Source organism: Franconibacter daqui, from assembly GCF_014644275.1.
Taxonomy (GTDB): domain Bacteria; phylum Pseudomonadota; class Gammaproteobacteria; order Enterobacterales; family Enterobacteriaceae; genus Franconibacter; species Franconibacter pulveris.
The window spans coordinates 1-57,671 of the sequence record NZ_BMKJ01000004.1; the positions used below are offsets into that span (position 1 = coordinate 1).

Consider the following 57,671-nt stretch of genomic DNA (forward strand, 5'->3'; position numbering starts at 1 on the left):
ATCTAACAAAGCAAAAACCCGGTCTGACGACCGGGTTTTTTGCTATTCAGCGGTACAGCAACGCCTTCTCCTGCCCGCTAAATCAGCTACTGAAAATATCCCACCCTCAGAACGAAAGGCCGTATATGTTTATGGATAGCTCACTTTACCTGTAAAGTCCCGCAAGCTTCCTTCAAAGCCCCTGTTCATCTCTCTGCGTTTTCAGCCATAAACGAATAAACTCGGCAATCTGTTCAACGTTATTAATATCAAATTGTGGAAGGGCGCTGCTAAGTTCAGTGTCTGTAGCAATAGCGATAACAAACTCATCAAGCCGCAGTTCATCAACCCTGTGTCCGGCAGCTTGTCGAAACAGCAGTAGTTTTGGCAGAGCTTCCTGTTTAAACCCCTCCACCAGAATAAGATCTAATGAAGCGGCGTCCATACGACTGGCCAGATAATTTAGATCAAGCTCCGGTAACTCCGGGGTTTCAGTCATCAATGCCCAGCGTTTTTGGCTGGCGACCAATGTCTGATACGCGCCGGCATGACGTAATTCATAACTGTCTTTACCTGGCTTATCGACATCCATTTCATGATGGGTATGTTTGATAATCCCAACGCGAATGCCCTGCTGACGCAGCAAGGGAATAAGCTGCTTGAGCAACGTTGTTTTCCCCGTACCGCTCCATGCGGCAATACCCAATAGTGGAACCATTATTTTTCCTGCCAGTAAGCCAGATCATCCGTTGTATTAACGTTAATAAAACTGGCTGCTTCGTGATGAAAAGAGACACTATGTCCGCCTCTCTCGCGTAGAAACTGCATTACGCGACGTTCTCCTTTCACAAGATAATCGTAAAGCGGTTTTTCCAGTGAGCAATGAAGCAGTGCGAGGGTGGGATGATCCCGCTCTCCATCATGCACCCAGACGGCGCAAGCGTCCTGTCGCTCTTGCCATAGCCTTTCGGCCAGATCTGGCGGAATACGCGGCGTGTCGCAGGGGCAAAAGAGATACCATTCGCTTTTCATTTTTTGCATCGCAGCAAGCATGCCTGCCAGCGGTCCCGGGTACTCTGGCAGCGTATCGCTGATAACCTCTAAACCGCTTTGTCGGTACTCTTCTGTATTACGATTAGCATTAATGGCGACTCGTGAAACCTGCGGAGATAAACGCTGAGCAACATGCTGCCAAAGCGGCATGCCTCTCAATAGCTGTAAACCTTTATCTTTACCCTGCATGCGTTTTGCCTGCCCACCTGCCAGAATTACACCGGTTATTAGGTTATTTCTCACAATGTATACCACCTCTTTTCTTGTGGGTTTGAGCCTGCTAACGTGTCATTCTCAAGCAAAAGGAGCTTATTATGAAGTGCAAACGCCTGAATGAAGTTATCGAACTGCTGCAGCCAGCCTGGGAAAAAGAACCCGATCTCAACTTGCTGCAATTTTTGCAGAAACTGGCGGCTGAGTCAGGTTATACCGGCGATCTCGTTGACCTCTCTGATGACATTCTTATCTACCATCTTAAAATGCGCGACAGTGCTAAAGATGCCGTCATTCCGGGCATTCAGAAAGATTACGAGGAAGATTTCAAAACCGCCCTGCTGCGCGCCCGTGGCGTAATTAAAGAGTAAAACCTTGTAAGCGGATCCACCACGAAGGTCACAAGATGCTATCCTGAGCCATTCGCTTTGCTTTGCGGCTTTTGGAATGACAGATAAAGCTTTTACTTTCCAGACATTACATCCGGATATGATCATGGACGCCCTGTTCGAACAGGGTATCCGTGTTGATTCGGGCCTGACCGCGCTTAACAGCTATGAAAACCGCGTCTATCAATTTCAGGATGAAGATCGTAAACGCTACGTAGTGAAGTTCTATCGTCCGCAGCGCTGGAGTGCGGAGCAGATTGGCGAAGAACACCAGTTTGCGTTGGAGTTGCTACAGGACGAAGTGCCGCTCGCCGCCCCGCTGCGCTTTCATGGAGAGACGCTGCTTACCCATCAGGGATACTATTTTGCCGTGTTCCCAAGCCTTGGCGGACGTCAATACGAAGCTGATAACCTCGATCAAATGGAGTGGGTAGGACGCTATCTTGGTCGTATTCATCAGTGTGGACGGCGCATGCCTTTTCAGCATCGTCCTGATATTAGCACTCAGGAATACTTGATTGAGCCCCGGCAGGTTTTTGAACAACACGCGCTTATTCCCGCTTCGCTCAAAGCCGCTTTTCTTAGCGCAACGGATAAGTTAATTGAGGCTGTGACAGCCCAATGGCATACCCGTTTTGAATCGCTTCGTTTGCATGGCGACTGCCATCCGGGCAATATTCTCTGGCGCGATGGTCCTTTGTTTGTTGACCTTGATGATGCGCGTAACGGTCCCGCTATACAGGATCTCTGGATGCTGCTCAACGGTGATAAAGCCGAACAGCGCATGCAGCTTGAAACCATCATTGAAGCGTACGAAGAATTTATGCCCTTCAACCTTAACGAGTTGTCCCTGATTGAGCCTTTGCGCGCCATGCGTATGGTCTATTACCTTGCGTGGCTGCTCCGCCGCTGGGACGACCCCGCTTTTCCCAGAAGTTTTCCCTGGCTTGCCGAGGAGGACTACTGGCGCAGACAGACTGCCATTTTTACCGAGCAGGTCAGGGTTCTTGGTGAACCCCCACTACAATTAACGCCAATGTATTAATCAGTAATATTCAGGAGAAAGTTGATTATGAAAAAAATTTGGCTGGCGCTGGCAGGCATGATCCTGGCTTTTAGCGCCTCGGCGGCGCAGGTTACCGATGGCAAAGAGTATATTACTTTGCAAAAACCGGTAGCTGGCGAACCCCAGGTGCTGGAGTTCTTTTCCTTCTATTGCCCGCACTGCTACCAGTTTGAACAAGTGCTGCATGTCTCCGACACGGTGAAGAAAAAACTGCCGGAAGGCACCAAAATGACCAAGTACCATGTCGAATTCCTGGGCCCCTTGGGTAAAGATCTGACTCAGGCGTGGGCGGTAGCAATGGCGTTGGGCGTTGAAGATAAAATTACTTCACCAATGTTTGAAGCTGTACAAAAAACCCAGAGCGTTCAGACTGTCGCAGACATCCGTAAGGTGTTTGTCGATGCGGGCGTGAAGCCGGAAGAATACGACGCGGCATGGAACAGCTTTGTGGTGAAATCTCTGGTCGCGCAGCAGGAAAAAGCGGCTGCCGATTTACAACTGCAGGGCGTGCCGTCCATGTTTGTTAACGGCAAATATCAGCTGAACCCGCAGGGTATGGACACCAGCAATATGGACGCGTTTGTCCAGCAATATGCGGATACCGTGAAATTCCTCGTCAGCCAGAAATAACCTTGATAATAAAACGCCGGTCATCGACCGGCGTTTTTGTATTTCTCTGCAATGTGTTCCAGCATCGCATCCTTCTCACTCCACAGGCTATTCAGCCAGAGCTGGAAACCACGCTTGAAGTTTTTATCGTTTACATAGTCTCCATGTAATTCTTCAGCAATCGGCAGTAAATTTACACGTACGACGATCCGCGTAAGTTTACCGCTGAGCATGTCATAGAAAGGTCTCTCGTTATTTTCCGGATAGCTCAGCGTCACATTGAGTAATTTATCAAACTGCTTACCCAGGACATTCAACGCCATAGCGATCCCTGCCGCTTTCGGTGGAAGTAAGCGTTTATAAGGAGAACGCTGCTGCTGACGTTTTTCTTCCGTAAAGCGCGACCCTTCCACAAAATTAACGATAGTCGTAGGGTGGTAACGGAATTTTTCACAGGAACGACGAGTGGTTTCTACATCTTTGCCGCGCCTTTCCGGATGACGCAGGAGATAGCTGCGTGAATAACGGCGCATAAAAGGCATATCCAGCGCCCAGCAAGCCAGACCAATGAAAGGGACCCAGGCAAGCTCTTGTTTCAAAAAGTATTTATTCATCGGGATATGTTTGCGGAATAATACGCACAGCACCACGATGTCGGCCCAGCTGTGATGATTGCAAATAAGCAAATACCAGTTCTTCTTGTTAAGCCCTTCTAATCCTTCTACATCCCATTTCAGACGCGGATTTAAATGGAGCAGTATGGCTAACCCCTCGCACCAACAATACATCATAAAATTGCAAAAGGCGGAGACGGAACGCCAGACCGATGGGAAAGGTAAAATAAGCTTAACGATGCCCGCCGCAATGATAGGGATAGAGCAAAAAATGGTTACCAGGAAGGTAAGCGCGATACTAAGAACCAGCGTTATCGCGGCGAGTAATCTCGGCATAATGGCTTTTTCAACGAGTAATAATAAAAGAATATGGGCAATAAACTGAAGGGAACGATCTTACCAGAAAACCGCGGCCAGCAAGACGCCTAAACGTAACCGGGTTTAAAAGCGACAAATTTGTAAAAGAAAATAGCAGCTTAATAATCCAGCTAAGCTTTTTATATCCACATTAATATCTTACCTTAATGATATAGTTAACCAAATTATTAATAACATAAATAATTGATCCACATGGATTTTTAGCTTGCGAAGCGGGAAAATTATATTTCGTTATTAATGGCTTAGAAAACTGTGCACAAAGTTATCCACAGGCGGGCTCTGGAAGCGATCTCGCGGATCGACAATTCTTTCGCCTCCGGTAGCCTGAAAAGTTCATGTTTTTTGCCAGGCTATGGCATCCTTTATCCATAACTTGATAATCAGGCACGGACACATGGTTCAGATCCCAGAAAATCCCCTTATCCTCGTTGACGGCTCTTCTTACCTCTACCGGGCTTATCACGCTTTTCCACCGCTGACCAACAGCGCAGGCGAACCGACAGGTGCGATGTATGGCGTACTGAATATGCTGCGCAGCCTGTTATTGCAGTATCAACCAACGCATGCGGCGGTAGTTTTTGATGCTAAAGGAAAAACGTTCCGCGACGAATTGTTTGAACACTATAAATCCCATCGCCCGCCCATGCCGGACGACCTTCGCGCGCAGATAGAACCGCTGCATGCGATGGTGAAAGCGATGGGGTTGCCGCTGCTTGCCGTAAGCGGTGTAGAGGCGGATGACGTTATCGGCACGCTGGCGAAAGAAGCTGCTGCTGCAGGCCGCGCGGTACTCATCAGCACCGGCGATAAAGACATGGCGCAGTTGGTTACGCCGCAGGTCACCCTTATCAACACGATGACCAACACGATCCTTGGTCCGGAAGAAGTACAGACCAAATATGGCGTGCCGCCGGAGCTTATTATCGATTTTCTGGCGCTGATGGGGGACTCCTCGGACAATATTCCAGGCGTGCCGGGCGTAGGTGAAAAAACCGCGCAGGCGTTGCTGCAGGGGTTGGGCGGGCTTGATTCGCTTTATGCCAACCCGGAGAAAATCGCCGAGCTTTCATTCCGTGGCGCGAAAACCATGGCGGCGAAGCTTGAACAGAACAAAGAGGTCGCTTATCTCTCCTATCAGTTGGCCACCATCAAAACGGATGTGCCGCTGGATCTGAGCAGCGAGCAGCTTGAAGTACAGCAACCGCTGGTGGATGACCTGCTGGGGCTGTTCAAACGCTATGAGTTCAAACGCTGGACCTCAGATGTCGAGGCCGGGAAGTGGCTGCAGGCCAAAGGAGCTAAGCCCGCCGTTAAGCCGAAAGAGACTATCCAGATAGACGCGGAGCCCGAAGAAGAAGCGGTAGCGCTCTCTTTTGAAAATTACGTCACCATTCTTGATGAAGAGACGCTGCAGGAGTGGATTGGCCGTCTGAAAAAGGCGCCGGTTTTCGCTTTTGATACCGAAACCGACAGCCTTGATAACCTGACCGCCAGCCTGGTCGGCCTCTCTTTCGCCACTGAGCCGGGGCTCGCCGCCTATGTACCGGTGGCGCATGATTATCTGGATGCGCCGGATCAGCTCCCGCGCGAGCGCGTGCTTGAACTGCTTAAGCCGCTGCTGGAAGATGAAACGCTGCTGAAAGTGGGACAGAACCTGAAATATGACCGGGGCGTGCTGCAGAACTATGGCATTGAACTGCGCGGCATCGCGTTCGACACCATGCTGGAGTCTTATATTCTCGATAGCGTCTCTGGCCGTCACGATATGGACAGCCTCGCCGAGCGTTGGCTTAAGCACCAGACCATCACTTTCGAAACCATTGCCGGCAAAGGTAAAAATCAGCTCACTTTTAATCAGATAGCGCTTGAAGAGGCGGGGCGTTACGCAGCGGAAGATGCTGACGTTACTCTGCAACTGCATCTGAAGATGTGGCCGAAGCTGCAAAAATACGCCGGCCCGCTCAATATCTTCCAGAATATCGAAATGCCGCTGGTGCCGGTGATCTCGCGCATTGAGCGTAACGGCGTGAAAATCGACCCGGCCGTGTTGCACGCGCATTCGGAAGAGATAACGCACCACCTGGCGGAGCTTGAGCAAAAAGCGCATGAAATTGCAGGCGAGCCGTTTAATCTCTCTTCAACCAAGCAGCTGCAAACCATTCTGTTTGAGAAGCAGGGCATCAAACCTTTGAAGAAAACGCCTGGCGGCGCGCCGTCCACTTCCGAAGAAGTGCTGGCGGAGCTGGCGCTGGACTATCCGCTGCCGAAAGTTATTTTGCAGTACCGCGGTCTCGCGAAGCTCAAGTCGACGTATACCGACAAGCTGCCGCAAATGATCAACCCGAAAACGGGCCGTGTTCATACTTCTTATCACCAGGCCGTGACGGCGACCGGACGGCTCTCCTCGACCGACCCGAACTTGCAGAACATCCCGGTGCGTAATGAAGAGGGCCGCCGCATCCGTCAGGCGTTTATCGCGCCAGATGACTATCTCATCGTCTCTGCGGACTACTCGCAGATTGAACTGCGCATTATGGCGCATCTCTCTCGTGATAAAGGTCTGCTGAAGGCGTTTGCCGAAGGCCAGGATATTCACCGCGCCACCGCCGCGGAGGTATTCGGCCTGCCGCTGGAGAGCGTTTCTGCTGAACAGCGCCGTAGCGCTAAAGCGATTAACTTCGGTCTGATTTATGGCATGAGCGCTTTTGGTCTTTCTCGTCAGCTGAATATTTCTCGTAAAGAATCCCAGAAGTATATGGATCTTTATTTCGAGCGCTATCCGGGCGTACTCGAGTATATGGAGCGCACCCGTAAGCAGGCGAAAGAGCAAGGCTATGTTGAGACGCTTGAAGGGCGTCGTCTGTATCTGCCGGATATCAATGCCAGCAACGCCGCGCGGCGTGCGGGTGCTGAGCGCGCGGCTATCAACGCCCCTATGCAGGGCACGGCGGCGGATATCATTAAGCGCGCCATGATAGCTGTGGACGCCTGGCTGCAGGAAGAGCAACCGCGGGTGAAAATGATCATGCAGGTGCACGATGAACTGGTGTTTGAGGTGCATAAAGATGACCTCGAGGCGGTGTCGCAGAAGATCCATCATCTCATGGAAAGCAGTACGAAACTGGATGTGCCGTTGCTGGTGGAAGTAGGCAGCGGGGAAAACTGGGATAAGGCGCATTAACGGCGGTGGCGTTATAGCCGTTTTATGTAACTAAGCAACATAACTCATAGCATTTTGTGATGATCATTAGAATTCGCTATGTAAAGAGTGAAAAAAAACTACAAAAAGTGCTTTGTAGGTCCGGGAAAAAAGAGTAGAGTTAAAGACGTAGGGTACAGAGGTAAGATGTTCTATCTTTCAGACCTTTTACTTCACGTAATCGGATTTGGCTGAATATTTAGCCGCCCCAGTCAGTAATGACTGGGGCGTTTTTTATTGTCTGAAGAAAAAGCGGCGCGGGGCAAACCCGCACGCCATCACGCCTCTTCGGCGTTCTCGTCAGCCGTCGCGGGCGGCATCTCATTAAACCAGCTATCCAGCTTGTGACGCAGTTTATCAACGCCCATTTTCTTCAGCGAAGAGAACATCTCTACCTGCACGTCGCCGTTAAACGCGATAACCGCTTCGCGCACCATATTGAGCTGCGATTTTCGCGCGCCGCTCGCCAGTTTATCCGCTTTAGTCAGCAGCACCAGCACCGGGATCTGGCTGTCCACTGCCCATTCAATCATCTGCTGATCGAGATCCTTAAGCGGATGGCGAATATCCATCAGCACGACCAGCCCCTTCAGGCACTGGCGTTTCTCCAGGTATTCGCCCAGCGCGCGCTGCCATTTGCGTTTCATCTCTTCCGGGACTTCGGCATAACCGTAGCCTGGCAAGTCCACCAGGCGCTTGCCTTCTGCAACTTCAAACAGGTTAATAAGCTGGGTGCGCCCCGGCGTCTTACTGGTGCGCGCCAGGCTCTTCTGGTTAGTGAGCGTATTTAACGCGCTGGATTTCCCCGCGTTAGAGCGACCGGCAAAAGCGACTTCAATGCCGCTGTCGGCAGGAAGGTGGCGGATATCTGGCGCGCTGGTGACAAAGTGCGTCAGTTGATAATTCCAGTTAGTCAAAACGGTTTTCTCCGTCAGAGGATAAGCAATTGCCGGGATTATACCTGAACATGGCCGAAAGGCTGTGTTAATCCTGGCGGCAGGCTTACAACGGTCCCCCGGCGGTTTGTAAGCGATCGGCTATTCCTGCTTTAAGATTTCTCAGGAAAAATCAGTAACATGCAAAATTTAAGTTAAGTAAAACAGCAGGTTATGCGTACAGAACTTTCTGAAAGTCCTCCCGTAATGGCTTCGCTTGCTTGTGAGACGGCGAGATCCTGGTAAAGTAGACAGCACAGGCAAGGCAGCCTCGGGAGAGGATTTCCGCAAGAGGATGCTGATGCGTCAGGATGACGAGAAAAGGATTATGGCCAGGCTGGCCCGCCCAGGGAAGCGGCGTTAAAAGGGAAAAGGAAAGCAACACGGAGCGTTGCAGGCTTAGGGAAAGACAGGGGTTGTCGAAAAGCTACAGGGACGGGAAAACCGGTGACCGGTATAGAGTCAAGAAAAAGGGCGACAGGTAAATAACCTGTCGCCTTTTTTCTTTGCTTGCTTTCTGCTAGATTCCGCCGCAATTCTATACTGTTCAAAACGGCTCAAGACGATATCCCATGAAGCAACCAACCTCTGCAGGGCGCAGCAAAAGCGGCGCAAAAGCGCATCGTAAGACACGCGAAGAAATTAACCAGGAAGCTCGCGACCGCAAGCGCGAGAAAAAGCACCGCGGCCATGCGCCGGGTAGCCGCGCCACAGGGGCGACCGCAGGCTCAAAAGGTAAAGGCGGTGCGCAGGCGAAAGATCCGCGTATCGGCAGCAAAAAGCCGATTCCTCTGGGCGTAACTGAAGCGCCTGCCAAAAAGCAGCCTAAACCGAAGAGCGAGAAACCGATGCTTTCACCGCAAGCCGAACTGGATATGCTGGAAAACGACGAACGCCTGGATTCCCTGCTGGAGCGCCTGGAAGAGGGCGAAACCATCAGCGCTGAAGATCAAGCCTGGGTGGATGCGAAACTCGATCGCATCGATGAGTTGATGCAGCAGCTTGGCCTCTCGTATGACGATGACGACGAAGAAGAGGAAGAGGGCCAGGAAGATATGATGCGTCTGCTGAAGGGCGGCAACTAAGATCCGATGGGCCTGCCGGTTCTGCTCATACTCCTTCCAATAGTATGTTATCTGGTGTGGTTATTCGTTAAACTACAGCGGCTGTCGCGGCGGCAGAAATGGCTGCGCAGCCGGCTTATCCCTCATCAGGCGGGTAGGCCTGTTCGCCGAACGCGTCGGCGACACCGTCGGAAGGAGTGAGCATGTCTGAGCAGTTAATCGACTGGGATCTGGCCCTTATCCAGAAATATAACTATTCCGGGCCGCGCTATACTTCGTATCCCACCGCCCTTGAGTTCTCCGAATCGTTTGGCGAGCAGGCGTTTGCCGAAGCGGTGGCGCGCTACCCAGAGCGCCCGCTTTCGCTCTACGTTCATATCCCGTTTTGCCACAAGCTCTGCTATTTCTGTGGCTGCAACAAGATAGTGACCCGTCAGCAGCATAAGGCGGACCAGTATCTCGATGCGCTTGAGCAGGAAATTGTCCATCGCGCGCCGCTTTTTGCCGATCGTCGCGTCAGCCAGCTGCACTGGGGCGGCGGCACGCCAACTTATCTGAATAAAGCGCAAATCAGCCGCCTGATGGCCCTGCTGCGCGGCCATTTCCGCTTTAACGAAGATGCGGAAATCTCCATTGAAGTGGACCCGCGTGAAATCGAACTGGATGTGCTCGACCATCTGCGTGCCGAAGGCTTCAGCCGCCTTAGCATGGGAGTGCAGGACTTCAATAAAGAGGTGCAACGGCTGGTAAACCGCGAGCAGGACGAAGCATTTATATTCGCTCTGCTTAAACATGCGCGTGAGATTGGCTTCACTTCCACCAATATTGACCTGATTTACGGCCTGCCGAAGCAGACGCCGGAAAGCTTCGCCTTTACCCTGAAGCGTGTGGCGCAGCTCAACCCGGATCGCCTCAGTGTCTTCAACTACGCGCACCTGCCGAACCTCTTCGCGGCGCAGCGTAAAATCAAGGAAGCGGATCTCCCTTCCGCACAGCAGAAGCTCGACATTCTGCAACAAACTATCCAGTCGCTGACGCAGGCGGGCTACCAGTTTATCGGCATGGACCATTTCGCCCGTCCGGATGATGAGCTGGCGATTGCCCAGCGCGAGGGCGTTTTACACCGCAACTTCCAGGGCTACACCACCCAGGGCGATACGGATCTGCTGGGACTTGGCGTCTCCGCCATCAGCATGCTTGGCGATTGCTATGCGCAAAACCAGAAAGAGTTGAAGGTTTACTATCAGCAGGTGGATGAGCAAGGGAATGCGCTATGGCGCGGCCTCGCGCTTACGCGCGACGACTGCATCCGCCGCGATGTCATCAAGGCGCTGATTTGCAACTTCCAGCTGTCGTTTGCTGAGATTGAAAGGGCCTGGGCGCTGCGCTTTGCTGAGTATTTTGCTGAAGATCTGGCGCTGTTAAAACCGCTGGCGCAGGATGGGCTGGTGGATATCAACGAGCAGAGCATCCGGGTGACGCCGAAGGGCAGGCTGCTTATTCGCAACATCTGTATGTGTTTTGATATTTACCTGCGTCGCAAAGCGCGGCTTCAGCAGTTCTCTCGGGTGATATAAAAAAGGCGGGTTTAAAACCCGCCTTTTTTAACTAAAGAAATTGACCAGCGCCGCACAGAGCAAAGCCGCTATCGCCGTTTGCGGCGTATGGCTTGCTGCCGCGCCGGCTTCGGCGCTGTGCGACACCAGTTGAATTAATGATTCCAGCATGTTGATCCCCCCGCGTGAACGCGCACGATCATACTGAACTCATTATCACAGTAAAGTACAAAATTAACGCAGTTTGCGCGAAGTGGCGGTTTTTTACACAGCGCCGCCGCGTTACTCCATGCCCAGCTCTTTAAGCTTGCGCGTCAGGGTATTTCTTCCCCAACCAAGCAGCCGCGCCGCTTCTTGCTTATGCCCCTGAGTATGACGTAAAGCGGTGGTCAGCAACGTACGCTCCATCTCCGGCTGCGCTTCTGAAAGCAAGTTTTGATGACCGGAACGCAACGCCCGATCGGCCCACTGCGCCAGCAGCGTCGCCCAGCTGTCCGGCAGGCTCTGGGAGGGGCTGTCCGGCACGCTGGTTTCAAACAGTTCGCTGGGCAGATCCTGAATCAGCACCTCCTGACCCGCCGCCATCACCGTTAACCAACGGCAAGTATTTTCCAGCTGGCGTACGTTGCCAGGCCAGGCGAGGCGGGTCAGCGCCGCTTCAGTTTCCGGATGTAGCTGTTTAGCCTCTACGCCCAGTTCGCGTGCCGCTACCTGCAGGAAATGGCGCGCCAGACGCGGGATATCTTCCCGGCGTTCGCGCAGCGGCGGTAAATGCACGCGGATGACGTTCAGACGGTGGAAAAGGTCCTCACGGAATTTCCCCTCCTGCACGCGCAGTTCCAGGTTCTGGTGCGTTGCGGCGATAATACGCACATCAACCTTCACCGGCGCATAGCCGCCGACGCGGTAAAACTGGCCGTCGGCCAGTACGCGCAGCAGACGCGTCTGCACATCAAGCGGCATATCGCCGATTTCGTCTAAAAACAGCGTGCCGCCGTCGGCCTGCTCGAAGCGACCCTGACGAATCTGGTTAGCGCCGGTAAACGCCCCTTTTTCATGACCGAACAGCTCAGACTCAATAAGATCCTTCGGTATCGCCGCCATGTTCAGCGCGATAAACGGCGCCTTCACGCGCGGGCTATGGCGATGCAGCGCGTGAGCGACTAGCTCTTTACCGGTGCCCGATTCGCCATTAATCAGCACGCTGATTGAGGAGCGGGAAAGACGGCCGATAATGCGAAACACATCCTGCATTGCCGGCGCTTCGCCGATGATATCCGTGGTAGGCCCGAAAACCTGCACGTTACGCGGCTGCTGTTGCTCCTGATAGTGGCTGATGGCGCGCTCTACCAGCGCCACCGCTTCGTCGATATCAAACGGCTTCGGCAGATAATCAAACGCGCCCTGCTGATAGGCACTAACGGCGGCGTCCAGATCGGAATGCGCCGTCATTATGATGACCGGAAGCATGGGATGACGCTGTTTGATCTGCTTGAGCAGCGCCAGGCCGTCCATGCCTGGCATGCGAATATCTGAAAGCAGGACGTCGGGCGTTTTGGTCGCCAGCGCGTCCAGCACTTCGCTTGCGCTTTCAAACGTGGTGCAGCTTAAGCCTGCGCCGGTAAGCGCGCGTTCCAGAACCCAGCGGATGGAGCTATCGTCATCAACGATCCAGACTATCCCTCGTTGCATAGAGACCTCTACTTCCGAATAGGCAGGTAAACCGAAAACTCGGTATGACCCGGCCAACTGTTAAATTCGATTTTTCCCGAATGCTGATCGATAAGATTTCGGGCGATGGAAAGCCCCAGACCGGTGCCGCCTTCGCGGCCACTGACCATTGGGTAGAACAGCGTATCCTGCAAGTGAGCCGGGATGCCCGGCCCGTTATCTTCCACATCAATTCTGGCGGCAAGGCGATAGCGAACGCCGTGTAAAGTCAGCTGGAAGGCGGTGCGGGTGCGCAGCACGATTTCGCCGCCTTCCTCGCCCAGCGCCTGCAACGCGTTGCGCACAATGTTCAGCAACACCTGCTCAATCTGGTCCGGGTCATGGGCGAACTCGGGCAAGCTTGGGTCGTAATCACGCACCAGCGTTACGTTTTCCGGCAGCTCCATCGACACAAGCTTCACCACGCGCTCCGCGACTTTGTGGATGCTTTCCGTCACGTGCATGCCGGGCTGCTGCGGGCCGAGCAGTCTGTCCACCAGATTGCGCAGGCGATCGGCCTGCTCAATGATCACTTTGGTGTATTCGGTTAATGTCGGGTCCGGCAAGGCTTTACTTAACAGCTGCGCCGCCCCGCGCAGACCGCCGAGCGGGTTTTTAATTTCGTGCGCCAGTCCGCGGACTAAATCGCGAGCCGCTACCTGCTGCGCATGCTGCAGTTGTTCCTGGCTCAGGCGGCGCTGGTTATCCATCGGCGCCATTTCCAGCAGAATAAGCCCTTCCGGCAGCCGTTGCGCCGTGAGGGAGAGAATATGCGAGCGGCCGTCAATCACCAGCGTGACTTCGTTATCAGTAAAGCCCTGCCCTGCGTTCAGGCTCTCCTGCATCAGGCTGATGTTAAGAGAAAAATAGCTCAACAGCTCCGGCAGTGGAGTGCCATAAAGCTTGCGAGAACTTTGCGCCAGCAGCTGTTGCGCCGCCGGGTTCGCGTAATGCACCGCGAGTTCGTCATCAACCAGCAAAATACTGTTGATGAGTGAATTGAGGATCTGCCCAGCATCGGGCAGCGTGCCTGTTGCCATTCAGCAGTCTCCCAGGTTGCACCAATTTAGTGCAGTATAACGTTTTGCGACATAAAATCGCCTGAAAACAGCGCCAGCATGGAGAAAAAAGCCCATCCGAAGATGGGCTGAAAGTTTCCACGGCAACAAAAAATGACTTCGGATTAAACGCTGTAATACAGTTCGAACTCTACCGGGTGCGGTGTCATGCGCACGCGGTCGTTCTCTTCGATACGCAGCGCGATGTACGCATCGATAGCATCGTCGGTGAACACGCCGCCTGCGGTCAGGAACTCGCGGTCCTGATCCAGCGCCTGCAGGGCTTCTTCCAGAGAACCGGCAACCTGCGGGATCTCTTTCGCTTCTTCCGGCGGCAGATCGTAGAGGTTTTTGTCCATTGCTTCGCCCGGGTGGATTTTGTTCTTAATACCATCCAGACCGGCCATCAGCAGCGCTGCAAAGCACAGGTACGGGTTAGCCGCCGGGTCCGGGAAGCGAACTTCGATACGACGCGCTTTCGGAGACGCCACCACCGGGATACGGATAGAAGCGGAGCGGTTACGCGCGGAGTAAGCCAGCATAACCGGCGCTTCGTAACCCGGAACCAGACGCTTATAAGAGTTGGTGGTCGGGTTGGACAGGGCGTTGATCGCTTTAGCGTGTTTGATTACGCCGCCGATGTAATAAAGCGCCTGTTCAGACAGACCCGCATATTTGTCGCCAGAGAACAGGTTGGTGCCATTCTTGGACAGAGACATGTGGCAGTGCATACCGGAGCCGTTGTCGCCGAACATCGGTTTCGGCATGAAGGTCGCGGTTTTGCCGAAGCGGTGAGCCACGTTGTGCACGACATATTTGTAGATCTGAATTTCGTCCGCTTTTTTGGTCATGGTGTTGAAGCGGGTTGCCACTTCGTTCTGGCCAGCAGTTGCGACTTCGTGGTGGTGAGCTTCAACGACGAGGCCCATCTCTTCCATGGTCAGACACATCACGGAACGGATGTCCTGAGAAGAGTCGACTGGCGGAACCGGGAAGTAACCGCCTTTTACGCCCGGACGGTGACCTTTGTTGCCACCTTCGTATTTGGTGGAGGAGTTCCACGCGCCTTCGATATCGTCGATAGCCACGTGAGAACCAGAAATTGAGCTGCCGAAGCGAATATCGTCAAACAGGAAGAATTCCGGTTCCGGCCCGAACAGCACGGTGTCCGCGATGCCAGTAGAGCGCAGGTATTCTTCAGCGCGTTTCGCGATGGAGCGCGGGTCGCGGTCATAGCCTTGCAGGGTGCCCGGTTCCAGGATGTCGCAACGAATGATAAGGGTAGGCTCTTCATAGAACGGGTCAATGACAGCGGTGGAAGCGTCCGGCATCAGCACCATGTCGGATTCGTTAATGCCTTTCCAGCCACCGATGGAAGAGCCATCAAACATTTTGCCTTCTTCAAAGAATTCGGCGTTTACCTGGTGAGCAGGGATAGTGACGTGCTGTTCTTTACCTTTGGTATCGGTGAAGCGCAGATCGACAAACTTCACCTCATGCTCGTTCAGCATCGTCAAAACGTGTTCAGCGGACATACTTAACTCTCCCGGATTTGTCATTGTCGTCGTGGTAACGAGGTCTTCAAACACTGCTTAAAAAGGCATTGGCGCCATGAATAGAATAAAGCGAAAAGTGTGCCAACTTTTAAAATGCCTGCAAAAGGCGCTATGATGCGCACCATAGTGCAAAAGGGATGCACCATTGTGGATAAATTGCACCAATATAGTGCTTGTGTGTAAAAATAAAGCACTGTGTTGGTGCAATTTGCGTTATGTCTCCCTTTTATCGCTCCGTGAAAGCGATCACAAAGCCCGGCAGCTAAACTTGTTTGGGAAGGAAGTCTGTGATCCTGTTTAGTCCTTCGATTAATACGTGTACAATAACGCGCTATTTCTAATGCCTGAGGCAAAGTTGTGATCGAAAATCTGCGTAACATCGCCATCATTGCGCACGTTGACCACGGTAAAACTACCCTGGTTGACAAACTGCTCCAGCAATCCGGTACGTTCGACGAGCGTACTGAAGCACAAGAGCGTGTGATGGACTCCAACGATTTGGAGAAAGAGCGTGGGATTACCATCCTCGCGAAAAACACTGCCATCAAATGGAATGATTACCGTATCAACATCGTTGATACCCCAGGGCACGCCGACTTCGGGGGTGAAGTAGAGCGTGTCATGTCCATGGTTGACTCCGTGCTGCTGGTGGTTGACGCATTTGACGGCCCAATGCCGCAAACGCGCTTCGTGACCAAGAAAGCATTTGCCCATGGCCTGAAGCCTATCGTCGTTATCAACAAAGTCGACCGTCCAGGCGCGCGTCCTGACTGGGTTGTCGATCAGGTCTTCGACCTGTTTGTAAACCTGGACGCTACCGACGAGCAGCTGGACTTCCCTATCGTTTACGCTTCCGCGCTGAACGGCATCGCAGGTATGGACCATGAAAACATGGCTGACGACATGACCCCGCTGTACCAGGCGATTGTCGACCATGTTCCGGCGCCGGACGTGGACCTTGACGGCCCGCTGCAGATGCAGATCTCCCAGCTTGATTACAACAACTATCTGGGCGTTATCGGCATCGGTCGCATCAAGCGCGGTAAAGTGAAGCCGAACCAGCAAGTCACCGTTATCGACAGCGAAGGTAAAACTCGCAACGGTAAAGTGGGCAAAGTGCTGGGTCACCTGGGTCTGGAGCGTATCGATACCGATCTCGCGGAAGCGGGCGATATCATCGCGATTACCGGCCTTGGCGAACTGAACATCTCCGACACCATCTGCGATCCGCAGAATGTTGAAGCGCTGCCGGCCCTGTCTGTCGACGAGCCGACCGTGACCATGTTCTTCAACGTCAACACCTCGCCGTTCTGTGGTAAAGAAGGTAAATACGTTACCTCTCGCCAGATCCTGGACCGCCTGAACAAAGAGCTGGTGCACAACGTTGCGCTGCGCGTTGAAGAGACCGAAGACGCTGATGCGTTCCGCGTTTCTGGCCGCGGTGAACTGCACCTTTCCGTGCTTATCGAAAACATGCGTCGTGAAGGTTTCGAACTGGCGGTTTCCCGTCCGAAAGTTATCTTCCGCGAAATCGACGGCCGTAAACAAGAGCCGTTCGAAAACGTAACGCTGGATGTTGAAGAGCAGCATCAGGGTTCTGTCATGCAGGCTCTGGGCGAGCGTAAAGGCGATCTGAAAAACATGAACCCGGATGGCAAAGGGCGCGTACGTCTTGACTACGTGATCCCAAGCCGCGGCCTGATTGGCTTCCGTTCTGAGTTCATGACCATGACCTCCGGTACCGGTCTGCTCTATTCCACCTTCAGCCATTACGACGACGTTCGTCCGGGCGAAGTGGGCCAGCGCAACAACGGCGTGCTGATCTCCAACGGTCAGGGTAAAGCGGTAGCGTTCGCGCTGTTCGGTCTGCAGGATCGCGGCAAGCTGTTCCTGGGTCACGGTGCGGAAGTTTATGAAGGTCAGATCATCGGTATTCACAGCCGTTCTAACGACCTGACGGTAAACTGCCTGACCGGTAAGAAACTGACCAACATGCGTGCGTCTGGTACAGACGAAGCCACGGTTCTGGTTCCGCCTATCAAGATGACTCTGGAGCAGGCTCTGGAATTCATCGATGATGACGAACTGGTGGAAGTAACGCCGCAGTCTATCCGTATTCGTAAGCGTCACCTGACGGAAAACGATCGTAAACGCGCTTCGCGCGGTTCGAAAGAAGACTAATAGCTGCGTAATGGTAGTTGCTATGAAAAAGCCGCTGAGTTTAGCGGCTTTTTTTATTGCTCACGTCATTGCTTTTCAAACGTCGGATAATAACGTCAGAAGGAATATCTCAATCCTAAACGAATACGATACTGTTCCTTGTTATACGCATTCCATCTGTCGAGCCACTGAAGCTCCAGGTAAGGCAGCCAGTGTTGATCCACTTTATATCTGAAACCATTGGTAATTTCCCAGTGATGATCTTTACCATTTTTGCTGTGGTAATCATTCACCCGCTGGAAAAAATGCGGCTCAAAGATATAAGTGAATTGATCGGTTAATTTAAAACTCCAGTAGTTTGCAAACTCATGAGTGTCATTTTTATCCATGTTCCCATTAAAGTCGGGCGTATCATAATTTGTGCGGTTGTAACGATAACGGAGCGTCAGATTAAACCAGTCAGTGAATTTATATTTAGTATCTAAATAGACAGCGCCACCTGAACCGCTTCGATTGTCATTAATAAGCGCGCCAGGCTGGAATGTTAATCTGTCGGTGGGTTTGAACAGCGGATACCATGCTTCTATCTCATTATAGCTGTGCTTCAGTTCATCCCATCGGCCGACATTATAGGCATTTGTCGCCATAATGCCTGCGCCCATGTCAAAGTTATAGCCAGCCCGAAGAATAACCTCATGCAAATCAGAGGCGGTATTGTAGGCCTCGCGTGTTTCGACATATGCGCCTGCCAGAACAGAGCAGGACACGGAAGAAAAAAGCATAACGGTAACGACTCTTTTCATAGTTTTTCCATGTATAAAGTACAGAAAGGCCTCCCCTCCTGTTTAACAGGAGAGAATTCATGGCCGGGTTTATAGTTATAAAGTGACTGCTGACGCTTTATTTTCAGTATTAGTTGCAGATTGCTGGCACGATTTGTTTTTACGCGTACTTATCTCCTCAATAATAAAAGCGAAGCGTTTTTCATTCAGTTTATAAAAGAAACCCATAGTTAATGCAGCTATTATCGCCAGGCCACAGGGCCAAAGAAATATAAGCTGGCGCAGACCAAGCAACGTTGTCGCGCTTTGAAGCGTATTTGGAACATAACCAATCTGCGTCAGCATAATGCCGGGTAAAAAACCGGCCAGCGCTGCGGAAATTTTTCGAGAAAAAGTATAACCGGTGTAAACCGACCCTTCGGTGCGGATCCCGGTTTTCCATTCGCCATAATCAACCGTGTCCGGAACCAGCGCCCAGTTCAGGCTATTAACAAATGCCGTCCCGAAAAAAGCCATACAGGAAAAAAACACAAACATCAGCGAGCTGCTGCCCCACAGAAAGTTCAGCACGTCGCCGGTTGCCCATAACGTTAGCCCGCCAAGATAAACCTGCTTTTTACCAAACCGCTTTACCGCGCCAGGTACCAGGAAAACGCCGATCAGAATGCAGCCCATGCTGAAAAAGCCCATCCATGAAAGCAGATGAATATCATTCAGCACGTACTGGGTGTAATAAACCTGAATGGCGAGTTTGATATTAAAAGCAGCCAGCGTACAGAGATTGGCGATACACAGCACCAACAGCGGCGGGTTACGGAAAATGGCGCAGAACGATTTAATCATGCTGGGTTTATGATGCTCAGGCGTTACCTCCACATAGCGCTCTTGCACCCCGTTATAGCACCACCACATGCAGAGTAATCCGCAGAGGGCGAATAGCAGCGCAGCGAAAAAATAGCCCTGGGAAGGGTTGGCGTTAAAAAGCGACTGCACTGGCATAAAACCTACCGTACACAACAATAGCCCAAGCGTTGCGCCTCCCTGACGCCATGCAGCAAGCTGCGCGCGTTCGTCAGGGTTTTTAGTGATGGCGGGCACCATGGCGCCATAGGAACAGTTCATCAGACTGTAAAAAAGGCCAAACATCATAAACAGGACGGTAGCGATGGCGGTTTTTACCGTCAGGCTAAAGTCGTTAGCCATAAATTGCGCCGTGGCGACCAGCGCAACGGGTACGGAAGCATAAAGAATAAAGGGCCGGAATTTGCCATTCTCACCAATATTGCGGCGGGAATCTAACAGCACCCCGGTCAGCATATCGGTAAAAGCGGTAAAAAACTTCGCCACCAGGAAGATAACCCCGCCATAAAATGCGGGCATGCCCAGTTCATCGGTATAAAACTTCAAAAGATAAAGCGTACCGATGCAAAGCATCAGGTTTGAGCCAAAATCACCCATTCCATAGGCGCATTTTTCACGCAGGCTCAGTTTTAGCGTCAGCGGATCAGCGTTACGGTTCATCATCGCCCCCACAGCGCCCTTGCGGGCGCTCTGTCAAAAACGTTCAGGCCATACGTTTACGCATTTCTATCTCTTCAACGATGCGGACATACATCTTCTCGTTGAGGTTATAGAAGCATCCCATCGCGACTATGGTGATAACCGCCAGCACGCAGGGGTAGATAAAAATCAGCTGTCGCAGACCTTCGACCGTGCCTGCGGATTGCGCCACATTAGGCACATAGCCTATCTGCGTGAGCATTATGCCAGGGAAAAAACCGGCCAACGCCTGAGAGACTTTGCGAAAGAAGGTAAAGCCGGTGTAAACCGTGCCTTCCGACCGTATGCCGGTGCGCCATTCCCCATACTCCACCGTATCGGAAACCAGCGCCCAGTTCAGGCTGTTGACGAAAGCCGAACCAAAGAATGCCAGGCAGGAAAACGCGACAAAGCTCACCGAACCGCCGCCCATCGTGTAGTTGAGCAAATCCCCGGCGATCCATATCAACAGGCCGCTGATATAAACTTTCTTTTTGCCGAAGCGGCGCACCGCGCCAGGCATTAAAAAGACGCCGATGAAAATGCATCCCATGCTGAAGAAACCCATCCAGGAAAGCAGTATCGGATCGTTGAGAACGTACTGGGTGTAATAGACCTGAATGGCCAGCTTGACGTTAAATGCCCCCAGCGTGCAGAGGTTGGCTATACAGAGAATGAAAAGCGGTCGGTTGCCCGCAATGGCGCGAAAAGATTGTAAAAGACCAGGCTTGTGCGCCGGGCTTGCAGGCTGCGCTTCTACGTAGCGCTCTTTCACCCCGGCATAGCACCACCACATAAAAAACAGGCCGCACAATGAGAACAACGTAGCGGCGAAGATATAGCCCAGTTGCTGATTGCCTTCGATAAGGTTCATTACCGGTACGAAGCCAACCGTACAGAGCAGCAGCCCAAGCGTCGCGCCGCCCTGTCGCCATGCCGCCAGCGAGGCGCGCTCATTGGGATTTTTGGTTATAGCGGGCACCATCGCGCCGTAAGAGCAGTTCATCATGCTGAAAAACAGCCCATAGAGCATGAACAGCACAGTCGCCATCACTGTTTTGCCGGTGATTTCAAAAGGCGTGCCGACAAAATTAGCGATAGCCAGCAGCGTCACGGGAAAGGCCGCATACAGAACGAAAGGACGGAATTTGCCTTTAGGGCCGATTTTACGCCGCGAATCCAGCATGATGCCGGTACCCATGTCGGTAAACGCGGTAAAGAACTTGGCTATCAAAAAGATAATGCCGCCGTAGGTGCCAGGGAGTCCCAGTACGTCAGTATAAAATTTCAGTAAATAGAGCGTGCCGATATCCAGCAGGATATTGGAACCTAAGTCGCCCATGCCATAGGCAACTTTTTCCTTGAACGGCAGGCGCAGGGAGGCCGGGTCGGATACGTGTTGACTCATTATATTTCTCCTTCTGCCCGCAGGAGAGTGTCCTGCGGGCGAGCCTTATCAGATAAGACGTAACGCATTGAACAGCGAAGCCCATTCGCTTTGCGCGCGGTAAAAGACCGGTGGTTGACCGAGAGGCGCGTTGACGGTGATCTCTCCGCCGCCGCACTCTTCGCCCGTCCAGAGGTTGACCCAGCTATCCTGAGGCAGGTAAAGCGTCCAGTCGCGTCGCCCTTCCTCATAAACGGGAGCGACCAGCAGATCGCGGCCAAAAAGGTACTGGTACTTGATCGTATAAGCGCGAGGGTCGTTCTCGTAATGAAGGAACAGAGGCCGCATTACCGGCAAGCCGCTTTTGGCGTTTTGCGCAACCGCCTGTTTGATGTAGGGCTTAAGCGTTGTGAAGACTGTTGTCATTCGTGCGAAATGGGCAATAGTTTGCGCATCGCTGTCGAACTGCCAGTTGTCGCCAGGGCGGTTCCCTTCGTGGGTGCGCATCATTGGCGTAAAAGCGCTGAAATCACACCAGCGAAGCAGAAGCTCTTTGCTGCGTTTCATATCAAACAGCGTGGTGTAGCCGCCAATATCGCTGTGGTGCAGGCCATGGCCGGACATGGCTAAAGAGAGCGCGGCCGGCACCACCGACGCCAGCCCGTCATCCAGACTCCAGTCAACGTTCTGATCGCCTGCCCACATCATCAAGGAATGTTTCTGGCTGCCGGTGTAGCCTGCGCGCATGAAGAAAAGCACTTCGCCAAGCTTGCCTGTCTCTTCCAGCGCTTCGTAGTTGCATTTTGCCCACAGCGCAGGCCAGGCGTTATGCATGATCTCCGCGCTCACGCCGTTATGCAGAAAGGTATCGGTGGGCAGATATTCGCCAAAGTCCGCCATCCAGCCGCCGCACCCCAGCGCAATCAGGTTTTGCTTGATAACGCCTTTGTACCAGTCGTACGCCTCTGGATTAGTCAGATCGATAACGCCTGCGTAAAATTCGCCAAACTCAACGTGGTAGTCTTTGCCCTGCGCATCTTTTGTCAGATAACCGCGTTTCGCCGCCTCCGCACATAAGTCGCGATCGCTTGCGACATAGGGATTGATATAAGAGAGAAACTGGACGCCTTCGCGGTTCCACTGCTGGATGCGTTCAGCGAGATGCGGGTAAAGCTCGCCGTTCCATTTCCAGTTCCACATCACGCGCTTACCAAAAGAGGTCATACGGATGCCCGACCAGTCCTGCGCCCATATGCCGTTAACTTTCACGCCGCCGTTGCGCATCGTTTCCAGCTTCTGCTGACAAACCTCGGTGCCGCCCTGAATGCCCAGCGTCACGCCGTCATAGACCCAGTCGGGTAGCTCCGGCTGGCGTCCCAGCAGGTTGGTCAGTTTTTCCAGAAGCGCAACATAGGTTTGCGCGCATTCGAAACGCAGCGTGGCGTTATCCTCCCAGAATGCCAGTTCGTGAAACTCCGGCGCGCTGAAGTCGAAGTTCATGTAACAGCTGTTATCAACGTGGCAGTAGTATTTTTGCGTGCTGACAAAGGTCGGCTGTGGAAAGAAGGTCCAGTAATAGTCGCCTCCCGCATTTTCCTTACAGTCTGCAAGCCATGTTACATAGCTCTGTTTGTTGCGACCGACGCCCTGTTCGCTGGTCCAGAGCGGGAACGGCTTGCCGCGCAGATCAAAGCAGGAGAACTGTTCGCCGCAGCCGTAAATATGATCTTCCGGCTGCGCCGCCAGACGCAGCCAGATGCGGTTATGGCTGCTGGCCTCGTTTTGCAGGCGCAACTGAAGGCGGCCTGCGGCATCGGTATCGATAATCAACGTCGCGCTGACAGCATCGCCGCGAGTAAAATGGATAGTCCAGCCTGTGCGTTGTTCCGTGACAGACGCGTTAGTCAGGGCGATCTTTTCGTTTAGCTTATCTTTAATGCTGAAGTTGCCGCGAAACATCGCGATGTCCGCCTCGCCCGCGCCAGCCCACAAGCAGGGCGCCTGAGCAGTATGGCGCAAAATGAGACGCTGTTGCCAGATAAGCGTAAAGCCGTCGCTTTGTTCAATAAGCTCAAGGTCATCTGAACCCGTTTGTTGAGAAGTCATAACGATCTCCGTTGTAAGGTAGTTCGGTAAGTTGTTCGTTTCTGTTTTTGTTATTCGCCGCCGATGGAAAAACGCAGCTGATGCGTCTGACCTGGCGCCAGCGAGAGTAAGTCCAGGCCGGAATTAAACGCGTCGGGCGGACAACTCATCGGCTCAACGGCAAGCCCAATCCGGTTTAGCTTGTCGCCGGTATAAATTTGCAGCCAGGGTTGATCGGAACGCAGAAAGGTGGACATGGCCTGACGCTGGCTGGTTAACCTCACCTCCCACGCCTTCCCATTTGCGAGCGTTTTAAAGGTATGATCGACAAGCGTCGCGCCGATTTTCCGGGGCGTTGAGAACAGCAAGCCCAGCTCATGCGCATCGACTAAATGCAGAGGATGACGTTGCGCATCCACACTGAACGCCTGTTCGGCGGGTATAACGACCGTGCAGCTGTCTACTTTTTCCAGATTGCAGGTTAAATAAGGGTGCGCGCCCGCACCGTAAGGCGCAGGCTCGTCCCCTAAATTTTGCGTAGCGATGCAGGCGCTCAGGCCCGCATGCGCGTCTAATCGCCAGGTCACTTCGCAGGCAAGCATAAAAGGGTAGCCATAGTTCGGCGGTAAGAAAGCCGTTAAGGTGACTTCAGAGGCCGACTGGTGCGCAACCTGCCAGTTTTGCCACGCCAGCAGCCCATGTATCGCCGAGCCAGACTCGCTATCGTTAATCGCGGGCGTAAAGGTTTTTCCCGCGTAGTGATAACGACCGCCAGCGATACGGTTAGGCCAGGGAAGTAAAACTTTTCCCATATGGGCCGGGGGCATCTCTTCCGGCTTATGCGGAACGACCAGATGTCGCCCGAGGTAAGTCAGCTCAGCGAGGCCTGCGCCCACCGTAACGATTTTTGCCTGATAGCGCCCGGCGTTCAGCACAAGGGTTTTTCCGCTTTTATGCATGCCTGTTCTCCCTGCGTGTCGCTTATTTAGCATTCTTATCCAGCAGCCCGGCGGCAACGGCGGGCGCTAAGCCTGGCGCGAGGGGCAGGCGGGGGATAACAAGGCAGTGCAGCAGATGGTAAATATCCTGTTTTCCGTCCCAGACTTTAGTGGTGACCTGATTATTGGCGTCCAGCTCTTGCCACCAGGAGCCGTTTTCATAATCCATCAGGTACTTAATGCAGTAGTCCCACCATTTCTGATACCAGGATTCGTATTGCGGATCGCCGGTTACGGTATAAAGGGCATAGGCGGTACCCATCGCTTCAACAATCGGCCAGCGAACACGTTCGCGAACAATAGGCGTGCCATCCCAGTCTACGGAATAGACGAAACCGTCTGCGCCGTCTGGCGCCCAGGCATCGCGAATAGTGGCGTGAAAAAGCCCTTTCGCATCTTCCAGCAACCATGCTGGCGGCGTTTCAAAACGGGCTTCGAGAGCAGCGCGAAGGTGCAGCATCAGCCGTCCCCACTCAATCCAGTGTCCCGGCGTGCCGCCGTAAGCGCGAAAACGATGGGCGGGGTTTTCTTTGTTGTAATCGCGGATAGGATTCCAGTTGGCGTCAAAATGTTCGTTAACGCGATATTCACCTTTGCGGGCTACGTCATGAATAATTACCGAAGCGATGCGTAATGCCCGGTCGAGCCATTTCTTGTCATGAGTAACGTCATAAACAATTAAAAACGCTTCCACGGCATGCATGTTGGCGTTTCCACCGCGGTAATCCTCCGTTTTGCTGAACGCCTCGTCCCATGACTCGAGGCACATCTGCTCCGTTTCGCTCCAAAAATAGTTTTCGATAACTTCGATGGCTTCATCCAGTAAAGGGCGGGCGGCAGGATGACCAGTGGTCACCGCGCTGGCGGCGCCAAGCAAGACGAAGAAGTGTTGGTAGCCCTGTTTTGAGGCGTCTACAACGCCTTCATCATTCACACAGGCATACCAGCCGCCGTATTGCTTATCTTTCAGCGCGCCGTTAAGGGCGTTGATGCCATGCTCCACCAGCGCCAGCGCGCCAGGGCGGCCCATCGCGGCGGCAACGGCGTAAACGTGCAGCATACGGGCAGTTATCCATAAATGCGTGCCCATATCCGTTCTGACCTGGCCGTTGTTGCCCAGCCAGCCGAAGCCGGTCGACACCGCCGCCTTTTTGCCGAAATCAAAAATGCGATCCGTTTCCTGCTCCAGCCAACGGTTATGGCTCAGCGTATTAAACCATTTCATGTTCTGTTCCTTTTCTCAGCGGCCTGCCATCATTTCGTCAACAATCTCGCCTAAGCGCTGTAATTTCGGGACGGAGATATCTCGCAGCATTGCTTGCGCGTCGGGTAAGCCGATAACGGATGACCAGACGGCGCGGCCTGCAAGAAAACCTGAGGCGCCTGCGGTCATCGCCACCCTGACGGCGCGTGGAAAGAGCTTTTCATCCACGCCCGAAGAGAGAATGACCCAGGGCATATTGATGTGTTCGTTGAGCCTTTGCGAAGCGGCGAGCAACGCCTGTTGAGGGCCTTTACCATAGAGCGGCATCTCGACTTTATAGAGATCCGCGCCGCTATCTCCCAGCTCTTTTGCCGCGTCGATAATCGCCTGCTCGCGATCAAACTTGTCGCCGCGACGCGGCGGACGAACAACGGGTTCGATGATGCTTAACAGACCGCTGGCATGGCATAGCTGATTAAATGCGTTGACCATCTCCAGCCGCTGCTGCGGGTCCTCGTCGCTGCGCCATAGCACCAGCAGTTTTAGCGCTTTCGCGCCATCGCGCTTCACCGCTTCCGGGTCGATCTTTTTATCAATAATCACGCTATCGACGGGAATCCCGTTGCCGGGAATAAACTCATCGGCGGCGACAATGGTGGCGCAGCTCTTCGCGATAGCCTTTTCCTCAATGACCTGGCGGTAGCAAAATTGCTGATCCACCAGAATTGCAGAGGCATAGGGCGACAGGATCCTGGCGGCGTTAACTTTAAAGTCCGTGAGCACCCGATCGCCTACAGGGGCAGGTTCGCCCGCCGCAGCAAACATTAAACGCATGGCCTCGCGCTGATCGACAGCCAGCATGGCGAAGCCGCCAGAAGGTCGGGTGATATCGTTAAGCGTGTAGTGGGACATATCTTGTTCCTTTTACTGGTTAAATTTTGCGGGCCAGGCCAGCTGACGTTCGCACCTGTTCAAGAATGGCTGTCCAGTCCTCGCGTCCGCGCCCGGCAGCACGCGCCTGGCTGTAGACTTCGCGAGAAGCGGCGCCGAGCGGCATCGGCACCTGCAGTTGATTGGCGACGTCCAGCGCGATCCCGAGATCTTTATGGGCGAGGTCGATCATGAAGGCGGGGGAAAGATCGCCTTTCAGCACTTTATTCGGCCAGGAGGTGGTGAAGTGCCCTTTACCGGCGGGCGTACCGCTCATGACTTTCAGCGCGACATCGAAAGAGAGACCAAGCGCCTCACACAGTACGGCGGCTTCTGCCGACAACGCGTTAAGCGCAATACTCATGTAGTTGTTGATAAGCTTGACGCGAATGCCCATCCCCGGTCCGCCCGCGTTAACCAGCTCGTTGCCCATCGCCATTAAAACCGGCCTGGCGCGTTCTACCTGCTCTGGCGTGCCGCCTGCCAACAGCAGCAGCGTGCCGGCGATAGCATGATCGGAAGTGCGGCCTACGGGCACATCCATCATGCTGAAACCGCGCTGCTTCATGTCAGTAATCAACCGATCGGTCTGCAAGGGATGAATAGTGGACATATCAATGACCAGCGCTTCGCGGGATAGCCCCTCGCAGACGCCGTTTTCATCAAACAGTACGGAGCGAACCAGGTCGCCGTTAGGCAGCATGGTGATAACAAATTCTGCATCGGTAGCGGCCTGCGCCGCCGTAGGCGAAGCGGTTGCGCCTTGTTTTGCAAGCTGCTCGACCGCCTGTGGGTTTACATCAAACACCTTAAGCTGGTGGCCCTGCTTAAGCAGGTTGCTCGCCATCGGCGCGCCCATTTGTCCAAGCCCTATAAAAGCGATTACCGGCATGTTTCTCTCCTGAAAGATGTTGATGTCAACTTGTGTCAATAATTGAGCGTTTTTTCTGGTTGTTTTTGATCGTATTTGTAATTTATGGTCAAAAAATTGACAGTCGTCACTTTTTAAACATTTGATGAACTTAAAATGGCGACATTCGGAAAAGCAGAAAGGAAACCTTATGGCTCGTATCGCTTGTGTCGGTATTACCGTTTTGGATCGCATCTGGTATCTCAATGATTTACCAGGCGAAGGGGGGAAGTATGTCGCTAACAATTACAAAGAAGTCGGTGGCGGGCCTGCTGCGACAGCGGCGGTAGCCGCAGCAAAACTGGGCGCAGAGGTCGATTTTATTGGCCGTGTTGGTGACGACGACACGGGGAAAAGCGTGCTCAGCGAGCTGGAGTCATTGGGGGTAAAAACACGTTATACGCGCGTATTTTCCGGAGCGCGATCGTCGCATTCTGGCGTTTTTGTGGATGCCCATGGTGAGCGGATTATTGTCAATTATCCCGGCCCGGAACTTCCGGCCTGCGCCGACTGGCTGCAGGCGATTGACTTTTCTCAATGGGATGTGGTGCTGGCGGATGTGCGCTGGCACGATGGCGCGAAACAAGCTTTTACTCAGGCCCGCCAGCATCGCGTCACCACGCTGCTGGATGGCGATACTACCCCACAGGACATTTCTGACCTGGTTGCTTTAAGCGATCACGCTGTTTTTTCTTCCCCAGGTTTACAGCGGCTGACCGCAAGCAAAGCGCCTGCGGAGGCGCTTAAAAGAGCGCAAACGCTCACAGGTGGTCTTGTTTATGTCACGCAGGGAAGTGACGGTTGCTACTGGCTGAAAAATGGGACGCTGTGTCATCAGCCTGGGTTTTCCGTCAAGGTTATCGATACCACTGGCGCGGGCGACGTTTTCCATGGCGCCATGGCCGTGGGGCTGGCGCAACAGGCGCCAACGGAAGAGGTCGTTCGCTTCGCCAGCGCGGTAGCGGCATTGAAATGCACCCGGCCAGGCGGACGTGACGGTATCCCTGATTGTGATCAAACCCGCTCTTTTCTGTCACTTTTTGTATAAAATGCGGGGCGTGATGGTTTTTAGAGGACAGCCTATGAGCCTTACCGAACTAACCGGTAATCCGCGACACGATCAATTGCTGACGCTGATTGCCGATCGCGGTTACATGAATATTGACGAACTGGCGCAACTTCTGGACGTTTCAACCCAGACGGTGCGTCGGGATATTCGCAAACTCAGCGAGCAGGGTTTAATAACCCGGCATCATGGCGGTGCAGGCCGTGCGTCCAGCGTGATAAATACGGCTTTTGAGCAGCGCGAAGTCTCTATGACGGAGGAGAAACGCGCGATCGCAGAAGCCATTGCCGACTATATCCCTGATGGCTCGACGGTGTTTATTACCATTGGCACCACGGTTGAGCATGTGGCGCGGGCGTTGCTCAATCATAACCATCTTCGCATTATCACTAACAGTCTGCGGGTCGCGCATATTTTATTTAAAAACCCCCGGTTCGAAGTGATGGTGCCGGGCGGCACGCTGCGCGCCCATAACGGCGGAATAATAGGGCCAGCCGCAACGGCGTTTGTGTCAGGGTTTCGCGCCGACTATCTGGTGACAAGCGTAGGAGCGATTGAGAATGATGGCGCAATGCTGGAGTTTGATGTTAACGAAGCAAGCGTTGCCAGGACCATGATGGCGCATTCCCGTCATATTTTGCTCGCCGCCGATCACACCAAATATCATGCTTCGGCAGCGGTAGAGATAGGCAATGTCGTGCAAGCCGCCGCGCTTTTTACGGATGAGCTTCCCGGCCCGGCATTGCATAACTTGCTCAAGGCGGGGCATGTTGAAATTGTGCAGGTCAGCGCCCTTGGCGAGCAGGAAAAGCGTTAATTTTTTATGCCGGAGAGCGTTATGCTATCCGGCCGCATGCGCCGAAAACTCCCCTTTATTCTTTTCTGTTTTGCAAGCCATGCGCTTGTGCGTAGTCAAATATCGCCTTTCCCGCTACAGTTACCTCTCCATGGCCGACAGGGGAGAGTGTCATGCTCTATATCTTTGATTTAGGTAACGTCATTGTCGATATCGACTTCAATCGCGTACTGGGTGTCTGGAGTGATTACAGCCGCGTGCCGCTGGCGAATCTGCAAAAAAGCTTCACCATGGGCGAAGCGTTCCATCAGCATGAACGCGGCGAACTCAGCGACGAAGCGTTTGCCCGTAAGCTTTGCGAAGAGATGGCGCTGCCGCTGAGCTTCGAGCAATTTTCCGCTGGCTGGCAGGCGGTGTTTGTCGCCCTGCGTCCGGACGTTATCGACATCATGCATAAGCTGCGCGAGCAGGGCCATCGTGTAGTGGTGCTTTCCAATACCAACCGTCTGCATACCACTTACTGGCCGGAGCAATATCCGGAAATTCGCGCTGCCGCGGATAATATTTACCTTTCACAGGAGATGGGCCTGCGTAAGCCCGAGCCTGCTATCTACCAGCAGGTGCTCGAACAGGAAGGCTTTCGCCCCAGTGAAGCGGTATTTTTCGACGATAACGCCGATAATATTAAAGGAGCCCAACAGGCTGGCATCACCAGTATTCTGGTGACGGGAAAAGAAACCGTGCCGGACTACTTTGCGAAGCTGTCATGTTAAAAACCGTTCATCAAAAAACGCGGCCCCTCGTGGCCTGGTTGAAGCTGCTCTGGCACCGTATCGATCAGGACAATATGACGACGCTTGCCGGTAACCTGGCCTATGTGTCGCTCCTGTCGCTGGTGCCTTTAGTGGCGGTTATTTTTGCGCTGTTCGCGGCGTTTCCGATGTTTTCGGATGTTAGCCTGCAGCTGCGGCACTTTGTGTTCGCTAACTTTATGCCCGCGACCGGCGATATTATTCAGCGCTATATTGAGCAGTTCGTCGCTAACTCTAACAAGATGACGGCGGTCGGGGCGATTGGGCTTATCGTCACTTCTTTGCTGCTGATGTACGCCATCGACAGCGCGCTTAACACCATCTGGCGCAGCCAGCGGACGCGGCCGAAAATCTACTCTTTCGCTGTCTACTGGATGATCCTCACCCTTGGTCCTTTGCTGGCGGGGGCGAGCCTTGCCATCAGCGCCTGGGTGCTCTCCCTGCGCTGGGCAAGCGGCTTTGACAGCATGATTGACGAAGTGCTGCGTATCTTCCCGCTGCTGCTCTCGTGGCTCTCTTTCTGGCTGCTTTATAGCGTTGTTCCGACGACTCGCGTCCCGGCTAAAGATGCGCTGATAGGCTCGCTGGTAGCGGCGCTGCTGTTTGAACTGGGTAAGAAAGGTTTTGCCCTCTACATCACCATGTTTCCTTCCTATCAGCTTATTTACGGCGTGCTGGCGGTTGTCCCGATTCTGTTTCTTTGGGTTTACTGGACCTGGTGCATCGTCTTGCTTGGCGCGGAAATAACTGTCACTCTCGGCGATTACCGAAAATTAAAAGAAGCGGCAAAAGAAGAAGCTGAGGAGCCATGATTGCATTAATTCAACGGGTCACGCAGGCAAGCGTCAGCGTGGCGGGCGAGGTGACGGGTGAAATCGGCCCGGGACTTTTGGTGCTGTTAGGTGTCGAAAAGGATGACGACGAGCAGAAAGCTAACCGCCTGTGCGAGCGCGTGCTGGGATACCGCATTTTCAGCGATGACGCGGGCAAGATGAACCTTAACGTACAGCAGGCGGGCGGCAGCGTGCTGGTGGTGTCGCAGTTCACCCTGGCGGCGGATACGGAGCGCGGTATGCGCCCGAGCTTCTCGCGCGGCGCGGCGCCGCAGGAAGCGCAGGCGCTGTACGACTATTTTGTCGGTCGCTGCCGCGAACAGGGCATCACGACCCAGACCGGACGTTTCGCCGCCGATATGCAAGTCTCGTTGACCAATGATGGGCCGGTAACCTTCTGGTTGCAGGTATGAGCCAGATTGCCGCATGGCCGCGGGTAACCAGAGAGAGTACAGCTATGTATCACCTTCGCGTACCGCAGACTGAAGAAGAACTTGAGCGCTACTACCAGTTTCGCTGGGAGATGCTACGTAAGCCGCTGCATCAGCCGAAAGGCTCCGAGCGCGACGCTTACGATGCCATGGCGCATCACCAGATGGTGGTGGACGAAGAGGGCAATCCGGTCGCCATCGGCAGGCTTTATATCAACGCTGACAATGAAGCGGCTATCCGCTTTATGGCGGTGCATCCTTCCGTTCAGGATAAAGGCCTGGGCACGCTGGTGGCGATGACGCTGGAGTCAGTCGCCCGCCAGGAAGGGGTAAAACGCGTGGTGTGCAGCGCCCGCGAGGATGCGGTAGATTTTTTCGCCAAGCTGGGGTTCGTCAACCAGGGCGAAATCACCACGCCGCAGACCACGCCGGTGCGCCACTTTCTGATGATAAAACCGGTGGCGACACTGGATGATATTCTGCACCGCGCGGACTGGTGCGCCCAGCTTCAGCAAGCCTGGTACCAGCATATTCCGCTCAGTGAAAAGATGGGCGTGCGCATTCTCCAGTACACCGGGCAAAAATTTATTACCACCATGCCGGAAACCGGCAATCAGAACCCGCACCATACGCTGTTCGCTGGCAGTTTGTTTTCCCTCGCCACCCTGACGGGCTGGGGGCTCATCTGGCTGATGCTGCGCGAGCGCCACCTTGGCGGCACTATTATCCTTGCCGATGCGCATATCCGTTATAGCACCCCGATCACCGGAAAGCCGGGCGCCATCGCCGACTTAGGTTCGCTGAGCGGCGACCTCGACCGCCTGGCGCGTGGGCGCAAAGCACGGGTGCAGTTACAGGTGGAATTGTTTGGCGACGATACGCCGGGCGCGGTGTTTGAAGGTATTTATATCGTCCTGCCGGCCACCCCCTTCGGGCCGCTGGAAGAGGGCGGCAACGAAGAGGAGTAACGCTTTGCGTGCTTCGCTCGTGAATTGAAGAGAACAGGGCCGGTGACGCGTTGCTTGCCGGCTCTGTTCATCCACTCGATGGGGTCTCGCGTCTCCCCGTTGAGATGAGGCGCAAAGCGGCTTACGCGCCCGGGACCACGCCGCCCTGCATCACTTGCTGAATCTGCTGCCCATTGGCGCCTGTCACTTGCAGCTGACCGTTTACGCTCGGGCGCAGCGGCGCGCCCGCCGCCAGGCTGCCGCTGGCGGTCAGTTGCAGGTTGCCGTCGCCTTGCAGCGGCACCAGCGCCCATCCCCAGTTGCGCAGCACGTTTACCGGCACCGCGCGTCCGTTCAGGCTGAGTGTGACCTGGCGCTGCGGCAATTGCGAAATCGCGGCCGTGGCTTCCAGCATGCCTTGTCCGGCAAACGCGCTCAGTTCGGTAACGTTGATCGTTGAAGCGTTCGCGTTAAGCGTAATGGAAGGGCGACGCACGTCGATGCGGTTAAATGTGCCGGCGGCGGCGTTAAGCGTGGCGTTGCCGCCCCAGATCCCCCACTGGCTGTTGCGCACCAGCTGCAAATTATTGCCATAGCCATCCAGCGCCGTAAGCTGAAAGGGGAAGAGCGGGTCAATATCAATAATCAGGTTGCGGCTGGCGGCCAGCCTTTTTACCGTGATGCTGTTAAGCCAGTCAGGCAACTTCTGCTGCCACTGCTTTTTCCAGTCTGCCGGCAGGGTGTATTCCAGCCCCGCCAGCGCCACTTCATCCAGCACCAGCGCGCGCCCGTCGCGCAGCCAGTTGCCGGAAGCGCGCGCCATGCCGCCTTCCCAGCGGGTCGTGAACTGGCGCAGCGCAATGCCCTGCGGGGAAAAATCAGCGTTAACTATCGGGTCGAAGAAATGGAGCGAGCCGGAGATAAACTCGCTGGCGTTCATAGAAAGCCTGCCGTCTTCGCTCTGCCAGTCGCCCTTCGCAATCGTCAGGTTGCGCACGCTAACATCAAGATCCGTCGCCGCCCAGCCGGGACCTTCCAGCCTCGCGTCGGTGATTTCAAGGCGGCCCAGCGCCAGAGAAGGGATCGTAGTGAGCGGTTTGAAAAAATCGCTCAGGCTTTTATCGCTCTGCAACCGGACATCGCTGATGCGAAGACTTTCCACCACCCAGCTGCCGTCGGCATTGCGCCGGGCGGTGCCCGTCAGCGCGCCGCGCGCCACGTCTGCGCCAATGTTGGAGAGCGTAACCTGGTCTTTATCAATCGCGCCCTGAATAAAAACGTTGCTGAACGGCACGCCGTTTAGCGTCATCGAACCTGCGCTTAACTGTATATTCGCCTGAGTGCCCAGGATCTTACCGGCTTCCGGTAGCCAGGGGCTGAGGCCGCCGTTTACGCGCTGCGCGCTCAGGTCCCATTCGGTATTAGGGCTGTTAAACGCCATCTCGCTGAGCCGTAAGTTATCGGCACGGAAAGGCAGCGGAGCGGTGGAGGGCGAAAAGTTCAGCGTGCCTTTTTGCAGCAGAATGGTGTCCACATGGGAAGGCTCCGTAAGCTGACGACTGCTGAGGCCAATATCCACCTTCTGCGCCACCAGCGTGGCGGGCTGACCATTGCGGCCAAAAGTGACGTTTTTCAGCACCAGATGCGAGGGCGAAGAGAAGCTGTGATCCATTTCATCAAAGGTGATGTGGTAGTCACTGTGGCCGTTAACCCAACTGGTTATCCATCCGGCGCCCCAACGCGTCTGCAGCAGGATATAAAACGCCAGCAGAACAATCAGAACGGCCGCCAGTAAGGTAAGAATGAGCTTTCCAAGAAATTTCATTGTCTTCCATCCTGTGAAGTTCCGGTGATGGAGTTATGCCCCATTTAGGCATATAGCTCAAGGCAGGGATTGTCAAAGAGGGTAACAGCGATGGCGGCAGGGCGCCGCCATCGGAAAGTATTACGCTTTTTCGGGCGGGAAAATCAGGTTCAGTACGATGGCGGTAATGCCGCCTGCGGCGATGCCGGAGGAGAGCAGATTTTTCACCCAGTCCGGCGCGAACTGCAGGATAAGCGGCTGCTGGGAAACGCCCAGACCCACCGCCAGAGAAAGCGCGATAATCATAATGGCGCGGCGGTTGAGCGGCTCGCGGGAGACAATACGCACGCCGGAGGCGGCGATGGTGCCAAACATTACAATCGTCGCGCCGCCCAGCACCGGTTCCGGAATATGCTGCACGAAGCCGCTGACGGCCGGGAAGAGTCCCAGCACAATCAGCATCAGCGCCACCACAAAACCCACGTAACGGCTGGCAACGCCGGTCAACTGGATGACGCCGTTGTTCTGCCCGAAGCAGGAGTTCGGGAAGGTGTTGAAGATAGCGGAAACGCAGGAGTTAAGGCCATTCGCCAGCACGCCGCCTTTCAGTCGCTTCATGTAAAGCGGGCCGGAGACCGGTTGCTCAGAGACATCAGACGTTGCAGTGATATCGCCGATGGTTTCCAGCGACGTCACCATAAAGACCAGCATCAACGGCACCAGCAGGTTCCAGTCAATGCCGAGGCCGTAGTAGAGCGGCGTGGGCACCATAATGAGCGAGTCATTCGCTGGCGCACTGCTTTGCGGCAACATGCCCATCGCCCACGCCAGCAGGTAACCCACGGCCATGGCGATAACCAGCGAGGCGACGCGCAGATAGGGGTTGCGTTGGCGGTTAAGCAGGATGATCACCGCCAGTACCGCGCCAGCTAATAATAGGTTTTTCGGCGCGCCGAAGGTGTGATCGTTCATTGCCGCGTAGCCGCCGCCGATAGAGGTCAGCCCTACCTGAATCAGCGAAAGACCGATAATCATCACCACCACGCCGGAAACCAGCGGCGTGATGATACGGCGCGCCAGGTGCAAAATACGGGAAAGCAGCATTTCCGTGCAGCTTGCCAGCATCAGCGTGCCGAACAGCGCCGCCATCATCGTCGGCACATCCGCGCCGCCGTTTTTCAGCGCCAGACCGCCCATGATAAGCGGTGAAACAAAGTTGAAGCTGGTGCCCTGAATAGAGAGCAACCCGGATCCCACCGGCCCCCAGGCTTTAATCTGGATGATAGAGGCCACGCCGGACGCAAACAGGGACATGCTAATGATGTGCTGCGTATCTTGCGCCGGTAAACCAAGCGCCTGACAAATCAACAGCGCGGGCGTAATGACCGCGACAAACATCGCCAGCAAATGCTGACAGGCGGCGAACAGCGTTTGCGGCAGGGGCGGCCTGTCTTCAAGACGGTAAATCAGTTCACTGGCACGAGCAGGCGCAACCGATTGCGCTTTTTCAGACTCTACGGTATCAACGGACATCAACGGCAATCCCACGATGGAAAAGCGGCCATTTTATCGGACTGAATGGTAAAAGCAAACGATTGCATAACGGGCGTAACTATATTTAAACGCACCAAAAAAAGGATTTTATATAACGCTTTCGCAGCCAGGAGAGGCATGACTCAATAAAAGCAGAGTCATTGCTGGAGCGCCTAAAAAGCCAGCAGGGAAGTCTGGTAAGAGGGGAAGTCGCAACGCTGCGGCTGCGGCGTAGTCATTCTTATTGTTTCCGGCTTGAATGCATAGCATCGAAAACGCCCACCTTGCGATGGGCGTGATGATTAAAGCCGTTCAATCTGCACGGTTACGGTGCTGTTAATATTACCTGCAACCGCTTCCTGATTGGTTAGCTGCACCATTTGCAAACCAAAGGTGCCTCCTTCCTGCGCAACCAGGCGACCTGTATTTAATGGCACCGGCTCATTCTGGCTATTAAAAATGCCGATTCCCACGCCTTTTGCCGCAGTTTCATCAGTCAGAGAGTTTGCCAGCACCGTGCCGTCGGCATCGTCGGCGACGCCCATGAATTTATAGGCAATTTTACCCTCATCCGCCAGTTTGTCGCATTCCGGGCCGCCATCAACGCTGGCCTGAACGGTAACGGGAGAGGTAGCATTGTCGCCTTGTTTAATGAGCGTATCTGAGTTTTCCAGCACAGATACGGAGCTCTCACTCAGCGCTACGCTACAGGTAAATTCGGCTGGTTTCAGCGTCCCTGAAATGATGATATTAGCCGACATATCTTTAGCCTGAGCTGTGCCAGCCATAAGCAGCGTTGCGCTTATCAGGCCCGACAATAATTTTTTCATATCATGATGTCCTAATTAATGAATACGTACGGTCTGGTATTAATGGATTAACCCAAACCGCGCCCTTTACAGACGTTCAATCTGCACCGTCAGGTTTGTCGAGACGTTACCCTGCGTCGACTCCTGACCTTTCAGGCTCACCAGTGAAAGATAAAGGGGGAAAGAAGCCGTTAAGTTGCTTGCCTCCCCGCTCTTATTAGCACCGGGGAAAGTAGCGACCGTCACGTTGGGCGTGATGAGTTTGTGCTCAAAGTCGGTGAGTTGAATGCCAATACCCTGTGCGGCAGTACTGCTGGTATCAGTATTCGCCAGGGTATTTCCTTCGATGCTATCCGCAGTGCCAAGGAATTTCAGGCCGATATTTTTATAGCCTTCATCGGCATCGCAGTTTTTGCCGCCCAGTTGCACATAAACATGGTCGTCTGCATTGAAGGGGTTAATATCACTACCCTGAACAGGCAAATTTTTATTTTCATGATGAAGGGTAAGCACATATTTGCTCATTAATACGGTGCAGCCGCTTGCCGCTGTTTGTAGCCGACCGTAAATCACCATCTCGTGCCCGATATCCTGCGCCTGCACCGGAACCGAACCGGCGATAAGCGTAGCGCCCAGAGCGAGTGTTAATGCCAGTTTTTTCATAAAAGTCTTCTCATTTAAAAAACCTGATAAACGTATTCAGCGGGTTTTTTATTTCAGAGGCGCACAACTTCAATGGTCAGTGCGCTATGAATATTGCCTGCTTCCGGCGTCTGGCCATTAAGCTGAACCATATGTAAGCCCAGGCTAATTGGCATCGCGCTATTTATAACTGGACGGTAAGTATTAATGTTGAGCGGACTGCCGTCAGTAGCATACAGACCAACCCCTACACCTTTAGCTGCGCCTTCGCTGCTATCCGTATTGGCAAGCACCGTTCCATTGGCATTATCAACTGTGCCTGTGAATTTAATCCCTACGCGCCCGGCTTGAATTTTATCGATGCAAACCAGGTCGCCTCCAACCGTAACGGTAAACGTACTGTTGATATGGGCCGCAGCGCCATCCTGTATGGGTAATTTATCGATTGAATCTTCAAGCGCGATGGAGGTGGTTGAAGGAAGGACCGTACAATCCCCTTCGCTTGGCGCGCTTAACACACCATTAATATCCACCACAGCGGAGCGATCTTCCGCGTGCGCTGCGCCTGCCACGAAAAAGGAAGAGAGTAATAAACCCAGTATCGCTTTTTTCATTTAAATATCCTTATAAGTATTAATTGGATAAAAGTGAATTAATCCGAAAGCGCACCGGCTTACAGACGCACCAGGTCAAGGGTCAGGGTGCCATGAACGGTTCCTTCGGTCGGCGTTTGACCATTTAACTTAACCAGTTGCAGATTAACTTCACTGATTACCCCGTTAAGAGGGATCACACCGCCGTTAATATTCAGCGGTGTTTTATTTTTATCAAAAACACCAATGCCAACGCCTTTTGCGCCATTTTCGCTTACATCATTATTGGCGATTACCGTCCCATCGGCATCATCCGCAACCGCATGTAATTGAATGGAAAGCTTTTCAGGCGCCGGGCAATAACCCCCCACATTGCCGATGGAGATAGGCAAATTTTTCGGTGCTGTCGCATTGGTCCCTTGTGGAATAAGCTGGTCAGTTTGACCACTCAAGGAGACAGACGATTCGACGTAAATATAGCAGTCAGAATTACCGTTCATAACGGTGCCGCTAATCTGCAGTGAAGCTGAATTATCTTCAGCACAGGCAGCGCTGGCGGCGAATAAAGAAGAGAGCATCAATGCCATTAATGCTTTTTTCATTTCCACTATCCTTATACAAAGCAAAAAAGCCTTCGTGACATCACGAAGGCTTTAGTTATGCTTACAGACGTTCGATCTGAACGGTCAGAGAGCCCTGAACGGCGCCTACGGTTGGTTCCTGGCCTGCCAGTTTCACCAGACCCAATTTCAGAGAATAGCCATTGGTCGTTGCAGCAACAGTATCGTTAACTTTGACAACTTCATCATCGTAATTATAAAGACCAACACCCACGCCTTTTGCTGCAACATCTGCGCTGGCAGTGTTTGCAAGGGTGTTACCGTCTACGCTATCCGCAGTGCCGAGGAATTTATAAGCCAGTTTGCCCTGGGCAAGAGAAAGCCGGCAATTGTCATCACCTTTAATATTCATGACAACAGTTTTTGAGTTAGTCAGTTTTTGACCGGATTCAACCATTGTAGAAATATCTTCATTCAGAGCGACACTGGTATCAGAAAGGTCGACAGAGCAGTATGAATCGTTAGCAGTAACGGCACCCGTTACCGACAGGGTGGCAGAAACATCATTCGGATTTGTTGTTGCCTGAGCAGCGCCAACCATGAACAGTGCGGAAACAGCCAAACCTAATACAGTCTTTTTCATAATAAATATCCTTATATTTTCCTTGAATGTGAAATAGGCGAAGCGCACTCCCCCTTTATGAAAAAGGGTAATAGCACTTCCATATTTCTTATTTGGTTGTGAATGTTTTAAAGATAATTGATGCGTAGCGTTATTTGCGCCTTTACATTTCCCTTTGTGATTTTTTCATTGGTTTTGGCATAGCGCACAGCAAGGGGCAAAGCGAACCCGTTTTGCTGTTGCGGCAATATTATTTCCATCGGTCGGCCCGGGAACAGGACGCTACTGTTATAGAGCATCTCAATCCCTACGCCGGATGCCGGGTTATCTGGCGCAACATTTTTAAATATTGACGGTATTTGGGGGTCATTCGCACCTTCAACATTAATGCTGGCTTTTTTGGTATTCAGGCATAACAAATTAACGCTCACGGGATAAGGCTTTTTAGCTTCACTGCTGGCCAGTTCCGTTGCATCTATAGGCGGCAAATCAATTTGCGGATTTGGCACCTGAATAGCGCAGTGCGCTTTCGCTGCTAATACATTTACCGCCATATTCACTACCAGCGAGTTATCATTAAGGGAAAGCAACGAAGGCAACCGCAGGTTCAGCGTCCCACTCTGCATAGCGCCCGTTTTCACAGCTTCAAAGCGAAGCGTTAAATCATCGGTAGTAATAGCGGCCTGGGATAAATCAGCAACCGGGGCGCTGAAAGGCAAAACCCATTCTTTGCGCGTGGCGCCCGGTTTGTCATAAATCACCGTCAGGCGCAGGCCCAGACCCGGTAGAGCGGTAGCGAAAGTGTTAAATCCTGTCTGTCGCGCCGTCATTCTCCCGTTCAGCACTTTCCTCACTTTCTCCAGACATGCGCTGGTAATGGGACGATGCGAGCCGGTCAATTGCGCCAGCGAAGCCTCTTTTTTATAAAGCACGGCCCCGACCGGCTCCGCCGCCACGCGAGCCGGCAACTGAACCGTAACCGGCACCGTTAAATTAAGCGGTTCGCTTCGCTTTATGTCCTGACACTCTGCCGCTATGGTCACGGCGCTGTGAAAAACCGTCGTTAAGATTGCTGCCCTGGCCAGGCGAGAAATGGTTTTCTTCATGATTATCAATGGCACTCCACAGCCAGTAAGGCGACCGGCAGTTTTGCGCCGCTTTTCGCCGGTAATTCCACAGGCGCGGAGCACTGCTGTTTATCACCCCAGGTAAAACGCACCACGCCTTTATCCGGCGCAGTGTTCAAATAGACCTGCCCCGCATCGCCGACATAATACGTTTCGTCATTACCTTCAATGCGCGCCCGGGCGCCAAAGGGCAAATAGTCGCCGTTGTGTTTAACCGTGAGCACCGCTTTACGCCCGCTTACCGCCGCAAACCGGGCCATTACAATCGCGTCTTTCGTCGGCACGACCTGGGTAGAGGTGCTGGTAAAATCGACCTCTTTACTGGCTCGTGTATCAATGCTTAACGGGTTGCGGTGATACGCGCGTAAATCCGGTACCAGCGCATAACCGCGCGAATCGGTCGCGATATTCTGTCCGCCCTCCAGCGCCACATCCGGCGTGTTGGGAATGGCGACCAGCGCCAGGCTATTATTCGAGTAGCGGCCAGCGGTAATGCCATGACGATGGGCGACCAGACTGCCCGACGCATTCCACGTCATGTACTGGTTCTCATCGGCGTTATAGGTAAGGTTCATTTCGCCGTACCGGCCCTGATAGTCGAGACCTGCCGAACCGCTCTGGGTATCACTCTGGCCATGCTGCGAAGCGTAGGAGAGCTGCGTATTCCAGCTCAGATCCTGACGATCGCCCACTTTCCCGGTGATCCCGACCTGGTTCGACAGGTCGCCCTGCAAGCCGGATGTCGCCGTGTAGTTGACCATCGGCTGAGCGCGCGGGAACGCTTCGCTAAGCGGCAGCGAAAGCGTCAGCGCCAGTTGTTTATCCCATTGCGGATCGCCTTCATTACGCGTCATGCTGTAAGCCAGCGAAAAACTGACCATTTTATACGAGCCGTTCCAGCCTACTTGCCACATCCGGGAAACGGAGTTATCTCTGTTTTCGCTGCGGTTTAGCGTGGCGAAGAAACTGTGTTCGTCAGTCACCGACTGGTTAACCGTCAGGTTGTACTCGCGACGTTTGCGGGTGTCGGCAAACAGTGTTTCCGAATCCGCCCAGTCGCTGAACGACAGGTAATCACTCAGGTAGTAGCGATTGTCCAGTTGGATCTGCGTATCCGTTTCCGGGATGTCATTACGGTAAGTCAAACGCACCATATCGCCGGTATATTCCGGCGAGTTTTCCCGGCGCCCTCTACTGTGCGTAACGTCCAGAGCGATGCCGCCCAGGCTCTGGAAATCAAAGCCCAGGCCAAGACTGAAGGCTTTAAATTTATCCTGATACTGACTGCCGCCATACACGGTGGCGTTAAGGGGTAACCCCCAGGACAGCGCGGCCTGCAGAATTTCAGGCTTGTCATTGCCAGAGTCTGAAGACGAAAGGTAGCGGCCCGCCGTCAGGTTATATTTTATCTGCCAGGTGCGCAGCAGTTGCGGGACGCTGGAGTACGCAACGGTACTGCGCGACTCGGAGCCATCAGCTTCCGTTACCACCACCTCGAGCTTACCGCCATTGGATACCGATGACAGATCGCCAATCATAAAAGGTCCTGGCGGCACGGAACGCTGATAAATCACGTTGCCGTTTTCACGCACCGTTACGCGCGCATTGCTTTTGGCAATACCGCGAATAATCGGCGCGAAGCCCGTGAGCTGATCCGGGATCATGTCATTGTCAGAGCTTAGCTGCGCACCGCGGAGCAGCAGACTGTCAAACACATCGCCAGGCGTGCTGGCATCGCCGAGTGTTAATTCGCCTTTAAGGGCATGGATAGCGGTCTCGACATAATTACTGATGCTCTTCCAGCCTTCATCTTTACTCACCGTTGCGTTGTTACGGTAGCGCCAGCGGCCAATATTGATGCCATTAGTGAGGTTGGCGTAGACCGAGTCCGATACGCTGTCATTACGCGAAAGGTATTGCTGACCGGAAAGCTGGTACATCGTGATAAGCGCAGGAATACCGTCGTCCCACTCTTCCTGTGGGACACCCATCAGCGATTCATCACGCAGCACCGTCTGGGGAATAGCGATCTCCAGCGCCAGTTTTGAGAAGTCAAAACTGGTCCTGGTGCCAGGCACCTGCTCTTCCATGGATACGCAGGTGTTTTTAAGCTCATTATCCTGTGCTTTTGAATCCACTTTGCTCATATCCACTCCCAGTGTCTGGTAAGTTTTATAAGAGAGACACGGAACCAGTTGTTTCTCTTTATTCAGTTCAAATCTGACGCTGCTGACCGTCACTACGCTGCCATTTACGCTGATATGTACCCGGTAAGTTCCGGGCGGCTGATAACCCTGGCTCAGCAGGCTGGTATCGCTGATGGCTGCGTTTCCATTCACTGCCTGTAACAGACCAGGGTCAAAATATTCACCTGCTAATACTGAGCGAGCGAAAATCGCCGTTGCTACAAAAGAGGCAAGCCACTTAATCCTTGTGCCGTGCATAACGTCCTGTTAGTTAATTAAGACGTTGTGTAAACGTTTTAGAGGTGACGCCAAAGTCGTTAATAGCGCTCCATTCCACGCCTGCGCCAGCCGCTGGATTATGTTTAAGACGATAAGTTTTGTTCCCAAAAGGCGGGATAACGGTGTTGTTGTCGATAACGGAAACCGGTATAGATTCTTTATCCACAGCGATCTCACCCAGCACGACATAAAAAGGCGACGCGTTATCCACTTTCGCCGTATTACCGGAAAGCGACCAGTGCAGGTTTTTAACCGCGTCGCCCGGATCGCCTTTCAGGCCGGCAGGGCGGAAGAAAAATTTAATACGGTTGTTTATCGCCAGCACCATGCGGTTTTCAACTTTAGACTCTTCATCGTTCAAACCCGGTACGCCTTTCACGTCCAGCCAGAAAAGACTTTCACGATCGGCGGGCAAACCATTTCCCAGATAAACCACACGAATGACGTTATCGCTTTTGGGCGCGAGTCGGAATAAAGGCGGCGTTACAACAAACGGTAAATTCTTTTTAACCGTACTGTCGCCTGCATCCAGCCATGACTGAATAAGATAGGCGCGCTCTTCATTACTGTGAACCGTAACAGAAGCATCGCCATCTTTTTCGTTGTAAATCAACCTGTCAGCATTTAAAGTTAATGCCGCATGAGACATTCCTGACCAGCAAGCCGCAGTCAAAAGAGTTGTCAGGAGTAATTTTTTCATTTTAAATCCATAAGAACGCAGTGAGAAATAACCTGCGAAGTAATTAAAAATTACCTCAAAGGTGGCTTTTTATATTAAATAGAATCAGAGTCTTTCAATTTGTACGGGTATTAACGACTGTACTGAGCCAGCCGTGGGCGCCTGGTTTTTTAATTTCACTATGCCTACCCGAAAGAGCAGCGGCCTTCCAGCGTCGGTTTCAGGGTAATATTGGGAACAATAACTTCACCTCCCATACCGTCATAAACGCCAACGCCTGCTGCTAATAGGTAATAATCATGTACTGCACATTATTTATTTTTACATCCGGTCAATCTGCACGGTTACTGAACTTTGTACTGAACCGGGGGTAGGTTCCTGATTTTTTAACTTAACCATCGCCAGATGAAATGGGTAGCTATTAACACCTTGCATAATGTATCTGGCGCTAACGTTCGGCGTAATAATTTCGCCTGACGCGTCATAAACGCCTATGCCCACGCCTGTTGCGGCGGCGCTACCCTCATCGGCATTGCTAAGCGCAGAACCATCTCCGGCGACGGTACCCATGAAATTGAGCGCAATGCCTTTACAGTTGTCTCCCGTTAAAAAGGCCGACACAGCATCCCGGGAGATGGCATCAGAAAGCGGTTGACCCTGTTCCGGCAAAGCAGCAACATCCTGGCTTGCCAGGTGCACCAGTGAACGGCTCAACTCAACGGCGCAACCACTGGTGCTGTCCTGTACTGACCCACTAATATCCAGCACGGCCGGAATATCATTAGCGGCAATGGCTACAGCAGACGTTAATACGCTGCTTATAGCGATGATTAATGCTAATTTTTTCATCGTGGAATCTCATTTTAGAATGGTGGGGATTTATTTAACCCAGATGGTGGAATAAATATCCCATGCATCACCATCACCAGGTTATTTTGATCATAGAGTGGCTGCATAAAAAGAGTCAAATTCCCCCCCTGCGATGTTATCTTGTCAGGGCGTTAAATGTATTCTCTTTTTGAATGTATTAAGTTTTGATATTTTGTGCGGCAGGTTTTTTATAAGAATATGGCCCGGGTAAAAAGGGCGTATTGCTAATAAATAGAGTTTTGGGATTTTCTCAATGAATCAATTCAAAAGATCCATTTATAGAAAAAATGAAGAAATGATAAGTGGACAGAAGGTGATTGACGGAGTGAATTTATTTTTATGTCGAAGAAAGTGTAATCTATTATTTATGCATTAGAGTATTTTTCCGTTTCCGGCATCCAGCGCTCAATCAAAGCGGCAGCCTGTTCAGGAAAATACTCATGAATATGGCGGGCGATGCGCTGCACTTCAGGAATAAGCGCTTGATCGCGCAGCAGATCCGCCACTTTAAACTCCGCGTTACCCGTCTGGCGGGTGCCAAGCAGTTCGCCCGGACCACGGATTTCCAGATCTTTTTGGGCGATGACAAAACCATCATTGCTGTCGCGCAGTACCTGCAGGCGCACCTGCGCCGTTTTTGACAGAGGCGCTTTATAAAGCAGAACGCAATGCGAAGCGACGGCACCGCGCCCAACGCGGCCACGCAGCTGATGAAGCTGCGCCAGGCCGAGGCGCTCGGGGTTTTCGATTATCATCAGGCTGGCATTTGGCACATCCACGCCAACTTCAATGACCGTGGTCGCTACCAGCAGATCAACGTCGCCCTGCTTAAAAGAGAGCATCACCGCCTGCTTTTCCTGGGGCTTCATGCGGCCATGCACCAGCGCCACTTTTAGCTCCGGCAGGGAGGTTTTTAGCTCTTCCCACGTTGCTTCAGCGGCCTGTGCTTCTAATAATTCTGACTCTTCAATCAACGTACACACCCAGTAAGCCTGACGGCCCTCCTGAGTGCAGGCGTGCCGTACGCGATCGATAATATCGCCACGCCGCGTATCAGGAATGGCGACGGTGGTCACTGGCGTACGCCCCGGCGGCAACTCATCAATAACCGAGGTATCGAGATCGGCGTAAGCGGTCATCGCCAGCGTTCGCGGAATAGGCGTCGCGGTCATGATGAGCTGATGGGGATGAAAGCCTTGCTGCTGGCCTTTTTCCCACAGCGCAAGGCGCTGATGCACGCCGAAGCGATGCTGTTCATCAATAATAACCAGCGCGAGGTTTTTGAACTGGACCTGCTCCTGAAAAATGGCGTGTGTCCCCACGACCATCGGCACCTGCCCGTTGGCGATAGCTTCCTGTTGCGCCAGACGTGCTTTCCCTTTCTGTTTGCCCGCCAGCCAGCCCACGTCGATCCCGAGCGGGGCAAACCAGTTGCGAAAGTTATTCGCATGTTGCTCGGCGAGCAATTCCGTGGGCGCCATCATGGCTACTTGCTGACCGTGAGAAATAGCGCGCAAAGCGGCAAGCGCCGCAACCAGCGTTTTACCGGAGCCAACATCCCCCTGCACCAGGCGCATCATGGGGATATCGAGCGCCAGGTCGCGTTCAATTTCCGCAACCACTCGGTTTTGCGCCGCCGTGGGGGTAAATGGCAGTGAGCGAAGGAACTGGGTTTTAAGCTTATCTTTCGCATCAAGCGGCAGGGCGCGATAGCGCTGCGCGCCCGCCCGTAGCGCCAGCATACTCAGGTTGTGCGCCAGCAGTTCTTCCAGAATCAGGCGACGCTGCGCCGGATGCTTGCCGCTTTCGAGGTCGGTCAACTGTAGCGAAGGAGGGGGACGATGCAGCGTGCGGATGGCTTCCGGCAGGCTCATTAAGCCTTGCGACAGCTCTACGGGCAGTAATTCAGCAACGGGACAGGTATCCAGCACTTCCAGCGCCTGGTCTGTGAGTTTGCGAAGCGTAGCCTGTCGAACCCCTTCGGTAGTGGGATAAACCGGCGTAAGCGTCTCCTGCAGCTCGGTTGTTTCCAGATCGCCCTGAACGCGGTATTCGGGATGTATCATCTCCGCGCCGTACTGGCCGCGCTTCACTTCGCCATACGCCAGAACCCGGCGGCCATGCGCAAGGTTATTCTTCATGCCCGCGTTGAAGTTGAAAAAGCGCAGCGTCAGCACGCCGGTGCCATCACTAAGCTGGCATACCATCATACGCTTACGGCCAAAGACAATATTGCAGTTCAGCACTTCGGCTTCTACGGTGGCATACACCCCCGGCAGTAAGTCGCTAATAGTGGAAAGTTGAGTGCGGTCTTCGTAACGCAGCGGGAAATGGAACAGCAGATCCTGAACCGTATGCAGGCCGAGCTTCGCCAGCTTCGCGCTCTGGCTGGCGCCGACGCCGGTAAGCGAGCTTAACGGAACCGCATCCAGCAGACGGCCTTTCATGGTTTACTCCGCAGCCTGCATTGTCGCCCACCAGCCCGCGTCAGCTTCGATTTCACCGTGCTGATTAACGTGGGGGTACGCAAGTCCTTTGCGCTTAGCGACTTTTGCCAGCACCGGATAGCCGCCTTCAAACAGCAGGCGCTGTTGCTCTGCTTGAGGCAGGGTGCTGTTTTCACGTTCGTACATGCCGGCGTTTTGACGCTGGCGCTGCGCTTCATAAAGAATTAACGCGGAGGCGACTGAAACATTAAGCGATTGCACCATGCCGATCATCGGAATGATGATGTCTTGATCGGCAAGCGCCAGCGCTTCCCTGGTGATGCCGGTCTTTTCCTGGCCCATCAAAATACAGGTTGGACGGGTATAGTCGATTTCACGAAAATCCACCGCTTTATCGGACAGGTGGGTCGCCAGCACTTGCATGCCCTGCGCTTTGAGTTCGCCAACCGCATCGCCAATAGTGCGATGTGTTTTTACCTCTACCCAGCTGTTGCTGCCTGCGGCTGAAGAGGCCATGGTGCGCATCCGGCTGCTCGGCCAGACGGCATGCACCTCGTGCACGCCAACGGCGTCTGCCGTGCGGATAATGGCCGAGACGTTATGAGGTTTATGCACCTGCTCCATGCAAACCGTCAGGTCTGGCTGACGGCGGGCAAGCATTTCACGGATTCGCGCATAACGCTGAGGATTCATAACGCTAGTTTCTGTTGCGGTTAACTTTAATCACATCAGGCATAACGCGGATCTTGCGCATGATATTCGCCAGATGGATACGGTCGCGCGCCGTCAGGCGAATGAACGCGCTGTAAACGCGGCCATCTTTCTCTTCCGTGTTCAGACTCTGAATGTTACTGCCAGCCGTATTGATTGCCGCCGTCAGGTTCGCCAGCGCGCCCTGATGGTTAAACATATCTACCTTAATTTCGGTGATAAATTCCTGCTCGGTCTCTTTATCCCACTCGACCGCCATGAATTTTTCCGGCTCTTTCTGGTAACCGCGAATATTTCGGCATGATTCATGGTGAATCACGAGCCCCTTGCCCGGGCTGACGTGCGCCACTATCGGGTCGCCAGGAATAGGACGGCAGCATTTCGCAAAGGTGATAAGCACGCCGTCCGCGCCTTTAATAGGCAGGTGGCTGTGACTGGCCGAGCCGCTTTGCGAGCCTGTAGCCGATGTTTCGCCTTGCAGTAGATTCTTCGCTACTACGACGCTCATGGCATTGCCAAGACCAATCTCAGAGAGCAGATCATCAAGAGTGGCGAGCTTCATACGCTCAAGCTCACGATGGATGTTCTCCTGGGGGATCTCGGCAAGCTTGCGGCTGCCGCCGAGCGCATGGTTGAGCAGGCGGCGGCCCAGGCTTACCGAATCGTCACGCTTTAAGTTTTTCAGCATCTGGCGAATCTTGGCGCGCGCTTTTGAGCTCACGACAAAGTTCAGCCAGGCGGCGTTCGGACGAGCACCCGGCGCGGTAATGATTTCAACTGTCTGACCGCTGGAAAGCGGTTGCGAAAGGGGATAAGGCTGGCGGTCGACGCGGGCGCCAACGCAGGCGTGGCCGATATCCGTATGCACAGCATAGGCGAAGTCGACTGGCGTGGCGCCAGCAGGCAGTTCGACAATGCGCCCTTCCGGGGTGAAAACGTAAATCTCATCCGGGAAGAGATCGGATTTAACGCTCTCAATAAATTCAAATGAGCTGCCGGCGCTCTGCTGAAGTTCCAGCAGGCTTTGCATCCAGCGCTGCGCGCGGATTTGCGCAGTGGTGCTGCTCTCGTTGCGCTCTTTATAAGCCCAGTGCGCCGCGACACCCATTTCCGCCATCTGGTCCATATCTTCCGTGCGGATCTGGACTTCAACTGGCACGCCGTGAGGGCCAATCATGGAGGTATGCAGAGACTGATAGCCGTTCGCCTTAGGGATAGCGATGTAGTCTTTCATGCGCCCCGGACGCGGCTTATAGAGGCTGTGCATTTGTCCGAGCACGCGGTAGCACGTATCCACATCCTTAACGATTACGCGAAACGCGTAAATGTCCATAATGGAGTGAAAACGTTGCTCTTTGAGCACCATCTTGCAATAGATGGAGTAAAGATGCTTTTCGCGACCGCTGACGCGGCACGGAATCCCTGCTTCCTGTAAACGGCCTTCAATCTCAGAGAGGATTTTCTGAATCATCTCTTTACGATTGCCGCGCGCCGCTTTCACCACCTCTTTGATAACGCGGTAGCGGTTGGGGTAAAGCGCTTCAAAGCCAAGCTCTTCCAGCTCCGTCTTCAAATGATGAATACCGAGACGGTGAGCCAGCGGGCTGTAGATTTCGAGCGTTTCACGGGCGATGCGGCGACGTTTATCCGGGCGCAGAGAACCCAGCGTACGCATATTGTGGGTGCGGTCGGCAAGTTTGATGAGAATGACGCGGATATCCTGCACCATCGCCATAATCATCTTACGAAAGTTTTCGGCCTGCGCCTCTTTCTTATCGCGGAACTTAAGCTTGTCGAGCTTGGAAACCCCTTCCACCAGTTCGGCAACGCTTTTGCCAAACAGCTGTTCCATATCCTGGTAGGTGGCAGGGGTGTCTTCAATCACGTCATGCAGCAGCGCGGCCATCAGCGTTTCATAGTCGAGTTTCATCTCGGCCAGAATACAGGCCACCGCCACCGGGTGAGTGATATAGGGTTCGCCGCTTGAACGTGTTTGTCCCTCGTGAGCATCACGTGCAACGAGATAAGCCTGCTGCAGGCGCTTAATCTGGTCCTGCGGCAGGTATTGTTGAATCAGCTGATTCAGGCTTTCAAACAGATACAAGGGCTACCCGCAGCGTTATTAACGACGACCTTCAGCAATAGCGGTGACGGCCTGCAGTTCTGCGGCTTCCTGCTCCTGCTGCTCCTGGCGCTCACGTACGTCGAGGATCTGATTGTTGATCAGGCCTTCTTCGATTTCGCGCAGTGCGATAACGGTGGTTTTATCGTTTTCTTCCGGTACCAGCGGATCCTTGCCGCCTACCTGCATCTGACGAGCGCGACGAGCGGCGACCAGCACCAGATCAAAACGGTTACCAATTTTCTCTACAGCGTCCTGAACAGTTACGCGTGCCATACTAAAAATGCTCCACAGATGAAGAAATGACTGGGCATAATACTGAAAGTGGCTTCAGTCTGCCAATAGTTTGGTGATTAATGCGTCATGTCGCTGCTTCTGGCGGCTCATGCGCAGACGTTCCGCGCGAAGGATGGTTTTCAGATCGGCGAGCGCCATATCGAAATCATCATTCACAATAAGATAATCATATTCAGCGTAGTGGCTCATTTCCGCTACCGCCTGCGCCATGCGCTTTGCGATAACTTCTTCGCTGTCCTGACCACGACCGCGCAAACGTCGGTCCAGCTCTTCTTTTGAAGGCGGCAGAATAAAAATGCTGCGCGCTTGCGGCATTTTTTTACGGATTTGCTGCGCGCCTTGCCAGTCAATATCCAGGAATATATCTACGCCAGTAGCGAGAACCTGCTCAATCGACGCGCGTGAAGTTCCATAATAATTGCCAAACACTTCCGCATGTTCAAGAAAAGCATCTTCGGCGATCATTTTTCTAAATTCATCATGATTGACGAAGAAGTAATGTTCGCCATGAACTTCGCCCGGGCGCGGGCCGCGAGTAGTGTGCGAGACAGAAACCTGCGAATCGTAAAGCGGTTGCGTCTTTAAAAAAGCCTGAATAAGACTGGATTTACCTGCGCCGCTGGGGGCGGAAATAATATAAAGCGTGCCTTGAGCCATGAGTGTGTTTACGTCCTGGTGTGCCAAAAGAGGAGGCGTATACGGGCTTATTATACACGTAGCGGCTGCGCGACGTAGCCTTTGTCACATTTTTCATCTTCAGCTTTTGATATTTGCGCGTTTTCATCCAGCACGGCGCAATTTTTGCAACTTCACGGCAATTTCTCTGAAAGCCTCTCCAGAAACGCGCATCACACGATAGCGTGGGTTCGCTATCGGGCTTATGTTCCGACGAAAGCGCACAGGAGGGCGGATGATGATAAGAAAAGCATGCTGGCTACTGGCAGGCCTGGGGTGTTTTAGCGTTCAGGCGGCTTGCCCGGACTGGCCGTTATCACGGGCAAAAGAGGAGATGGCGCAGCTACAGGCGCAGCTAAAGCGCTGGGATGAAGCCTACTGGCAGAAAGGCGAAAGCCAGACCAGCGACGCGGTGTACGACCAGCTCAGCGCGCAGCTCGCCCTGTGGAGACGTTGTTTTCATCATGAAACCATTCCGGCGCTCCCGCCTGCGCTGGCGAGAGGCCGCCTGCCTCACCCTGTTCCGCATACTGGGGTGCGAAAACTAAGTGATGCGAACGAACTCAATGAATGGATGCGCCAGAAATCGGCATTATGGGTGCAACCTAAAGTAGACGGCGTAGCCGTAACGTTGGTTTATCGTTCCGGCTTACTACAGCAAGCCATCAGCCGGGGCGATGGCCTTTATGGGGAGGACTGGACAGAAAAAGTACGGCGTATCCCGGCTATTCCTCATAAGGTTTCCGGAGCCCTGGAAAACAGTGTCTTGCAGGGTGAGATCTTCTGGCGGCGTAACGGGCATCAACAAAAAGCGGCTGGCGGTATTAACGCCCGAGCCCTGGTGGCGGGAGCGATGATGCGCCGCGAGGCTTCGCCTTTACTTGGTGAACTGGATGTTTTCATCTGGGCGTGGCCGGATGGCCCGGCTGACATGGAGAGTCGGGCAACCGCGTTGGCCGAGGCTGGTTTCACGCTGACCAGAGCGTGGACAAAACCTGTCGCTACCAGCAAGGAAGTGGCCCAGTGGCGAGACCGCTGGTTTAGTTCGCCGCTGCCCTTCGTTACGGATGGCGTCGTCGTACGTGCTGAAAAGGAGCCTTCCGGCAAAAACTGGCAGCCCGGACAGGGCAACTGGGTAGTCGCCTGGAAATATCCGCCAGTAAAGCAGATCACAACGGTCAATAGCATTCGCTTCGCGGTTGGACGCACGGGGAAAGTGAGCGTAGTTGCGGAGCTGGAGCCCGTGTTGCTGGATGACAAATGGGTGCGCCGTACGAATATTGGCTCTGTTTCAAAATGGGAGCAGTGGGATATCGCACCCGGCGACAGTGTGGCAGTGAGCCTGGCGGGACGGGGTATTCCTCGGCTGGATGAGGTCGTCTGGCGTGTAGCGAAACGCGATAAACCCCAACCGCCTGTTAAACAACCGCACGCAGCCGTAAGTTGCTTTTATGCATCCGCCGGGTGTGAGGCGCAGTTTCTCGCCCGGCTTGCGTGGCTAAGTCAGAAATCTGTGCTCGACCTGAACGGGTTGGGCGAAGCCACCTGGCAGCAGTTGCACCGCGCTCAACATTTTGAACACCTTTTCTCCTGGCTTGCGCTTACGCCCGAAGCTTTATCACAGACGCCCGGATTTTCACCACAGCGCGCCGTTCAGCTCTGGCATCGTTTTTCATTTACTCGCAAATTACCGTTTCACCGTTGGTTAAAAGCGCTGGGCCTGCCGTTGCCCGCCAACGCGCTGCGGACGTTGCCAGACCAAAGCTGGCGGGAGCTTATCATGCGCAATGAAGCCAGCTGGCAACAACTTCCGGGCGTTGGCGCTGGCCGCGCGCGGCTGCTTATACAATTCCTCCATCACCCCCAGGTAAGTTCGCTGGCAGAGTGGCTGGGAAAACAGCAGATAACAGGCTTTACCGTTCCTGCGCTATAGAGAATTTTTGCCAGCCTCTTTTACGGCAATCTCTGGTTTAAGGTCATTGAAATGAGCCCTGAGCGTTTGATATTCAAAAATATTTCGTCCGCCGTCCATGACCGGGAATGTTTTATCCGGGTGGAAGCAAACGTCCAGTATTGACCAGCAGTTTTTCTCTGCTGTTGAAATGCCCATCCAGCTCAACATCAGGAAATAATTGTTGGCGGTAGACCACGGCGCTTCAACTTTGCCTGTATTACGAGGTTGGCTGCCAAGCGCTTTGTCGCTATACCAGATAAATTGAGGAACGTCATAGGCTTCTTTACTTGGGAAACGCGCGCCATGCATATAAATCGACTCAAGCTCAGCATTTTTTTCCAACCCATGATCGGAAAAATAGAGCAATGACGCGGAGCGGTTAGCCAGACGCGCCATAACTTCACCCAGGAAATAGTCGGTGAAGCGAATAGCATTGTTATAACAATCTTCATATTTATTACCGGTATGATAATAATCATGAGATTTGGGATAGCGCGTACAAGCCAGTTCATGGCTGCCGTTGATATGCAAAAAAATGACTTTTTTGCCGTGCTGTTTTAGGGCGTCATCGAACCAGGGTAATAATTCATCATCGTAATGGCTCTCCACCCAGTTCAGGTGATGGCTTGTGGAGGCAATCGCAGCCACATAATTGTTGCTTTTACCGCTGTTTCCTTGCGCGCTTATCCAGTAAGTATTAAAGCCTGCTCTATTCGCTGCGTTGACAATGTTGTCTGAGAGATTATCAATGGTGAAATGTTCCGCATCTGCGCGGCTTAAGATCATAGGAACCGCCAGTACGGTAGCCGAAGCAGGCGCAATAGCATGTTCGAAAATGAGCGCATTATGGTTAAGTTTCGTCTCGACAGGCGTAGTATCCAGCGGGAAGCCATAAAGTTGCATATTGTTACGTCGCGCGGATTCGCCAATGACCACGACATACGTCTCTATGTTTTGATCCTGCCAGGTCAGATGAGCGTCATTTTGCCCACCCTGGCTGATTTTGGCTGCCAGTTGATTGTCCCGATTCGCGATAATGAAATCCGAGGCTACGTAAAAAGGAGTATTAACTAATATACGTGATGCCAGAGGATAATAGACCTCTTTATCCTTTTGCTTTTTGAACCAGCAAGCAAAAGAAAACCAGGCAATAAAAATAGCCAGCAAAGCGAAAGAGAGAATACTTTGCTTGCGGGTTAGCTTTTTCGACAGCAAATGTATTGCGGTAAGCGTAATAGCAAAGTGCGCCACCGCGACGGGCATATAATAAAGATAGATGCCCGCCATGCTTTTAACTTCACGTAAGTGCGTGGTTAATATGCTCATCGCAAAGGCGACGTTAAATTCACTCTGGTAAATGCTATAAGTACTAAAATCAATAGCAAAGTTGAGAGACAGAAAAGCGCAAATTACCAGTGAAATAGCCTTTCCGGCCAGAGTCCTGTAAATTGCTGCGGCGCTGGCAATAAGCAAAAGATTACAAACTGCAATGCGTAAAATGAAGCGGGGCGGCTGTGTGAAAGCCACGGGCCATAATAAAAGTAAAAGAGAAAGCACAATGCACAGGAGAAATGTGCTACGTCGCTCTTCGCGTAATTTTGTAGTAATAATGCTGACAAAAGACATAATCTAAATTTTTGTGGTGACCGTAACGGGTCCTGAGTTTAATGCGCTAGTTTACATAAACTGGCGATGAGTGAGTAAACATATCCTGCTAAGTATAAATACTGGCCGATTATTGAATGATTTTCACACGGCAACCCGCTTGTTTATGAGCGTTGGCGGAATAGTAACATTTGTAATGAGTCTGGTTGACATTAAAAATATTTATTATTTGTACAAAATTGGAGCATTATCTTTATCGCTATCCGAAACAGAAGTTTTCCTTCGGGAAAGAGGGCTGAACCAATAAAAAAACCCGCCTGAAGCGGGTTTATATGCGTTAACAGTATGTTCAGTCTGATTACTCAATATTCTGAATCTGCTCACGCATCTGCTCAATCAGCACTTTCAGTTCAATAGCTGAGTTGGTCACGTCGGCGTTAATTGATTTAGACGCCAGCGTATTCGACTCGCGGTTGAACTCCTGCATCATAAAGTCGAGACGGCGACCCACCGCCTCTTTTTTCTTCAGGATATTATAAGTTTCTTTAATATGCGCATCGAGGCGATCCAGCTCTTCGGCCACATCGATGCGCTGTGCCATCAGCACCAGCTCCTGCTCCAGGCGGTTATTCTCAAGCTGTACCTGCGCTTCTTCAAGCTTCGTGACCAGTCTTTCACGCTGCCATTGCAGGACGGAGGGCATTTGCGCACGGACTTTAGTCACCTCCGCGCTCACCCCTTCCAGACGCTGCTCAATAAGCATTTTCAGCGCCTGGCCTTCGGTTTCACGCGCCACAATAAAGTCATCCAGCGCGCCGTCCAGCGCCGACAGGATATCAGCGGCGATAGCGTCCAGATCCTGTTCCTGCGCGGCCATTACGCCCGGCCAGCGCAAAATATCGAGCGGGTTTATCTCGCCTTCATCACTTTGCATTTTCACCCAGTTCGCGGCGCTGACCAGCTGCTTCGCCAGTTTTTCGTTGAGGATGAGTTCCCCTTGCGCGCTGGCGTCAGGTTCAAAGCGCAGCGTGCACTCAATTTTACCGCGAGTCAGACGATTACGGATGCGCTCGCGGGCTACAGGTTCCAGGCTGCGGAACTGTTCCGGCAGGCGAATATAGGTTTCCAGATAGCGCTGGTTTACCGAGCGTAATTCCCAGGCGGCGCTACCCCAGTCACCCTTAATTTCACGCCGGGCGTAGGCGGTCATGCTGCGGATCATAGTCATACCTGTTTTTAAAAAGAGTGATGCGATTATAGCTACCCCTGGGCAGCCAGGATAGGAATAAGCGCCTTAAGCCCGTATAATGCGCAGCCACATCTGTTACAAGCCGGAGAGAAATTCATGCGTCCATCAGGCCGTAGCGCTACCGAAGTGCGCCCAGTTACCCTGACCCGTCACTACACTAAACACGCTGAAGGCTCCGTGCTGGTTGAGTTTGGCGATACCAAAGTGCTTTGCACCGCCACCATTGAAGAAGGCGTGCCGCGCTTTCTGAAAGGGCAGGGGCAAGGATGGATCACTGCCGAATACGGCATGCTGCCGCGTTCAACCCATACCCGTAACGCTCGCGAAGCCGCAAAAGGCAAGCAGGGCGGTCGCACGCTGGAAATTCAGCGATTAATCGCACGCTCGCTGCGCGCTGCGGTAGATTTAAAAGCGCTGGGCGAATACACCATTACGCTCGACTGCGATGTTTTGCAGGCGGATGGCGGCACCCGCACTGCTTCTATTACAGGCGCCTGCGTGGCGCTGGCAGACGCGCTGAACGCGATGGTCGCTGGCGGCAAGCTCAAAACCAACCCGATGAAGGGCATGGTGGCGGCGGTTTCCGTAGGCATCGTGAATGGCGAGGCGGTTTGCGATCTGGAATATGTGGAAGATTCCGCTGCGGAAACCGACATGAATGTCGTAATGACCGAAGATGGCCGCATTATTGAAGTGCAAGGCACAGCGGAAGGCGAGCCGTTTACGCATGAGGAGTTGCTCTCGCTGCTGGCGCTGGCCCGCGGGGGGATTGAATCCATTGTCACGTCGCAGAAGGCGGCGTTAGCAAATTAATTTTTAAGGCGACTGTGAAGTCGCCTTTTTTATGCCTGAAAAAACGCTATTTGAGGAGCAAAGCCATGAAACCGTATCAGCGCCAGTTTATTGAATTCGCCCTTAACAAACAGGTGCTAAAGTTTGGTGAATTCACGCTGAAATCCGGGCGCACGAGCCCCTATTTCTTCAACGCCGGGTTATTTAACACGGGGCGCGATCTGGCATTGCTGGGCCGTTTTTATGCAGAAGCGCTGGTAGATTCCGGCATTGATTTCGACCTGCTTTTCGGCCCGGCTTATAAAGGTATTCCCATCGCCACGACGACCGCTGTGGCGCTGGCAGAACACCATGAACGCGACGTGCCTTACTGCTTTAACCGTAAGGAAGCGAAAGATCATGGTGAGGGCGGCAACCTGGTGGGTAGCCCGCTGCAGGGGCGCGTGATGCTGGTGGATGATGTGATAACAGCCGGGACGGCTATCCGTGAGTCGATGGAAATTATTCAGGCTAACGGCGCTACGCTTGCGGGCGTGCTGATTTCTCTCGACAGACAAGAGCGCGGACGCGGTGACATTTCTGCTATTCAGGAAGTGGAACGTGATTACGGCTGCAACGTTATTTCCATTATTACCCTGAAAGACCTTATTGCTTATCTGGAAGAAAAACCGGAGATGGCGGTTCACCTGGCGGCGGTGCGCGAATATCGCGAGCAGTACGGGGTATAAAACAAAAAAGGGCCGCTCGGCCCTTTTTTGTTTATTGAAGCTGCGCGGCGAGCAGCGGCCAGCGAGAGTCAAACTCGTCGGTGGGGCTGTAGCGAAATTCGCTGCGCACAAAACGCGATAGCATGCCTTCACAAAACGCCAGCAGCTGGCTCGCCAGCAGGGTTTCATCGGTTACATACCCTTCGCCTTCGCGCATTTTGCGTTCACGCAAAACCTGCCTCAACTGCGCTTCGATACGTTCAAAAAGTTGGTTAATGCGACCTTGTAAACGGTCCTGTTCAAACATCAAAGCATGACCGGTAAGGATGCGCGTTAGCCCCGGGTTGCGTTCGCCAAAGCCGAGAATGAGCTGCACAATCAGCCGCAGGCGCGTGGTCGTATCCTTCTCATCCTTCAGGATAAGGTTGATACGGCTAATAAGGCTGTCTTCGATAAACTCAATGAGGCTATCAAACATCCGGGTTTTGCTGGGGAAGTGACGATAGAGCGCCGCTTCGGAAACGCCAACGGAAGCCGCCAGTTTCGCCGTGGTGATGCGCTGACTGCCATCGCTGGATTCAAGCATCTGGGCCAGAGACTGAAGTATTTCTTCGCGACGATTCCTTTTCGCAGTTTGTTTTTCTGACATGTTCTGAAAGACCCCTGAGAATACATTCTTGCCAGGCGAGCATCCACAAGCGACCACAGGCGTAATGCCTGTGGTAATTTATTCGCTTTATTTTGCTTAAGGGATGCGTTTAAACCGGGGGCTTATCGCCGCCCAGAGTGACCGAAACCGCCTTCACCGCGTTCGGTCTCATCAAAGGCTTCAACCAGGTTGAATTCTGCCTGTACTACTGGAACAAACACCATCTGCGCGATGCGTTCGCCAGGTTCAATAATGAAGCTTTGTTGGCCGCGATTCCAGACGGAGACCATCAATTGACCCTGATAATCAGAATCAATCAAGCCCACCAGGTTACCCAGAACAACGCCATGCTTATGGCCAAGCCCTGAGCGCGGCAGGATGACCGCTGCGAGAGACGGGTCGGCGATGTGAATCGCAAGGCCAGTCGGCAGAAGCGTCGTTGCGCCAGGCGCCAGCTCTACAGCGTCATCCAGACAAGCGCGCAGGTCAAGGCCGGCCGA

The 57,671-nt window shown here is 53.2% G+C and carries 53 protein-coding genes (1 of these 53 running past the window's edge); 17 read left to right on the plus strand and 36 right to left on the minus strand.

Annotated elements, in window-relative coordinates:
• Positions 1-172: 172 nt before the first annotated feature.
• Complete coding sequence (gene mobB / locus IEX01_RS14030; protein WP_188724059.1) at positions 173-697, minus strand: molybdopterin-guanine dinucleotide biosynthesis protein MobB; 525 nt, start codon at positions 695-697, stop codon at positions 173-175.
• Positions 697-1,278, minus strand: coding sequence for a molybdenum cofactor guanylyltransferase MobA (gene mobA / locus IEX01_RS14035; RefSeq protein WP_188724144.1), 582 nt, complete (start codon positions 1,276-1,278; stop codon positions 697-699). Before mobA ends, mobB begins: the two co-directional genes overlap by 1 nt.
• A 68-nt stretch (positions 1,279-1,346) precedes the next feature.
• Between mobA and IEX01_RS14040 the strand changes: the two genes are divergently transcribed.
• The 3 genes from IEX01_RS14040 (at position 1,347) to dsbA (ending at position 3,330) form a co-directional block, all read left to right on the plus strand.
• Positions 1,347-1,616, plus strand: a complete 270-nt coding sequence (locus tag IEX01_RS14040) for a YihD family protein (protein WP_024559173.1) — start codon at positions 1,347-1,349, stop codon at positions 1,614-1,616.
• 76 nt (positions 1,617-1,692) lie between these two features.
• Positions 1,693-2,679 (plus strand): serine/threonine protein kinase, encoded by a 987-nt coding sequence (locus tag IEX01_RS14045; protein ID WP_024561801.1) that lies wholly within the window; start codon positions 1,693-1,695, stop codon positions 2,677-2,679.
• A gap of 27 nt (positions 2,680-2,706) precedes the next feature.
• Positions 2,707-3,330: a thiol:disulfide interchange protein DsbA gene (gene dsbA / locus IEX01_RS14050; RefSeq protein ID WP_024559171.1), complete on the plus strand. Its 624-nt coding sequence runs from the start codon at positions 2,707-2,709 to the stop codon at positions 3,328-3,330.
• 20 nt (positions 3,331-3,350) lie between these two features.
• Here the strand turns inward: dsbA and yihG are convergent, their stop codons facing one another.
• Positions 3,351-4,259 carry a 1-acylglycerol-3-phosphate O-acyltransferase, YihG family gene (gene yihG, locus IEX01_RS14055; protein ID WP_024559170.1) on the minus strand — a complete coding sequence of 303 codons (909 nt, stop codon included), beginning with the start codon at positions 4,257-4,259 and terminating at the stop codon, positions 3,351-3,353.
• A gap of 436 nt (positions 4,260-4,695) precedes the next feature.
• Here yihG and polA point away from each other — a divergent pair, with 436 nt between their 5' ends.
• Complete coding sequence (gene polA, locus IEX01_RS14060) at positions 4,696-7,482, plus strand: DNA polymerase I (RefSeq protein ID WP_188724060.1); 2,787 nt, start codon at positions 4,696-4,698, stop codon at positions 7,480-7,482.
• A gap of 165 nt (positions 7,483-7,647) precedes the next feature.
• Positions 7,648-7,695 (plus strand): small protein SpfP, encoded by a 48-nt coding sequence (spfP, locus tag IEX01_RS21915; protein WP_071892919.1) that lies wholly within the window; start codon positions 7,648-7,650, stop codon positions 7,693-7,695.
• Between the two features lie 83 nt (positions 7,696-7,778).
• On the opposite strand, the gene yihA is transcribed toward spfP, so the two are convergent.
• Positions 7,779-8,417, minus strand: a complete 639-nt coding sequence (gene yihA / locus IEX01_RS14065) for a ribosome biogenesis GTP-binding protein YihA/YsxC (RefSeq protein WP_029589958.1) — start codon at positions 8,415-8,417, stop codon at positions 7,779-7,781.
• A 590-nt stretch (positions 8,418-9,007) separates the two neighbouring features.
• Here yihA and yihI point away from each other — a divergent pair.
• Entirely contained in the window at positions 9,008-9,520 is a 513-nt protein-coding gene (gene yihI, locus IEX01_RS14070; RefSeq protein ID WP_024559167.1) for a Der GTPase-activating protein YihI, read from the plus strand.
• Between the two features lie 182 nt (positions 9,521-9,702).
• Complete coding sequence (hemN, locus tag IEX01_RS14075) at positions 9,703-11,076, plus strand: oxygen-independent coproporphyrinogen III oxidase (protein ID WP_024560742.1); 1,374 nt, start codon at positions 9,703-9,705, stop codon at positions 11,074-11,076.
• Between the two features lie 27 nt (positions 11,077-11,103).
• Here hemN and IEX01_RS14080 read toward each other — a convergent pair whose 3' ends face one another.
• The 4 genes from IEX01_RS14080 to glnA form a co-directional block, all read right to left on the minus strand.
• Positions 11,104-11,226 (minus strand): YshB family small membrane protein, encoded by a 123-nt coding sequence (locus IEX01_RS14080; protein WP_139025660.1) that lies wholly within the window; start codon positions 11,224-11,226, stop codon positions 11,104-11,106.
• A gap of 111 nt (positions 11,227-11,337) precedes the next feature.
• Entirely contained in the window at positions 11,338-12,747 is a 1,410-nt protein-coding gene (gene glnG / locus IEX01_RS14085) for a nitrogen regulation protein NR(I) (protein WP_024559165.1), read from the minus strand.
• An 8-nt stretch (positions 12,748-12,755) separates the two neighbouring features.
• Positions 12,756-13,805: a nitrogen regulation protein NR(II) gene (gene glnL / locus IEX01_RS14090; protein WP_024559164.1), complete on the minus strand. Its 1,050-nt coding sequence runs from the start codon at positions 13,803-13,805 to the stop codon at positions 12,756-12,758.
• A 143-nt stretch (positions 13,806-13,948) separates the two neighbouring features.
• Positions 13,949-15,358: a glutamate--ammonia ligase gene (gene glnA / locus IEX01_RS14095; protein WP_024559163.1), complete on the minus strand. Its 1,410-nt coding sequence runs from the start codon at positions 15,356-15,358 to the stop codon at positions 13,949-13,951.
• A gap of 378 nt (positions 15,359-15,736) precedes the next feature.
• Between glnA and typA the strand changes: the two genes are divergently transcribed.
• Positions 15,737-17,560: a ribosome-dependent GTPase TypA gene (typA, locus tag IEX01_RS14100; protein ID WP_024559162.1), complete on the plus strand. Its 1,824-nt coding sequence runs from the start codon at positions 15,737-15,739 to the stop codon at positions 17,558-17,560.
• A 95-nt stretch (positions 17,561-17,655) separates the two neighbouring features.
• On the opposite strand, the gene ompL is transcribed toward typA, so the two are convergent.
• The 8 genes from ompL to yihU form a co-directional block, all read right to left on the minus strand.
• A complete protein-coding gene (gene ompL, locus IEX01_RS14105) occupies positions 17,656-18,342 on the minus strand; it encodes a porin OmpL (protein WP_024559161.1) in 687 nt (228 codons plus the stop codon).
• Positions 18,343-18,417: 75 nt separating this feature from the next.
• On the minus strand, positions 18,418-19,842 hold the full coding sequence (locus tag IEX01_RS14110) for an MFS transporter (protein WP_048888713.1): 1,425 nt from the start codon (positions 19,840-19,842) through the stop codon (positions 18,418-18,420).
• Positions 19,843-19,885: 43 nt separating this feature from the next.
• On the minus strand, positions 19,886-21,268 hold the full coding sequence (locus IEX01_RS14115; protein WP_024560739.1) for an MFS transporter: 1,383 nt from the start codon (positions 21,266-21,268) through the stop codon (positions 19,886-19,888).
• A 48-nt stretch (positions 21,269-21,316) separates the two neighbouring features.
• On the minus strand, positions 21,317-23,353 hold the full coding sequence (locus IEX01_RS14120) for an alpha-glucosidase (protein WP_188724061.1): 2,037 nt from the start codon (positions 23,351-23,353) through the stop codon (positions 21,317-21,319).
• A gap of 50 nt (positions 23,354-23,403) precedes the next feature.
• Positions 23,404-24,291: an aldose-1-epimerase gene (locus IEX01_RS14125; RefSeq protein WP_188724062.1), complete on the minus strand. Its 888-nt coding sequence runs from the start codon at positions 24,289-24,291 to the stop codon at positions 23,404-23,406.
• A 22-nt stretch (positions 24,292-24,313) separates the two neighbouring features.
• Entirely contained in the window at positions 24,314-25,555 is a 1,242-nt protein-coding gene (gene yihS / locus IEX01_RS14130) for a sulfoquinovose isomerase (RefSeq protein ID WP_188724063.1), read from the minus strand.
• Between the two features lie 15 nt (positions 25,556-25,570).
• On the minus strand, positions 25,571-26,446 hold the full coding sequence (gene yihT, locus IEX01_RS14135; RefSeq protein WP_048888717.1) for a sulfofructosephosphate aldolase: 876 nt from the start codon (positions 26,444-26,446) through the stop codon (positions 25,571-25,573).
• Between the two features lie 19 nt (positions 26,447-26,465).
• Entirely contained in the window at positions 26,466-27,356 is an 891-nt protein-coding gene (gene yihU / locus IEX01_RS14140) for a sulfolactaldehyde 3-reductase (protein ID WP_024559154.1), read from the minus strand.
• Positions 27,357-27,525: 169 nt separating this feature from the next.
• Here yihU and IEX01_RS14145 point away from each other — a divergent pair, with 169 nt between their 5' ends.
• The 6 genes from IEX01_RS14145 to fabY all read left to right on the plus strand — a co-directional run bounded on the left by IEX01_RS14145 (position 27,526) and on the right by fabY (position 32,280).
• Positions 27,526-28,422 carry a sugar kinase gene (locus tag IEX01_RS14145; protein WP_188724145.1) on the plus strand — a complete coding sequence of 299 codons (897 nt, stop codon included), beginning with the start codon at positions 27,526-27,528 and terminating at the stop codon, positions 28,420-28,422.
• A gap of 34 nt (positions 28,423-28,456) precedes the next feature.
• Entirely contained in the window at positions 28,457-29,257 is an 801-nt protein-coding gene (locus IEX01_RS14150; protein WP_024559152.1) for a DeoR/GlpR family DNA-binding transcription regulator, read from the plus strand.
• 152 nt (positions 29,258-29,409) lie between these two features.
• Positions 29,410-30,009: a glucose-1-phosphatase gene (gene yihX / locus IEX01_RS14155; protein WP_024559151.1), complete on the plus strand. Its 600-nt coding sequence runs from the start codon at positions 29,410-29,412 to the stop codon at positions 30,007-30,009.
• On the plus strand, positions 30,003-30,860 hold the full coding sequence (locus IEX01_RS14160) for a virulence factor BrkB family protein (protein WP_024560797.1): 858 nt from the start codon (positions 30,003-30,005) through the stop codon (positions 30,858-30,860). Before yihX ends, IEX01_RS14160 begins: the two co-directional genes overlap by 7 nt.
• Entirely contained in the window at positions 30,857-31,294 is a 438-nt protein-coding gene (gene dtd, locus IEX01_RS14165; protein WP_024560798.1) for a D-aminoacyl-tRNA deacylase, read from the plus strand. Before IEX01_RS14160 ends, dtd begins: the two co-directional genes overlap by 4 nt.
• 44 nt (positions 31,295-31,338) lie before the next feature.
• Positions 31,339-32,280, plus strand: coding sequence for a fatty acid biosynthesis protein FabY (gene fabY, locus IEX01_RS14170; RefSeq protein ID WP_024557846.1), 942 nt, complete (start codon positions 31,339-31,341; stop codon positions 32,278-32,280).
• 121 nt (positions 32,281-32,401) lie between these two features.
• On the opposite strand, the gene IEX01_RS14175 is transcribed toward fabY, so the two are convergent.
• The 16 genes from IEX01_RS14175 to gmk form a co-directional block, all read right to left on the minus strand.
• Complete coding sequence (locus IEX01_RS14175; RefSeq protein ID WP_188724064.1) at positions 32,402-34,084, minus strand: AsmA family protein; 1,683 nt, start codon at positions 34,082-34,084, stop codon at positions 32,402-32,404.
• 120 nt (positions 34,085-34,204) lie between these two features.
• A complete protein-coding gene (locus IEX01_RS14180; protein WP_024560800.1) occupies positions 34,205-35,596 on the minus strand; it encodes a nucleobase:cation symporter-2 family protein in 1,392 nt (463 codons plus the stop codon).
• 302 nt (positions 35,597-35,898) lie between these two features.
• Positions 35,899-36,426: a fimbrial protein gene (locus tag IEX01_RS14185; protein ID WP_024557849.1), complete on the minus strand. Its 528-nt coding sequence runs from the start codon at positions 36,424-36,426 to the stop codon at positions 35,899-35,901.
• Between the two features lie 66 nt (positions 36,427-36,492).
• Complete coding sequence (locus IEX01_RS14190) at positions 36,493-37,068, minus strand: fimbrial protein (RefSeq protein ID WP_024557850.1); 576 nt, start codon at positions 37,066-37,068, stop codon at positions 36,493-36,495.
• A gap of 53 nt (positions 37,069-37,121) precedes the next feature.
• Positions 37,122-37,661 (minus strand): fimbrial protein, encoded by a 540-nt coding sequence (locus IEX01_RS14195; RefSeq protein WP_024557851.1) that lies wholly within the window; start codon positions 37,659-37,661, stop codon positions 37,122-37,124.
• Positions 37,662-37,720: 59 nt separating this feature from the next.
• Positions 37,721-38,242, minus strand: a complete 522-nt coding sequence (locus IEX01_RS14200; protein WP_024557852.1) for a fimbrial protein — start codon at positions 38,240-38,242, stop codon at positions 37,721-37,723.
• Positions 38,243-38,303: 61 nt separating this feature from the next.
• On the minus strand, positions 38,304-38,843 hold the full coding sequence (locus IEX01_RS14205; RefSeq protein WP_024557853.1) for a fimbrial protein: 540 nt from the start codon (positions 38,841-38,843) through the stop codon (positions 38,304-38,306).
• Positions 38,844-38,950: 107 nt separating this feature from the next.
• Entirely contained in the window at positions 38,951-39,754 is an 804-nt protein-coding gene (locus IEX01_RS14210) for a fimbrial protein (protein ID WP_229701857.1), read from the minus strand.
• A 179-nt stretch (positions 39,755-39,933) separates the two neighbouring features.
• Positions 39,934-42,393 (minus strand): fimbria/pilus outer membrane usher protein, encoded by a 2,460-nt coding sequence (locus IEX01_RS14215; RefSeq protein WP_188724065.1) that lies wholly within the window; start codon positions 42,391-42,393, stop codon positions 39,934-39,936.
• Positions 42,394-42,406: 13 nt separating this feature from the next.
• Positions 42,407-43,114: a fimbrial biogenesis chaperone gene (locus tag IEX01_RS14220; RefSeq protein ID WP_024557856.1), complete on the minus strand. Its 708-nt coding sequence runs from the start codon at positions 43,112-43,114 to the stop codon at positions 42,407-42,409.
• 300 nt (positions 43,115-43,414) lie between these two features.
• Positions 43,415-43,942, minus strand: a complete 528-nt coding sequence (locus IEX01_RS14225) for a fimbrial protein (RefSeq protein WP_024557857.1) — start codon at positions 43,940-43,942, stop codon at positions 43,415-43,417.
• Between the two features lie 386 nt (positions 43,943-44,328).
• Complete coding sequence (gene recG / locus IEX01_RS14230) at positions 44,329-46,410, minus strand: ATP-dependent DNA helicase RecG (RefSeq protein WP_048888725.1); 2,082 nt, start codon at positions 46,408-46,410, stop codon at positions 44,329-44,331.
• Positions 46,411-46,413: 3 nt separating this feature from the next.
• Positions 46,414-47,103, minus strand: a complete 690-nt coding sequence (gene trmH / locus IEX01_RS14235) for a tRNA (guanosine(18)-2'-O)-methyltransferase TrmH (protein WP_024560803.1) — start codon at positions 47,101-47,103, stop codon at positions 46,414-46,416.
• Between the two features lie 4 nt (positions 47,104-47,107).
• A complete protein-coding gene (gene spoT, locus IEX01_RS14240) occupies positions 47,108-49,225 on the minus strand; it encodes a bifunctional GTP diphosphokinase/guanosine-3',5'-bis pyrophosphate 3'-pyrophosphohydrolase (protein ID WP_024557860.1) in 2,118 nt (705 codons plus the stop codon).
• Positions 49,226-49,243: 18 nt separating this feature from the next.
• Complete coding sequence (rpoZ, locus tag IEX01_RS14245) at positions 49,244-49,519, minus strand: DNA-directed RNA polymerase subunit omega (RefSeq protein WP_000135058.1); 276 nt, start codon at positions 49,517-49,519, stop codon at positions 49,244-49,246.
• A gap of 54 nt (positions 49,520-49,573) precedes the next feature.
• Entirely contained in the window at positions 49,574-50,197 is a 624-nt protein-coding gene (gene gmk, locus IEX01_RS14250) for a guanylate kinase (RefSeq protein WP_024557861.1), read from the minus strand.
• A 253-nt stretch (positions 50,198-50,450) separates the two neighbouring features.
• On the opposite strand from gmk, the gene ligB reads away from it, so the two are divergent.
• The gene (gene ligB / locus IEX01_RS14255; RefSeq protein WP_373289689.1) at positions 50,451-52,148 is read left to right on the plus strand and encodes an NAD-dependent DNA ligase LigB; all 1,698 of its coding nucleotides are present in this window, start codon (positions 50,451-50,453) and stop codon (positions 52,146-52,148) included.
• Here the strand turns inward: ligB and IEX01_RS14260 are convergent.
• Both IEX01_RS14260 and IEX01_RS14265 read right to left on the minus strand, forming a co-directional pair.
• Positions 52,143-53,795, minus strand: coding sequence for a phosphoethanolamine transferase (locus IEX01_RS14260; protein ID WP_048888726.1), 1,653 nt, complete (start codon positions 53,793-53,795; stop codon positions 52,143-52,145). The two genes, ligB and IEX01_RS14260, sit on opposite strands and share 6 nt — an antisense overlap.
• A 337-nt stretch (positions 53,796-54,132) precedes the next feature.
• Complete coding sequence (locus tag IEX01_RS14265) at positions 54,133-54,996, minus strand: YicC/YloC family endoribonuclease (RefSeq protein ID WP_024561840.1); 864 nt, start codon at positions 54,994-54,996, stop codon at positions 54,133-54,135.
• Between the two features lie 123 nt (positions 54,997-55,119).
• Here IEX01_RS14265 and rph point away from each other — a divergent pair, with 123 nt between their 5' ends.
• Together rph and pyrE are read left to right on the plus strand one after the other, a co-directional pair.
• Positions 55,120-55,836, plus strand: coding sequence for a ribonuclease PH (gene rph, locus IEX01_RS14270; RefSeq protein ID WP_024557865.1), 717 nt, complete (start codon positions 55,120-55,122; stop codon positions 55,834-55,836).
• Between the two features lie 65 nt (positions 55,837-55,901).
• A complete protein-coding gene (pyrE, locus tag IEX01_RS14275; RefSeq protein ID WP_024557866.1) occupies positions 55,902-56,543 on the plus strand; it encodes an orotate phosphoribosyltransferase in 642 nt (213 codons plus the stop codon).
• Positions 56,544-56,574: 31 nt separating this feature from the next.
• On the opposite strand, the gene slmA is transcribed toward pyrE, so the two are convergent.
• Both slmA and dut read right to left on the minus strand, forming a co-directional pair.
• Entirely contained in the window at positions 56,575-57,171 is a 597-nt protein-coding gene (gene slmA, locus IEX01_RS14280) for a nucleoid occlusion factor SlmA (RefSeq protein ID WP_024557867.1), read from the minus strand.
• A gap of 122 nt (positions 57,172-57,293) precedes the next feature.
• Positions 57,294-57,671, minus strand: partial view of a dUTP diphosphatase gene (gene dut / locus IEX01_RS14285; protein ID WP_024557868.1) — the 3' portion only. 81 nt of this gene lie beyond the right edge of the window; 378 of the gene's 459 nt are visible here — the last part of the coding sequence; its start codon lies off the right edge, out of view — the gene reads right to left on this strand; its stop codon occupies positions 57,294-57,296.

Excerpts from the sequence above, each read along its gene's own strand:
- mobB (WP_188724059.1), bottom strand. The coding sequence starts at position 697 with ATGGTTCCACTATTGGGTATTGCCGCATGGAGCGGTACGGGGAAAACA.
- IEX01_RS14040 (WP_024559173.1), top strand. The coding sequence starts at position 1,347 with ATGAAGTGCAAACGCCTGAATGAAGTTATCGAACTGCTGCAGCCAGCC.
- IEX01_RS14045 (WP_024561801.1), top strand. The coding sequence starts at position 1,693 with ATGACAGATAAAGCTTTTACTTTCCAGACATTACATCCGGATATGATC.
- dsbA (WP_024559171.1), top strand. The coding sequence starts at position 2,707 with ATGAAAAAAATTTGGCTGGCGCTGGCAGGCATGATCCTGGCTTTTAGC.
- yihG (WP_024559170.1), bottom strand. The coding sequence starts at position 4,259 with ATGCCGAGATTACTCGCCGCGATAACGCTGGTTCTTAGTATCGCGCTT.
- polA (WP_188724060.1), top strand. The coding sequence starts at position 4,696 with ATGGTTCAGATCCCAGAAAATCCCCTTATCCTCGTTGACGGCTCTTCT.
- yihI (WP_024559167.1), top strand. The coding sequence starts at position 9,008 with ATGAAGCAACCAACCTCTGCAGGGCGCAGCAAAAGCGGCGCAAAAGCG.
- hemN (WP_024560742.1), top strand. The coding sequence starts at position 9,703 with ATGTCTGAGCAGTTAATCGACTGGGATCTGGCCCTTATCCAGAAATAT.
- IEX01_RS14080 (WP_139025660.1), bottom strand. The coding sequence starts at position 11,226 with ATGCTGGAATCATTAATTCAACTGGTGTCGCACAGCGCCGAAGCCGGC.
- glnG (WP_024559165.1), bottom strand. The coding sequence starts at position 12,747 with ATGCAACGAGGGATAGTCTGGATCGTTGATGACGATAGCTCCATCCGC.
- glnL (WP_024559164.1), bottom strand. The coding sequence starts at position 13,805 with ATGGCAACAGGCACGCTGCCCGATGCTGGGCAGATCCTCAATTCACTC.
- glnA (WP_024559163.1), bottom strand. The coding sequence starts at position 15,358 with ATGTCCGCTGAACACGTTTTGACGATGCTGAACGAGCATGAGGTGAAG.
- ompL (WP_024559161.1), bottom strand. The coding sequence starts at position 18,342 with ATGAAAAGAGTCGTTACCGTTATGCTTTTTTCTTCCGTGTCCTGCTCT.
- IEX01_RS14110 (WP_048888713.1), bottom strand. The coding sequence starts at position 19,842 with ATGAACCGTAACGCTGATCCGCTGACGCTAAAACTGAGCCTGCGTGAA.
- IEX01_RS14115 (WP_024560739.1), bottom strand. The coding sequence starts at position 21,268 with ATGAGTCAACACGTATCCGACCCGGCCTCCCTGCGCCTGCCGTTCAAG.
- IEX01_RS14120 (WP_188724061.1), bottom strand. The coding sequence starts at position 23,353 with ATGACTTCTCAACAAACGGGTTCAGATGACCTTGAGCTTATTGAACAA.
- IEX01_RS14125 (WP_188724062.1), bottom strand. The coding sequence starts at position 24,291 with ATGCATAAAAGCGGAAAAACCCTTGTGCTGAACGCCGGGCGCTATCAG.
- yihS (WP_188724063.1), bottom strand. The coding sequence starts at position 25,555 with ATGAAATGGTTTAATACGCTGAGCCATAACCGTTGGCTGGAGCAGGAA.
- yihT (WP_048888717.1), bottom strand. The coding sequence starts at position 26,446 with ATGTCCCACTACACGCTTAACGATATCACCCGACCTTCTGGCGGCTTC.
- yihU (WP_024559154.1), bottom strand. The coding sequence starts at position 27,356 with ATGCCGGTAATCGCTTTTATAGGGCTTGGACAAATGGGCGCGCCGATG.
- IEX01_RS14145 (WP_188724145.1), top strand. The coding sequence starts at position 27,526 with ATGGCTCGTATCGCTTGTGTCGGTATTACCGTTTTGGATCGCATCTGG.
- IEX01_RS14150 (WP_024559152.1), top strand. The coding sequence starts at position 28,457 with ATGAGCCTTACCGAACTAACCGGTAATCCGCGACACGATCAATTGCTG.
- yihX (WP_024559151.1), top strand. The coding sequence starts at position 29,410 with ATGCTCTATATCTTTGATTTAGGTAACGTCATTGTCGATATCGACTTC.
- IEX01_RS14160 (WP_024560797.1), top strand. The coding sequence starts at position 30,003 with ATGTTAAAAACCGTTCATCAAAAAACGCGGCCCCTCGTGGCCTGGTTG.
- dtd (WP_024560798.1), top strand. The coding sequence starts at position 30,857 with ATGATTGCATTAATTCAACGGGTCACGCAGGCAAGCGTCAGCGTGGCG.
- fabY (WP_024557846.1), top strand. The coding sequence starts at position 31,339 with ATGTATCACCTTCGCGTACCGCAGACTGAAGAAGAACTTGAGCGCTAC.
- IEX01_RS14175 (WP_188724064.1), bottom strand. The coding sequence starts at position 34,084 with ATGAAATTTCTTGGAAAGCTCATTCTTACCTTACTGGCGGCCGTTCTG.
- IEX01_RS14180 (WP_024560800.1), bottom strand. The coding sequence starts at position 35,596 with ATGTCCGTTGATACCGTAGAGTCTGAAAAAGCGCAATCGGTTGCGCCT.
- IEX01_RS14185 (WP_024557849.1), bottom strand. The coding sequence starts at position 36,426 with ATGAAAAAATTATTGTCGGGCCTGATAAGCGCAACGCTGCTTATGGCT.
- IEX01_RS14190 (WP_024557850.1), bottom strand. The coding sequence starts at position 37,068 with ATGAAAAAACTGGCATTAACACTCGCTCTGGGCGCTACGCTTATCGCC.
- IEX01_RS14195 (WP_024557851.1), bottom strand. The coding sequence starts at position 37,661 with ATGAAAAAAGCGATACTGGGTTTATTACTCTCTTCCTTTTTCGTGGCA.
- IEX01_RS14200 (WP_024557852.1), bottom strand. The coding sequence starts at position 38,242 with ATGAAAAAAGCATTAATGGCATTGATGCTCTCTTCTTTATTCGCCGCC.
- IEX01_RS14205 (WP_024557853.1), bottom strand. The coding sequence starts at position 38,843 with ATGAAAAAGACTGTATTAGGTTTGGCTGTTTCCGCACTGTTCATGGTT.
- IEX01_RS14215 (WP_188724065.1), bottom strand. The coding sequence starts at position 42,393 with ATGCACGGCACAAGGATTAAGTGGCTTGCCTCTTTTGTAGCAACGGCG.
- IEX01_RS14220 (WP_024557856.1), bottom strand. The coding sequence starts at position 43,114 with ATGAAAAAATTACTCCTGACAACTCTTTTGACTGCGGCTTGCTGGTCA.
- IEX01_RS14225 (WP_024557857.1), bottom strand. The coding sequence starts at position 43,942 with ATGAAAAAATTAGCATTAATCATCGCTATAAGCAGCGTATTAACGTCT.
- recG (WP_048888725.1), bottom strand. The coding sequence starts at position 46,410 with ATGAAAGGCCGTCTGCTGGATGCGGTTCCGTTAAGCTCGCTTACCGGC.
- trmH (WP_024560803.1), bottom strand. The coding sequence starts at position 47,103 with ATGAATCCTCAGCGTTATGCGCGAATCCGTGAAATGCTTGCCCGCCGT.
- rpoZ (WP_000135058.1), bottom strand. The coding sequence starts at position 49,519 with ATGGCACGCGTAACTGTTCAGGACGCTGTAGAGAAAATTGGTAACCGT.
- gmk (WP_024557861.1), bottom strand. The coding sequence starts at position 50,197 with ATGGCTCAAGGCACGCTTTATATTATTTCCGCCCCCAGCGGCGCAGGT.
- ligB (WP_373289689.1), top strand. The coding sequence starts at position 50,451 with ATGATGATAAGAAAAGCATGCTGGCTACTGGCAGGCCTGGGGTGTTTT.
- IEX01_RS14260 (WP_048888726.1), bottom strand. The coding sequence starts at position 53,795 with ATGTCTTTTGTCAGCATTATTACTACAAAATTACGCGAAGAGCGACGT.
- IEX01_RS14265 (WP_024561840.1), bottom strand. The coding sequence starts at position 54,996 with ATGATCCGCAGCATGACCGCCTACGCCCGGCGTGAAATTAAGGGTGAC.
- rph (WP_024557865.1), top strand. The coding sequence starts at position 55,120 with ATGCGTCCATCAGGCCGTAGCGCTACCGAAGTGCGCCCAGTTACCCTG.
- pyrE (WP_024557866.1), top strand. The coding sequence starts at position 55,902 with ATGAAACCGTATCAGCGCCAGTTTATTGAATTCGCCCTTAACAAACAG.
- slmA (WP_024557867.1), bottom strand. The coding sequence starts at position 57,171 with ATGTCAGAAAAACAAACTGCGAAAAGGAATCGTCGCGAAGAAATACTT.